General features: G+C 46.2%; 50 protein-coding genes. 18 read left to right on the forward strand and 32 right to left on the reverse strand.

From position 1 onward, the window contains the following. Window positions 1-988 precede the first annotated feature (988 nt). Entirely contained in the window at window positions 989-2,560 is a 1,572-nt protein-coding gene (locus R7F07_RS21590; protein WP_171343365.1) for an ABC-F family ATP-binding cassette domain-containing protein, read from the forward strand. Next, window positions 2,557-3,714 carry an MFS transporter gene (locus R7F07_RS21595; protein WP_171343366.1) on the forward strand — a complete coding sequence of 386 codons (1,158 nt, stop codon included), beginning with the start codon at window positions 2,557-2,559 and terminating at the stop codon, window positions 3,712-3,714. The genes R7F07_RS21590 and R7F07_RS21595 overlap by 4 nt, the downstream gene beginning before the upstream one ends. Before the next feature lie 74 nt (window positions 3,715-3,788). On the opposite strand, the gene fis is transcribed toward R7F07_RS21595, so the two are convergent. From fis to R7F07_RS21640, 9 genes are all read right to left on the reverse strand, one after another. Then, on the reverse strand, window positions 3,789-4,085 hold the full coding sequence (gene fis / locus R7F07_RS21600) for a DNA-binding transcriptional regulator Fis (RefSeq protein WP_000462885.1): 297 nt from the start codon (window positions 4,083-4,085) through the stop codon (window positions 3,789-3,791). A 23-nt stretch (window positions 4,086-4,108) separates the two neighbouring features. Next, a complete protein-coding gene (dusB, locus tag R7F07_RS21605) occupies window positions 4,109-5,077 on the reverse strand; it encodes a tRNA dihydrouridine synthase DusB (RefSeq protein WP_005382505.1) in 969 nt (322 codons plus the stop codon). Window positions 5,078-5,216: 139 nt separating this feature from the next. Further along, the gene (prmA, locus tag R7F07_RS21610) at window positions 5,217-6,104 is read right to left on the reverse strand and encodes a 50S ribosomal protein L11 methyltransferase (protein ID WP_005382507.1); all 888 of its coding nucleotides are present in this window, start codon (window positions 6,102-6,104) and stop codon (window positions 5,217-5,219) included. Between the two features lie 165 nt (window positions 6,105-6,269). After that, window positions 6,270-7,613: an acetyl-CoA carboxylase biotin carboxylase subunit gene (gene accC / locus R7F07_RS21615; RefSeq protein ID WP_005382509.1), complete on the reverse strand. Its 1,344-nt coding sequence runs from the start codon at window positions 7,611-7,613 to the stop codon at window positions 6,270-6,272. Window positions 7,614-7,627: 14 nt separating this feature from the next. Further along, the gene (gene accB / locus R7F07_RS21620; RefSeq protein WP_005386355.1) at window positions 7,628-8,089 is read right to left on the reverse strand and encodes an acetyl-CoA carboxylase biotin carboxyl carrier protein; all 462 of its coding nucleotides are present in this window, start codon (window positions 8,087-8,089) and stop codon (window positions 7,628-7,630) included. Between the two features lie 61 nt (window positions 8,090-8,150). Then, a complete protein-coding gene (gene aroQ, locus R7F07_RS21625) occupies window positions 8,151-8,600 on the reverse strand; it encodes a type II 3-dehydroquinate dehydratase (protein ID WP_005382360.1) in 450 nt (149 codons plus the stop codon). A 303-nt stretch (window positions 8,601-8,903) separates the two neighbouring features. Then, a complete protein-coding gene (acs, locus tag R7F07_RS21630) occupies window positions 8,904-10,856 on the reverse strand; it encodes an acetate--CoA ligase (protein WP_171343367.1) in 1,953 nt (650 codons plus the stop codon). 237 nt (window positions 10,857-11,093) lie between these two features. Further along, complete coding sequence (locus R7F07_RS21635; protein WP_025768818.1) at window positions 11,094-11,723, reverse strand: 3'-5' exonuclease; 630 nt, start codon at window positions 11,721-11,723, stop codon at window positions 11,094-11,096. A 33-nt stretch (window positions 11,724-11,756) separates the two neighbouring features. Further along, complete coding sequence (locus R7F07_RS21640) at window positions 11,757-13,583, reverse strand: DUF294 nucleotidyltransferase-like domain-containing protein (protein ID WP_171343368.1); 1,827 nt, start codon at window positions 13,581-13,583, stop codon at window positions 11,757-11,759. A gap of 233 nt (window positions 13,584-13,816) precedes the next feature. Between R7F07_RS21640 and R7F07_RS21645 the strand changes: the two genes are divergently transcribed. Together R7F07_RS21645 and R7F07_RS21650 are read left to right on the forward strand one after the other, a co-directional pair. Then, window positions 13,817-15,004 (forward strand): 3-phenylpropionate MFS transporter, encoded by a 1,188-nt coding sequence (locus tag R7F07_RS21645; protein WP_005382367.1) that lies wholly within the window; start codon window positions 13,817-13,819, stop codon window positions 15,002-15,004. A 135-nt stretch (window positions 15,005-15,139) separates the two neighbouring features. Next, a complete protein-coding gene (locus R7F07_RS21650) occupies window positions 15,140-18,571 on the forward strand; it encodes a PAS-domain containing protein (RefSeq protein WP_171343369.1) in 3,432 nt (1,143 codons plus the stop codon). A 91-nt stretch (window positions 18,572-18,662) separates the two neighbouring features. On the opposite strand, the gene R7F07_RS21655 is transcribed toward R7F07_RS21650, so the two are convergent. The 5 genes from R7F07_RS21655 to R7F07_RS21675 form a co-directional block, all read right to left on the reverse strand. Further along, the gene (locus tag R7F07_RS21655) at window positions 18,663-20,048 is read right to left on the reverse strand and encodes a class II fumarate hydratase (protein ID WP_171343370.1); all 1,386 of its coding nucleotides are present in this window, start codon (window positions 20,046-20,048) and stop codon (window positions 18,663-18,665) included. 17 nt (window positions 20,049-20,065) lie between these two features. Beyond that, window positions 20,066-20,443, reverse strand: a complete 378-nt coding sequence (locus R7F07_RS21660; RefSeq protein ID WP_005382370.1) for a hypothetical protein — start codon at window positions 20,441-20,443, stop codon at window positions 20,066-20,068. A gap of 199 nt (window positions 20,444-20,642) precedes the next feature. Beyond that, window positions 20,643-21,125, reverse strand: a complete 483-nt coding sequence (locus tag R7F07_RS21665; RefSeq protein WP_005382371.1) for a hypothetical protein — start codon at window positions 21,123-21,125, stop codon at window positions 20,643-20,645. A gap of 108 nt (window positions 21,126-21,233) precedes the next feature. Beyond that, complete coding sequence (locus R7F07_RS21670) at window positions 21,234-22,961, reverse strand: sodium:solute symporter family protein (RefSeq protein WP_005382372.1); 1,728 nt, start codon at window positions 22,959-22,961, stop codon at window positions 21,234-21,236. A 12-nt stretch (window positions 22,962-22,973) separates the two neighbouring features. After that, a complete protein-coding gene (locus R7F07_RS21675; protein WP_005382373.1) occupies window positions 22,974-23,237 on the reverse strand; it encodes a DUF4212 domain-containing protein in 264 nt (87 codons plus the stop codon). Window positions 23,238-23,757: 520 nt separating this feature from the next. On the opposite strand from R7F07_RS21675, the gene R7F07_RS21680 reads away from it, so the two are divergent. Beyond that, window positions 23,758-25,509 carry a potassium/proton antiporter gene (locus R7F07_RS21680; protein ID WP_005382374.1) on the forward strand — a complete coding sequence of 584 codons (1,752 nt, stop codon included), beginning with the start codon at window positions 23,758-23,760 and terminating at the stop codon, window positions 25,507-25,509. On the opposite strand, the gene R7F07_RS21685 is transcribed toward R7F07_RS21680, so the two are convergent. From R7F07_RS21685 to aspA, 4 genes are all read right to left on the reverse strand, one after another. Further along, window positions 25,506-26,135 (reverse strand): response regulator, encoded by a 630-nt coding sequence (locus R7F07_RS21685; protein ID WP_005382375.1) that lies wholly within the window; start codon window positions 26,133-26,135, stop codon window positions 25,506-25,508. The two genes, R7F07_RS21680 and R7F07_RS21685, sit on opposite strands and share 4 nt — an antisense overlap. A 194-nt stretch (window positions 26,136-26,329) precedes the next feature. Next, on the reverse strand, window positions 26,330-28,159 hold the full coding sequence (locus R7F07_RS21690) for a protein-disulfide reductase DsbD (protein ID WP_171343371.1): 1,830 nt from the start codon (window positions 28,157-28,159) through the stop codon (window positions 26,330-26,332). A gap of 161 nt (window positions 28,160-28,320) precedes the next feature. Further along, window positions 28,321-29,628, reverse strand: a complete 1,308-nt coding sequence (locus R7F07_RS21695) for an anaerobic C4-dicarboxylate transporter (RefSeq protein ID WP_005382378.1) — start codon at window positions 29,626-29,628, stop codon at window positions 28,321-28,323. Between the two features lie 176 nt (window positions 29,629-29,804). Continuing rightward, window positions 29,805-31,256 (reverse strand): aspartate ammonia-lyase, encoded by a 1,452-nt coding sequence (gene aspA / locus R7F07_RS21700; protein ID WP_005382379.1) that lies wholly within the window; start codon window positions 31,254-31,256, stop codon window positions 29,805-29,807. 431 nt (window positions 31,257-31,687) lie between these two features. On the opposite strand from aspA, the gene R7F07_RS21705 reads away from it, so the two are divergent. Next, complete coding sequence (locus R7F07_RS21705) at window positions 31,688-32,206, forward strand: FxsA family protein (RefSeq protein WP_005386383.1); 519 nt, start codon at window positions 31,688-31,690, stop codon at window positions 32,204-32,206. Between the two features lie 70 nt (window positions 32,207-32,276). Here R7F07_RS21705 and trmL read toward each other — a convergent pair whose 3' ends face one another. The 4 genes from trmL to R7F07_RS21725 form a co-directional block, all read right to left on the reverse strand. Then, window positions 32,277-32,756 carry a tRNA (uridine(34)/cytosine(34)/5-carboxymethylaminomethyluridine(34)-2'-O)-methyltransferase TrmL gene (gene trmL / locus R7F07_RS21710; protein ID WP_025768811.1) on the reverse strand — a complete coding sequence of 160 codons (480 nt, stop codon included), beginning with the start codon at window positions 32,754-32,756 and terminating at the stop codon, window positions 32,277-32,279. 136 nt (window positions 32,757-32,892) lie between these two features. Next, window positions 32,893-33,501: a superoxide dismutase gene (locus tag R7F07_RS21715; RefSeq protein ID WP_005382382.1), complete on the reverse strand. Its 609-nt coding sequence runs from the start codon at window positions 33,499-33,501 to the stop codon at window positions 32,893-32,895. A gap of 174 nt (window positions 33,502-33,675) precedes the next feature. After that, window positions 33,676-35,070 (reverse strand): envelope stress sensor histidine kinase CpxA, encoded by a 1,395-nt coding sequence (cpxA, locus tag R7F07_RS21720; protein ID WP_005382383.1) that lies wholly within the window; start codon window positions 35,068-35,070, stop codon window positions 33,676-33,678. Continuing rightward, window positions 35,070-35,759: a response regulator gene (locus tag R7F07_RS21725; RefSeq protein ID WP_005382384.1), complete on the reverse strand. Its 690-nt coding sequence runs from the start codon at window positions 35,757-35,759 to the stop codon at window positions 35,070-35,072. The genes cpxA and R7F07_RS21725 overlap by 1 nt, the downstream gene beginning before the upstream one ends. Before the next feature lie 190 nt (window positions 35,760-35,949). Between R7F07_RS21725 and R7F07_RS21730 the strand changes: the two genes are divergently transcribed. The 3 genes from R7F07_RS21730 (at window position 35,950) to pfkA (ending at window position 38,728) form a co-directional block, all read left to right on the forward strand. After that, window positions 35,950-36,462, forward strand: a complete 513-nt coding sequence (locus tag R7F07_RS21730) for a CpxP family protein (protein ID WP_005386388.1) — start codon at window positions 35,950-35,952, stop codon at window positions 36,460-36,462. A 111-nt stretch (window positions 36,463-36,573) separates the two neighbouring features. Next, window positions 36,574-37,482 carry a CDF family cation-efflux transporter FieF gene (gene fieF / locus R7F07_RS21735; RefSeq protein ID WP_025768809.1) on the forward strand — a complete coding sequence of 303 codons (909 nt, stop codon included), beginning with the start codon at window positions 36,574-36,576 and terminating at the stop codon, window positions 37,480-37,482. 283 nt (window positions 37,483-37,765) lie between these two features. Then, a complete protein-coding gene (gene pfkA, locus R7F07_RS21740) occupies window positions 37,766-38,728 on the forward strand; it encodes a 6-phosphofructokinase (RefSeq protein ID WP_005381521.1) in 963 nt (320 codons plus the stop codon). Window positions 38,729-38,818: 90 nt separating this feature from the next. Here the strand turns inward: pfkA and R7F07_RS21745 are convergent, their stop codons facing one another. After that, entirely contained in the window at window positions 38,819-40,201 is a 1,383-nt protein-coding gene (locus R7F07_RS21745) for an MATE family efflux transporter (protein ID WP_053307396.1), read from the reverse strand. Between the two features lie 240 nt (window positions 40,202-40,441). Between R7F07_RS21745 and R7F07_RS21750 the strand changes: the two genes are divergently transcribed. The 3 genes from R7F07_RS21750 (at window position 40,442) to R7F07_RS21760 (ending at window position 43,335) form a co-directional block, all read left to right on the forward strand. Next, complete coding sequence (locus R7F07_RS21750) at window positions 40,442-40,732, forward strand: co-chaperone GroES (protein WP_005381516.1); 291 nt, start codon at window positions 40,442-40,444, stop codon at window positions 40,730-40,732. Between the two features lie 77 nt (window positions 40,733-40,809). Further along, on the forward strand, window positions 40,810-42,456 hold the full coding sequence (gene groL, locus R7F07_RS21755) for a chaperonin GroEL (protein WP_005381509.1): 1,647 nt from the start codon (window positions 40,810-40,812) through the stop codon (window positions 42,454-42,456). A 315-nt stretch (window positions 42,457-42,771) separates the two neighbouring features. Further along, window positions 42,772-43,335, forward strand: a complete 564-nt coding sequence (locus tag R7F07_RS21760) for a VC2662 family protein (protein WP_005381507.1) — start codon at window positions 42,772-42,774, stop codon at window positions 43,333-43,335. A 100-nt stretch (window positions 43,336-43,435) separates the two neighbouring features. On the opposite strand, the gene R7F07_RS21765 is transcribed toward R7F07_RS21760, so the two are convergent. Both R7F07_RS21765 and epmB read right to left on the reverse strand, forming a co-directional pair. Continuing rightward, window positions 43,436-43,933: an MgtC/SapB family protein gene (locus tag R7F07_RS21765; RefSeq protein ID WP_005381504.1), complete on the reverse strand. Its 498-nt coding sequence runs from the start codon at window positions 43,931-43,933 to the stop codon at window positions 43,436-43,438. Between the two features lie 95 nt (window positions 43,934-44,028). Beyond that, entirely contained in the window at window positions 44,029-45,051 is a 1,023-nt protein-coding gene (epmB, locus tag R7F07_RS21770; protein WP_053307395.1) for an EF-P beta-lysylation protein EpmB, read from the reverse strand. 32 nt (window positions 45,052-45,083) lie between these two features. Between epmB and efp the strand changes: the two genes are divergently transcribed. Both efp and R7F07_RS21780 read left to right on the forward strand, forming a co-directional pair. Beyond that, window positions 45,084-45,650 (forward strand): elongation factor P, encoded by a 567-nt coding sequence (efp, locus tag R7F07_RS21775; protein WP_005381500.1) that lies wholly within the window; start codon window positions 45,084-45,086, stop codon window positions 45,648-45,650. Between the two features lie 266 nt (window positions 45,651-45,916). Continuing rightward, window positions 45,917-47,320: an SPFH domain-containing protein gene (locus R7F07_RS21780; protein WP_005386397.1), complete on the forward strand. Its 1,404-nt coding sequence runs from the start codon at window positions 45,917-45,919 to the stop codon at window positions 47,318-47,320. Window positions 47,321-47,422: 102 nt separating this feature from the next. On the opposite strand, the gene frdD is transcribed toward R7F07_RS21780, so the two are convergent. From frdD to frdA, 4 genes are read right to left on the reverse strand one after another with little or no spacing between them, the layout of a single operon-like run. After that, window positions 47,423-47,800, reverse strand: a complete 378-nt coding sequence (gene frdD, locus R7F07_RS21785) for a fumarate reductase subunit FrdD (protein ID WP_005381493.1) — start codon at window positions 47,798-47,800, stop codon at window positions 47,423-47,425. A gap of 11 nt (window positions 47,801-47,811) precedes the next feature. Continuing rightward, a complete protein-coding gene (frdC, locus tag R7F07_RS21790; RefSeq protein WP_005381491.1) occupies window positions 47,812-48,195 on the reverse strand; it encodes a fumarate reductase subunit FrdC in 384 nt (127 codons plus the stop codon). 2 nt (window positions 48,196-48,197) lie between these two features. Further along, complete coding sequence (locus R7F07_RS21795) at window positions 48,198-48,956, reverse strand: succinate dehydrogenase/fumarate reductase iron-sulfur subunit (RefSeq protein WP_005381489.1); 759 nt, start codon at window positions 48,954-48,956, stop codon at window positions 48,198-48,200. Continuing rightward, window positions 48,956-50,755: a fumarate reductase (quinol) flavoprotein subunit gene (gene frdA, locus R7F07_RS21800; RefSeq protein WP_054575300.1), complete on the reverse strand. Its 1,800-nt coding sequence runs from the start codon at window positions 50,753-50,755 to the stop codon at window positions 48,956-48,958. Before frdA ends, R7F07_RS21795 begins: the two co-directional genes overlap by 1 nt. Window positions 50,756-51,190: 435 nt before the next feature. Here frdA and epmA point away from each other — a divergent pair, with 435 nt between their 5' ends. The 4 genes from epmA to R7F07_RS21820 all read left to right on the forward strand — a co-directional run bounded on the left by epmA (window position 51,191) and on the right by R7F07_RS21820 (window position 54,304). Further along, entirely contained in the window at window positions 51,191-52,162 is a 972-nt protein-coding gene (gene epmA / locus R7F07_RS21805; RefSeq protein WP_170890891.1) for an elongation factor P--(R)-beta-lysine ligase, read from the forward strand. A gap of 9 nt (window positions 52,163-52,171) precedes the next feature. Further along, the gene (locus tag R7F07_RS21810; protein ID WP_005381482.1) at window positions 52,172-52,546 is read left to right on the forward strand and encodes a VanZ family protein; all 375 of its coding nucleotides are present in this window, start codon (window positions 52,172-52,174) and stop codon (window positions 52,544-52,546) included. 21 nt (window positions 52,547-52,567) lie between these two features. Further along, window positions 52,568-53,203 (forward strand): TetR/AcrR family transcriptional regulator, encoded by a 636-nt coding sequence (locus tag R7F07_RS21815; RefSeq protein ID WP_042523716.1) that lies wholly within the window; start codon window positions 52,568-52,570, stop codon window positions 53,201-53,203. Between the two features lie 144 nt (window positions 53,204-53,347). Further along, a complete protein-coding gene (locus R7F07_RS21820) occupies window positions 53,348-54,304 on the forward strand; it encodes a DHH family phosphoesterase (protein ID WP_171343372.1) in 957 nt (318 codons plus the stop codon). 73 nt (window positions 54,305-54,377) lie between these two features. On the opposite strand, the gene R7F07_RS21825 is transcribed toward R7F07_RS21820, so the two are convergent. The 3 genes from R7F07_RS21825 to gpsA form a co-directional block, all read right to left on the reverse strand. Beyond that, the gene (locus R7F07_RS21825) at window positions 54,378-55,523 is read right to left on the reverse strand and encodes a murein hydrolase activator EnvC family protein (protein WP_005381476.1); all 1,146 of its coding nucleotides are present in this window, start codon (window positions 55,521-55,523) and stop codon (window positions 54,378-54,380) included. 27 nt (window positions 55,524-55,550) lie between these two features. Continuing rightward, window positions 55,551-56,372: a serine O-acetyltransferase gene (gene cysE, locus R7F07_RS21830; RefSeq protein ID WP_005381475.1), complete on the reverse strand. Its 822-nt coding sequence runs from the start codon at window positions 56,370-56,372 to the stop codon at window positions 55,551-55,553. Window positions 56,373-56,450: 78 nt separating this feature from the next. Further along, the gene (gene gpsA, locus R7F07_RS21835) at window positions 56,451-57,488 is read right to left on the reverse strand and encodes an NAD(P)H-dependent glycerol-3-phosphate dehydrogenase (protein ID WP_005381474.1); all 1,038 of its coding nucleotides are present in this window, start codon (window positions 57,486-57,488) and stop codon (window positions 56,451-56,453) included. Window positions 57,489-57,671: the final 183 nt, after the last annotated feature.

The raw sequence follows: 57,671 nt of genomic DNA on the forward strand, positions 1-57,671 counted from the left end.
CGGCCTGTCACGCCGGGGGTCGCGGGTTCGAGTCCCGTCCACTCCGCCACTTATATTAAGCCTCAGTCGAAAGACTGGGGCTTTTTTCGTTTTGGTTACCTGACTTACCTTAAACCCACTTTCATATTGAAACCTTGCATCTAGAGGCAGGCTTCCCTCTGGCGATGCTTTCTAAGCCCTGTTATGAGTGAAGTGGAACTCAGTTTTGTGTGGTTTCTACTGAACCGGGTCCTAGTATCGAGCGCTAGTTCTCAGCCCTTATGCTTACTTACCAAAGCTTCCTTTATTATTACCTGGAAAATTTATTCACTAGGTTATGTTATTTTCGGGGGAGATTTCTCTGCTTTAGATGTTTTGATTTAGCCATAGGCGCTTATTAATATAAACTCAGCGCATTTAAAACTTTCCAAACATGGATTTTGTTTTGTCGATCTATTTAAGCTAGTGTCTTAAAGTGTATTCGCTACTTCTTCCCTCTAACCCTCTCCAACCTACAAAGCCACCACTACATTCGTATAACGTGAGCGGTATAGGTGCTCTCATAGTTGTGTTTGCTGAGTAAGTCGTTCACCTAGCACATTGACTGAGGAAAAGTCTTCTTTCAGTGGACCTTCGTGTAAGTCACGATAGTTTTAATAATTATCTGGTACTTTTTATTCTAAAGGTGTACGCTTCACATCGAGTGTTTTTCGACAGTAAATCATGTTATATCTCTTGTTTAAAAGCTTTGTAAGAAGGCTGAACTCCGTGCAAAAAACGCGATGAAGTGTTGCTCGGAGTCTTAAATTAATCTTCATCAGGTGTTTTATGTGTGGGTAGCTTCGCTGAAGTTATACGCAGGCGTCTCTACACCTGATAAAAGAGAAGAGATGGCCGGTGATATTTCATCATCGGCCTTTTTGTATCTGTTAAGCAGCTACAAAGCATTACCCAGTATTGAAATAAGGGCCGGTATTGATCACCGGCCCTTTTTTATTTGGTTGAAAACATGAGTATTTTACAAGTTAAAAATTTGTCTTATCAGATAGCCGATAAGACATTATACAACAACGTGACCTTTCGTATTAACGTGGGAGAGAAAATAGGTATCACTGGAGCGAATGGCGTTGGAAAAAGCACCTTATTAAAATTGCTTATTGGTGAATTATCTGCAGATAAGGGCTGCATTGACTGGTTACCAAACCTTGAGGTGGGGTATTTAGAGCAACATTTTAAGATGGATAATGCGCTGACGGTTTATGAATGCTTAAAGAGTGCTTTTGAGAACTTATACGCTGCCGAGCAGAAGCTTTGGACTTTGTATCAGGCGATGACCGAGTCTCACTCTACATCTCTTTTAAGCCAAGTCGCTCGGCTACAGGCATATTTAGAAGATGAAGACTTCTATGCAATTAATACCAAAATTGAACGAGTTGCTGTAGGTCTTGGTATTTATCAATTTGGCTTAGATACACCGCTTGTCTCGCTAAGTGGTGGTCAAAGACACAAAGTCCTTTTAGGCAAGTTGTTACTTCGCAACCCCGATGTGTTAATTCTTGATGAGCCGACAAACTATCTTGATGCTTCGCACATTGAATGGCTAGTCGCGTTTCTCAATGATTACATTGGCACCGTTTTACTGGTTTCTCATGATATTGATTTCCTTAATCAAGTAGCGACCAGTGTTTGTGATATTGATTATCAAACGGTTCGAAAATACAGCGGTACTTATGTCAAAGCAATGCAGCAAAAGCAGCACGACGGTGCTTTATTAGAAAAGCAATATAAGGCTCAGCAAAGTGAAATTCGAAAGTTAGAGAAATTTATTGCCCAAAATGGTGCAGGAGTTAACGCCAGTCTTGCTAAAGGGCGTAAGAAGAGACTGGATAAAATCGAACGTATTCAACTGAATCATGTAGAGAAAGTATCGACGTTTGACTTTGCTTACCAGCCCATTGAGCAACCGAATGTGGTTGAGGCAAAAGCGTTGATGATCGGTTATCAGCAGCCTCTGCTTCCAGTATTTGATATCACGTTAGCGCGCGGGGAAAAGTTGGTTGTTGCTGGCTTTAACGGCGTGGGTAAGTCGACCTTACTTAAAACCCTGAAGGGGAAGATCGAGCCACTCTCTGGTGAGGTGGTATTGGCAAAAGGTGCAATGATTGGTTATTTTTCTCAAGATTTGTCTTGGCGCCATCCTCAGAACACGCCTGAACAGGAGCTGTGCTCTTGTGCGCCAACAATCTCAAGCAAAGAGTCACGCAAGCTATTAGCTCGCTTTGGGATCACGGGGGATAAGACGCAGCGCCACTTAGATACATTGAGCGGTGGTGAGCAAACTCGGGTGAAACTGTGTTGTTTATCGGTTCAGAAATGCAATGTTTTGCTGTTGGACGAACCAACAACACATTTGGATAGCAGCAGCAAAAATGCGCTTAAAGAGGCTCTCCAGCGCTTTTCCGGTAGCGTGATTGTGGTATCTCATGAGAAGGCATTTTTGCAATCTTGGCCTGATAGAGTTTTAGATATTTCGTTGCTCACTTGTGCTGAATCGAAAACAGAACAGGAGGTGGAGCTATGATGCAGTCCATGATCCTATTTCTCGTTGCTTTTCTTGTTGGTGCTGATGAGTTGATGCTTGGATCTATTCTTGAACCCATCGGAAATGATTTAAGTGTTCAACCGAGTCAGGTTACCTTATTTATTACGGCATATAGTTTAGCCATAGCAATTTGCGCTCCTTACTTGGGCCGTTTATCAGACCGAGTTGGGCGTATTCGTATCATGGTGCCTGCTTGCTTTGTATTTGGGGTTGCGTCTATTACGACGGGCATAGTTCATGATTTTGAACTTGCTATTGCAACTCGAGTGATCACTGGTATTGCAAGTGCAGGCATGTTACCAATTGCATTCGCGTTAGCGGGAGACGCGAAGGGTAATAGAGCGATGCGTCAAATTGTGATGGTTCAGGCGGGATTAACGCTAGGTATGATAACTAGCCCGGCGATCGGAGCATTGTTGACCCAGCTTTTATCATGGCGTGCCGCTTTTATTATTTTGGGCGTGGCGGCTCTCTTTGTCGGTGCCATGAGCGTAGTGTCCATGAACAACAAGCATAATGAGTCCAAGAAGTCAGATACTCTGCCACCTATCACAGACGTCATTCATCTTCCATGCGCGTTGAGGGCGATTCTAGCGATGTGTTTAGGCCTAGGGGGAGGTATTGGTGTATTTAACCTGATAGGTCTTCATATTCGAGATACCAGCGAGTTGGCGCTCGGTTGGGTGGGCGCTATTTATGCTGCTCTAGGGATCGTGAGTGTGGTTGGAAATATGTGCGTGGGGAGAGCTTGCCGTTGGCTTGGTAGCTCTCGAGCTGTTATGCGAGTGGCTTTAATGGTGTGCATACCTTGCAGTGCATGGGTGTTCTCAAGTGAGATGAGTACGGTTACCGCTTATCTTCCAGCTCTAGTGCTCTGGTCTCTTGCTGGAGGGGTTGGTTCTCCGGCATTACAAGCACATATCGCAAGCTTATCTGATGAATATCGAGGTGTGTTAATGTCTTCTGGAATGAGTATGATGCACTTTGGTGTCGCGATTTGGTCTGCCTTGGCGGGCTTCGCGTATTCTGTAGGCAATGAATGGGTCGCTTTCGTGGCTTTCCTATTGTTTGGCTCAGCAGTAGTTATCTTAAAGCCAGTTGGTAATACTGAACAAAGTGAGCGTTATTCGTAGTGTTTTAGTAGATAAAGAAAAGCCGTTACCTAAAAAGGTAACGGCTTGTTCCAAATACTTTTTGAAAAACGGTCTTAGTTCATGCCGTATTTCTTAAGTTTCTTGCGAAGAGTACCGCGGTTGATACCCATCATAGTTGCTGCGCGAGTTTGGTTACCGCGAGTGTACTGCATGATAGTATCTAGTAGTGGCTGTTCAACTTCAGCTAGAACTAATTCGTATAGTTCTGTTACTTCCTGGCCGTTTAGTTGAGCAAGGTAGTTTTTAAGAGACGCTTTAACAGAGTCACGTAAAGGCTTCTGAGTAATCTGGTCTTGTGACGTTACTGTAGTTACTGTTAATGCTTCTGAAGTCAGATTTTGTTCGAACATATTCGGTCTAGCTCTTCTCTTAATTATGATGCAACGTTATCAAAATAACCTTCTAACGCCTCAATTTGCAGCGGAGCTGCGTCGATAGCGTTGAAGGTACGGCGAAACTCACTTGCCTGTTCATGCTCTTTCAGGTACCACCCAACGTGCTTGCGCGCGATACGTGGACCTAAGAACTCCCCATAAAACTCATGCAGAGCATTTACATGACCAAGCATAATGGTTTTCACTTCCTCAGTTGGAAGTTCCTCCATTGTGGTGCCGTTTTCCAAATAGTGATGGATTTCCTGGAAAATCCAAGGACGACCCTGGGCAGGGCGTCCAATCATTAAAGCGTCCGCACCGGTGTACTCCAGTACAAATTTGGCTTTCTCCGGGCTATCGATATCACCGTTCGCGATAACCGGAATTGAAATCGCCTCTTTTACCGCTTTAATGCTGTCATATTCGGCCTCACCTTTGTACATACATGCTTTCGTTCTGCCATGCAGAGCAAGAGCTTGTATGCCGCAGTTTTCGGCTAATTTAGCGATCTGGACACAGTTCTTGTTGTCTGTATCCCAGCCAGTTCGAGTCTTTAACGTTACAGGAACGTCCACTGCATTCACGACCGCTTTCAAAATCTCTTCGATAATGTTTGGGTATTGAAGCAGAGCAGAGCCCGCTAGCTTCTTATTCACTTTTTTTGCCGGGCAGCCCATGTTGATGTCGATGATTTGTGCACCGTTCTCAACACTGAATTGAGCTGCGTCCGCCATAAGCTGTGGATCGGAACCCGCAATCTGTACAGAGCGAATGCCCGATTCGCCCTCGTGTACCATGCGCTGTTTCGACTTTGACGTTCCCCATAGTTTTGGGTTAGCAGACATCATTTCACTGACGGCCATTCCCGCACCATAGCGAAGACACAACTCGCGAAACGGTCTATCCGTTACACCAGCCATAGGGGCTACGATTAGATTGTTCTTAAGTTGATAGTTTCCGATTTTCAAAACGTCATCACAGTTCTGTACCAGCAAGGGCGCGCATTTTACGCATTTTTTCACTGCGTGAAAAGACTAATATTTGAGCATTTACAAATTGTTTTTGTAAATTGTATGAATTTCAAACAATTAGCTCTGAAAACCTTGTCTAGCCTTGCTTACGACCAGAGATGCGACACCATTCACTTTGCTCAACAATCGGGTCAATGTGAAGCTCGTCACGGTAATAGTTCGCAACATCTTCAGCTTGAGTGTCTAATACGCCAGACATTGCAAGGTCGCCATTTGGCTTAACTAGTCCTTTGATGATAGGTGCAAGTTCACGTAAAGGTCCCGCAAGGATGTTGGCCACAACGACGTCAGCGACGAGACCTTCTGGTTGATTTTGCGGTAAGTAAACTTCTAGTTTGTCTGCAACGCCATTACGCTCAGCATTGTCTTTTGAAGCAAGCAGGGCTTGAGGATCAATGTCGATCCCTATCACTTTTTCAGCGCCCAGTTTGATCGCTGCGATCGCAAGAATACCTGAGCCACAACCGAAGTCGATAACGGTCTTACCGCTTAAGTCCATGCTTTCTAGCCACTCAAGACAAAGTGCTGTTGTAGGGTGAGTACCCGTACCGAATGCAAGGCCTGGATCCAACATAACATTAACAGCGTCAGGATCTGGAATGTCGCGCCAGCTTGGACAAATCCATAAGCGTTCACCAAATTTCATTGGGTGGAAGTTTTCCATCCATTCGCGTTCCCAGTCTTTATCTTCAAGCTGTTCTACTTTGTAAGCAAAATTGTCAGCCAGCATATTGCTCGCTTTAATTTGGTCGATGATGAAGTTAGTGTCTGCTTCTGCATCATACAGTGCCAGAATATCAGTATCGCCCCATAAGCGAGTTTCGCCAGGTAGAGGTTCGAATACAGGTGTATCCTGCGCGTCTAAGAATGTAACAGACAGCGCGCCAGTCTCTTCCATTAGCATATCGCCGATTTGCTCAGCGTTTTCATTGGTCGCGTTGAGTTTGATTTGAATCCAAGGCATTGGTTTTTGCTCTTAAAGTGAATGAAGTGGCGCAGAGTTTACCAGAACTCTACGATTTGTTTGAGTATATACCCAAATAAGCCGATTTATATGTTGAGCCCTTTGCGTACATATAAAACAAAAATGCCCACGGGAGTGGGCATTTTTTAAGACGTTTGCTTAGGCTTATTGTAAGCCAAGCTTCTTCTCTAGGTAGTGGATGTTTGCACCACCGTGTTGGAAGTTTTCGTCATTCATAATGGAGAATTGCAGTGGCACGTTAGTTTTGATGCCTTCGATGATCATCTCACCCAGTGCGTTTTTCATACGTGCAATCGCTACATCACGGTTCTCACCGTAAGTGATCAGTTTACCAATCATTGAATCGTAATGAGGTGGTACTGTGTAGCCTGTGTAGATATGAGATTCCCAACGTACACCCATACCGCCAGGAGCGTGGAAACGCTCGATCTTACCCGGAGATGGTAGGAAGCGCTCAGGGTCTTCTGCGTTGATACGACACTCAATCGCATGGCCACGGATCTTAATATCATCTTGAGTGAATGACAGAGGCTGACCCGCTGCAACACGAAGCTGTTCTTTGATTAGGTCGATGCCAGTAACCATCTCTGTTACTGGGTGCTCTACCTGAATACGAGTGTTCATTTCGATGAAGTAGAACTCACCGTTCTCGTATAGGAATTCAAACGTACCTGCGCCGCGGTAACCGATCTCGATACATGCACGAGTACAGCGTTCACCGATGTACTTACGCATTTCTTCTGTGATACCAGGTGCTGGAGCTTCTTCCACTACTTTTTGGTGACGACGTTGCATTGAACAGTCACGCTCACCAAGGTGGATTGCGCCGCCTTGACCGTCAGCAATAACCTGAACTTCAACGTGACGAGGGTTTTCTAGGAATTTCTCCATGTAAACCATGTCATTGTTGAACGCCGCTTTTGCTTCAGCACGTGTCATTGCAATGGCTTGGATAAGGTCTTTCTCTGCGCGAACAACACGCATACCACGACCGCCGCCGCCGCCAGATGCTTTGATGATTACTGGGTAACCAATGCGCTTAGCAAATGCTTTGTTTTTCTCTTCGTCATTGTCTAGAGGGCCGTCAGAACCCGGTACACAAGGAACGCCTGCTTTCTTCATTGCATTGATAGCAGATACTTTATCGCCCATTAGGCGGATAGTGTCTGCCTTTGGACCAACGAAGATGAAACCACTGCGCTCAACTTGCTCTGCGAAGTCTGCGTTCTCAGACAGGAAGCCGTAACCTGGGTGGATAGCCACAGCACCAGTCACTTCTGCTGCAGAAATGATGCGTGGAATGTTTAGGTAGCTGTCGATACCACGAGCAGGGCCGATACATACGGTTTCGTCTGCGAGCAGTACGTGCTTAAGATCGCGGTCAGCTGTCGAGTGAACAGCGACGGTCTTAATACCTAATTCTTTACAAGCGCGAAGAATACGAAGTGCAATTTCACCTCGGTTCGCGATGACTACTTTGTCTAGCATAAGGCAAGCCCCGCTTATTCGATTACAACAAGAGGTTGGTCGAATTCAACTGGTTGGCCGTCTTCAGCTAGGATTGCTGTAACAACGCCAGATTTGTCCGCTTCGATTTGGTTCATCATTTTCATTGCTTCAACAATACATAGAGTATCGCCAGCATTTACTTTCTGACCCACTTCTACGAATGCTTTAGAGTCTGGGCTTGGAGAGCGGTAGAAAGTACCAACCATTGGAGAAAGAACTTGGTGACCTGCAGGTGTTGCTGCTGGAGCTTCTGCTGCTGGCGCTTCCGCTACTGGTGCCGCTGCTACTGGAGCAGGTGCCGCCGCTGGAGCTGCTGCGTAGTGAATTGGTGCTTGAGGGGCTGCAGTGCCATGACGGCTGATGCGCACTGACTCTTCACCTTCAGAGATCTCTAGCTCAGCAATGCCAGACTCTTCAACTAACTCAATTAGCTTCTTGATTTTACGAATATCCATCTTTTCTTTCTCTTTTATCTTGTGATTAAGACAACCCTCGTAGGGTTGCAGAGTGTTAGGGTTACTTTGCCTGTAGCTTATTGATCGCTGCAGACAGAGCAAATTCATAACCTTGTGCGCCTAAACCGCAAATCACACCCTCTGCTTTATCTGACAGGTAAGAGTGATGACGGAATGGTTCACGTGCGTGCACATTTGATAAGTGCACCTCAATAAATGGGATGGCGACGCCAAGTAATGCATCTCGCAGCGCCACACTAGTATGAGTGAAAGCCGCTGGATTGATGATGATGAAGTCAATCTTGCCATAGGCAGCGTGAATGGCTTCAATCAGTTCGTACTCACGATTTGATTGTAGGTGTTCCAGTTCTACCCCAGCGTTATGGGCTTGCTCTGTAAGAGTATCCACAACTTGAGCTAAGGTACTGTGACCATAGTGTGTCGGTTCGCGCAGACCCAATAGATTAAGATTTGGTCCGTTTAGAACAAGAATCCGTGACTTTGCAGACATTGTGTTGCTATCTTCCCTTATCGTGAGTGGAACGTTTATATTCCCAAATATACGATAGTTCAGCACGATTTTTTTGTTAAAACCGAGCAAATTTTAAAAAATCGACCAAGATTATAGCTAATTCATAGCAATTAGCAGCAATTTACTGGTCTAATCTCCTAATAGCCACTCTCGTTTCTGTAACCAAGTTAACAAAAACAACATAATTGCCATATTTTTTGTGTGGCCAATTTGTGCACTAAAGCAAAAAACCGCCATGAGTGATGGCGGTTTTTAAAGTGCTTTTAAAACAGTTGGTTGAATTTATGCCAATTCTGCTTTCTCTGCGATAAGTTTATCTACAACGCTCGGATCGGCAAGCGTTGATGTGTCTCCGAGGTTGCTGGTATCACCCGTTGCAATTTTACGCAGGATTCGACGCATGATCTTACCAGAACGAGTCTTCGGTAAGGAATCCGTCCAGTGCAGTACATCTGGTGTTGCAATTGGACCAATCTCTTTACGCACCCAATCTTTCACTTCTTTGTGTAGCTCTGCTGACGGGAATTCACCATCGTTCAAGGTAATGTAAGCGTAGATAGCTTGGCCTTTGATATCATGCGGAATGCCCACAATAGCGGCCTCAGCAATTTTATGATGTGCGACAAGAGCCGATTCTATTTCAGCGGTACCCATGCGGTGACCCGACACGTTTAGTACGTCATCAACACGGCCCGTGATCCAGTAGTAACCGTCTTCGTCACGACGAGCCCCATCACTAGTAAAGTACATTCCCTTGAAGGTTGAGAAGTAGGTCTGTTCAAAGCGTTCGTGGTCGCCATAAACAGTACGCATCTGACCTGGCCATGAATCAAGGATCACCAAGTTACCTTCTGCTGCGGTTTCTTCAATGATGTTGCCCATGTTATCAACCAGTGCAGGTTGGACTCCGAAGAATGGTCGAGTTGCTGAGCCTGGTTTTAAGTCTGTTGCGCCTGGTAGTGGTGCAATTAAGATACCGCCGGTCTCTGTTTGCCACCAAGTATCAACGATAGGCGAGCTCTCGTTACCAATCGTTTTGTAGTACCACTCCCACGCTTCAGGGTTGATAGGCTCACCTACTGAACCCATCACACGTAAGCTTGAACGAGATGTCCCTGCTACCGCTTCGTTACCTTTTGCCATTAGTGCACGAATAGCGGTTGGCGCAGTGTAGAGAATGTTCACTTGGTGCTTATCAACCACTTCACTCATACGAGCCGTGCTTGGGTAGTTTGGAACACCTTCAAACAGAATGGTTTTGGCCCCGTTCGCTAGTGGACCATAAATTAGGTAAGTATGGCCTGTAATCCAGCCCACATCCGCGGTACACCAGAAGGTTTCACCTGGTTGATAATCGAAGACATATTTAAAGGTCATTGCCGCGTAGACGAGGTAACCGCCTGTAGTATGTAGTACGCCTTTAGGTTTACCTGTCGAGCCAGATGTGTAGAGGATGAACAGCGGGTCTTCGGCTTTCATCTCTTCTGGTGGGCAAACGTCAGAAACGTTGGCTGTTGCTTCGTGCCACCAAACATCACGGTGTTCATGCCATTCAACATCACCACCTGTACGTTTAAGCACGACGACTTTACTGATGGTTTTCACGTCTGGGTTGGTTAGTGCCTCATCCACGTTCTTTTTCAGTGGAACAGCGCGTCCGCCACGTACGCCTTCGTCAGCGGTGATCACGACTTTAGCGTCAGAGTCGATGATACGGCCGGATAGCGCTTCTGGTGAGAAACCGCCAAATACTACGGTGTGAACCGCACCAATACGGGTACAAGCGAGCATAGCCACTGCAGCTTCTGGCACCATTGGCATGTATAGACACACCACGTCGCCCTTGCGTACGCCTTGCTCTTTCAATGCGTTGGAGAATTTACACACTTCTTTGTGCAGTTCGTTGAAAGTGAGTGTTTTGTCGTCGGCTGGATCATCGCCTTCCCAAATGATGGCGACGTTATCCCCGTGTTCTGCAAGATGACGGTCAATACAGTTAGCCGAGACGTTCAGTGTGCCATCTTCAAACCAGCGAATATCAACATGGCCAGTGTCGAAAGAAGTGCTTTTTACTTTGGTGAAAGGTTTGATCCAATCAACGATTTTGCCGTGTTCGTTCCAGAAGCCCTCTGGATCGGTTACCGACTGCTGATACATAGCTAAGTAAGTATCATTATCCGCGTGTGTATGAGTTTTAATATTTTCTTTTACCGGATAAACGTGGGCTTCGCTCATGGCTTCTCTCCTTGTGCCTTATTTCTCGGCCTTACACCAATCTAGATAAGATTTTGAATATATTTTTGTAGGGCTGTTTTTTGGTTCTAAATAACTTGGTCGTGGTAATGACGACGTTGTGCTTATAACTGTCAGTCACCGCGCGTATTTCCACAATTAGACTTTAGGATGAGAGTGATGGAAGCGCCGGGAAATCGCTGAAACAAAAGTATTTCTGGGAGCTAGGTCAACTGATTTTTATGTATACGGCGCGGTTAGGTTGGGTAAATCGCCTTTCGTTAAGCGGACAAAGACCAAAGCGGCAGAAATCGCGTCTTGCAAGGCGTCGTGTTTGTCTTGGATAGGAAGTTCGAGGTGTTTACAAATGGCATCCAGACTTAAGTCGAAGTAGGCATTCGGCAAATGTCGTTCCAACTTATCGTGATAAATCTGACTGACCTCGATGAGTGGGTTAGGAAGTGGGAAGCCAAGTTGCCGCAGACAAGCAAGGTCTAAGATCTTTTTATCGTAACGAATGTGATAGCCCACAAGTGGTCGGTTGCCGATAAAGTCGAGCAGCTCGAGCAGCGCCTCTTTTTCACTGATGCCATCGACTAAGTCTTGGTGGCGAATTCGATGGATCTTGACCGAGCCTGAGTCGAGCGATTGCGGCGCGCGTAAGCGGACTTCAAATGGTTGACTGGTGATGATGCGGTTGTCGATGATCTTGGTGGCTGCAATAGTCACCAGCTCGGCGCGATTTGGGTCAAGGCTGGTGGTTTCGCAGTCAAGAGAGACGTATTCTGTTTTATCTGGCGTGCAAAACAGCGACTGATAAGGCGAACCTTTCAATTTGTAGTACCAGTATTTGCGTTGTAACCAGTTCATTGCTTACGCCTCTGTGATTTATGAAAATCAGGGTTAATCACGAATTTGATAATGGAAGCCTAAAAATTGCTTAAATTTCTTCACCACATGTAAGCCGTGGCGAAGCAAATCACGCTCAGTTCTATCCAGTTGTTTAATATCAATGTTATTCAACGCTTCTTGCTTTTTGAGTTGCTGATTAAGGCGAAGTTTAAAGAACAATTTTAGTGCTTCGTTGAGATTATCTGCTGTTTCGGGTTCTAAGATGCGCTTATTTCTCAGAGCTTCAATGCGCTCAAACGTGTTCTTCTCCTCAATGGCATATTCCAAAGACAAGGTGCGAATGCCGTGTACAATTGGGAAAATACCGCCGCGTTTAATGTCCAATCCGTCTTTAGCACTTTTTACGTTGCCAAATAGAGTTAGGGGCACAGAAAACTGCAAGGCAGGGCGAGTAAAATCAGACAATATCAACATGCGATCTTTCATTGTGTCACGAAGATGCGCCGCAATTGGAGCCAGCAGCTCGCAATTCCCAGCAACAGCATGGGCGTCACTGAAAATGGCTAAGTCCATGATTTGTTCTGGTTCGGCTTTAGCTATCCAGTGGTTTAGGGTGCTTATCCATTCTTGCTGTGTTTTGACCCACTTCGGGTTGTTAACCATCACTTTGCCAGGGCAAAGTGGATAACCGAGCTGTTGTAGGGTGTGTGTGAAGGATTGCATCACTTGTTCGCAATGAGGCCATTCCAGACCATCTTGAATAATCAGGGCATTGTCTTGATCGGTTTTGAGAATTTGCTCTCCTCGGCCTTCAGAGCCGAGTACGATCAAGCAACAATGGTCGTGCAAGGCTGGTGGTATCACTAACTCGAACGCTTTCTCGATAATTTGTTCATTTACGGCTGAGATAAGCTCCATGATGAAGCGAGTGCGGATGCCGTTTTTCAATAAGCTCTCGACCAATTGACGTTGGCGGTTTGAGGCCAAAGTGAGCTCTTCCACGCTGCTTGCTCGAGCAATACTGAGCGTTAACACGTGAGAGTGGGTTGAGAACGCGCTAAGAATTTGGGTCATATCCAGCATGCCAACGGCTCTGTTGCCTTCACATACCATGAGGCGTTTCATTCTGTTTCTGGTCATTGTGATCATGGCGTTGAATAGAAAGTCACCATCATCAACGTGATAAACAGGAAAGCTAGCGATCTCACCCACTGGTGTGTCGAGCGCGCAACCATCCAACATCACAGAATGCAGCATATTAGTACGAGTCACTATTGCGTACGGGTGGGCTGATGGCCATTTTTCCAATCGTGGATCATCGCTATGGAGTTGAACCAATGCAGCGTCAATCCCATTCTCTTTTAAGGAACGTGTTACCTCGTTAATTGGTGTATTTGGTTCAAGGATCATCGGTGGGTGATAAATACTGCGGTCAACTTTAGTGAGAATAAACTCCGCTAAGTTTTGCTGTTGATGGGCCGCTTCGATGAGCTCTTGCCGTTTCGATAAATTGTTATCGAAATAGGCTGCAAACTGGCCATTTTCGTTGTAAAGGGCAAGGAAAACTTCTTTCGGCAGTAGGTAAGAGAGCGTGTCCTCAAGCGCGATGTAGTGATGACGTACCTTGTCTTCAAGTAACGAGCGTACATCGAACATATCGTCGTTGGCATAATGTGCGAACACTTCCTGTTGATCGTTGGAGCGCTCTTCTACCGCGCCTTTGATCAGAATATGTAAGTGGGGGTTCTTCTGTCCGCAGGATAAAATAACATCTCGAGCTCGATAGTAGGCAACGTCCAGAGACGATCGCAGTCGCGTTTGTTGTGCTTCAGTTAAGCGATCGAACGGTGGAGATTGCATGTTAAATTTGTCAGGCATGAGAACACCCAATAATGATGGAAGGAACACTCTCTAAGTCTGACAAATTTCTTACCGGAAGCCAGACGACTTTGGTCTAAATTACGATGTTTTCGCTTGAAGATGCCAAATGTCGCAAAGTTAGTATTCCATCGAGGAAACGATAAGTTTCTTATTCTTCCCTTTTTATAATACGCATGGCGATCCATAATTCCCGGCTCGAACGTTGGTGTTCCCGTTTTAGGATATTAGTAATGTTGAAACCTTCTCCGTATGGCTGGATTTCCCAGTACTTTCTCGGATTCTTCTTTGCGTATGGCGTGTATCTGCCATTTTGGTCACTTTGGTTTAAGGATCAGGGCGTATCTTCGACAGATATCGGTTTGCTGGTCGGGTTAGGCCTTGCGACACGTTGTGTTGCCAATATCGTGATCACCCCACGAGTACACAAAGTCGAACATCTTATGCCTGCTTTACGTTGGTTGAGTTTCGCTGCCCTCCTTTTTGTTGGATTTCACTTTTTTACGGGTGGTAGCTTTTGGTTAATGGCACTAGCGACAGTGTTGTTCAATCTTTGTTGTGGACCGATTATTCCGTTGTCGGACGCGATGGCAAATTACTACGCTCGCCTGAAAATGCTCGATTATGGCCGCACGCGGCTATGGGGTTCGATCGCCTTTATCGCAGGCTCGACGGCAGTGGGCTACTTGGTGGCTGAATTTGGCTCCGATATGATCTTGTACACTGCGATGTTCGGCGTGTTTATCTCGTTGCTGTTTGCTATGCGACCGACTAACCCAATGCCTGTAACGCACGGTGGGCAAAGCGCAGAACGTCCAAAGCTGACCGCTCTTTTGACTGACAAGCCGATACTAAAATTCTTAGTGTTGGTGTCACTAATTCAGGGCAGTCATGCGGCTTACTACGGCTTTAGTGCGATTCACTGGAAGGCCGCTGGTCACTCGGAAGATGTCATTGGCTACTTGTGGAGCTTAGGAGTGGCCGCAGAAGTGGCAGTGTTTGCACTGAGTAAGCGCTTATTCGTAGGTTGGTCAATACGCGCGCTGTTTATTGCTGCTGCCGTTGGTGTAATGATGCGTTGGGGTATTACGGCGTCGACAACATCGATTATTGCTTTGGTGATTGTTCAACTACTACATGGTGTGACTTTCGCTACCGCACACATTGCCGCGATCCAATATATCCAAAACTCCGAAGAAAATAAGATCGTAGCGTTGCAAGCGTTGTATAACGCGATTCCGTTGGGCGCATTTATCGCGTTAATGACCGTATTGAGTGGTTGGGGTTATGAGCACTGGGGACCGCTTGTGTTCTGGGGCATGGCCGCGATGGGGTTATTGGCTCTGTTCATCAAGCTTGATTCACAAGACCCACATCAGGTGGTTGATGTATCAGACAAGCCACTTGAAACTCAGAATTAGACTTATGTAACAAAGGTTAAAAACTAAGCTTTGTCTCCTTTATCAAAGCAGTGTTAAATGAAACCTCTCCCTCATGGAGAGGTTTTTTTATTCTCTTGCTTTAAAAGTAGCAAGAAAGGCAAGAAAGGATATCGGATGCAAGGATGGCTGGTGGTTCCCGTTTCTTTAGCGTATTTGGGAGCTTTATTTATCATCGCGTGGTACGGCGACATTCAGAAAAGGTGGCTAGCGCGCTGGCGGCCTTGGATTTATAGTCTTTCCATTGCGGTGTACTGTACATCATGGACCTTCTACGGCACGGTCGGGCAGGCCAGCAGTAATCCTTGGTCTTTCTTGCCCATCTATATTGCCCCCATTTTAGTGTTTACCATCGGATGGCGCGTTTTAGCTCGGCTTATTTTGATTGCTAAACGGGAACACATCACGTCGATTGCTGACTTTATCGGAGCACGCTACGGTAAATCCCAAGGTTTGGCCGTGGTTGTTACGCTCATAGCGGTTGCGGGAATTTTGCCGTACATCGCTTTACAGCTGCGTGGTATCACTATGGGGCTTGAAATTATTGCTCCGGAGCTGGCTACTGATTTTGGTTATCAAAACGATAGCGTGTCGTGGTTTGTTGTGGTCGCATTGGCGATTTTTACGATGCTATTCGGTACCCGCCACATTGATAACACGGAACACCATCGTGGGATGATGATGGCAATTGCCTTCGAATCCATTATCAAACTGCTGGCTTTTTTAGTGGTTGGTGTCTTCATTGTTTGGTTGGCGATGAACTCCGAGAATTTGAGCTTAATTGATGTTGCCGCACAGACGTATCAGTCACCAAATATCCCGACTATATTGATTCATACTGTACTGACCATGCTGGCGATAGTTTGCCTTCCGCGACAATTCCATACGATGGTGGTAGAAAATGAACGTGCTCAAGATTTGCATGTGGCTCGTTGGTTGTTCCCCATTTATCTGATCTTAATGGGGATTTTTGTCTTACCTATTGCGTGGGTAGGGCAAGGTCTCTTGAGTGGCGCTTCGCCTGATACTTATGTCATCAGTGTGCCGATGTCGGTAGGGGCGAGTGAAATCGCCTTGCTTGCGTTTTTAGGCGGTACTTCAGCGGCAAGTGGCATGGTTATCGTATCGACGATTGCCTTAGCGATCATGGTCTCGAATGACTTGGTTATGCCATTGCTATTGCGTCGCATGCGACTGACGCAGCGTAACCATCACCATTTTTCTGAATTATTACTGCGGATCCGCCGTGGTTTGATATTAGTTTTGTTGATTGGTGCGTGGTGTTTCTATCAAGCGTTGGACACTATTCATTCACTTTCTGCTATCGGCTTTCTCTCGTTCGCGGCTATCACGCAATTCGCTCCTGCGCTGGTTGGCGGTATGTATTGGCGTCAAGGGAATAAGAAAGGTGTGTATGTTGGCCTCGCGGTGGGTTTTGCTACCTGGTTGATTACGTTAATGAGCCAAACAGACATGCTTGCCGGAGACGCCAGTAATAACTTCCTGATCTGGTTGATTACGCCACCAGAGGTATTGGCTAGCTTTGATATCGCGATTTCAGATTGGGGGATGATCCTCAGTGTGGTCGCTAATGCAGTGTGTTTTGTTGTGGTTTCTATGGCTACCCGACCAAGCCTAAGTGAGCGCTTACAATCGGCATCATTCGTTGGTACACCGTTGCCTGAAAGCGAAAATATGAGTCTGTACCAGAGCCGCGTTACGGTTGCAGAACTGGAAATGCTAGCGTCCAGATTTGTAGGACGAACGCGAGTTAAAGCGGCGTTTCAAGCCTACTGGAGCCAACAACGAGAAGAGTTAATGCCGAATCAGCAAGCGCCATCTTCTCTGATTCGGCATACGGAGCGTGTGCTGGCAGGGGTATTTGGTGCATCTTCTGCTAAGTTAGTGCTTACTTCCGCTCTGCAAGGAAGAAACATGCAGCTTGAAGAGGTGGCGACTATCGTCGATGAAGCCTCTGAACTGTACGATTTTAGTCGGGGTTTACTCCAAGGCGCGATTGAGCATATTGGACAAGGTATTGCGGTCGTCGATAAGCAACTACGCTTGGTAGCGTGGAACCAACGCTATTTAGAACTCTTTGAATTTCCGCCAGGCCTGATTCAAGTAGGTCGACCGATTGCGGATGTGATTCGGCACAATGCAGAGCAGGGGTTGTGTGGCCCTGGTGACCCTGATGACCACGTCCGTCGCCGTGTTTATCACCTTGAGCAAGGGACTCGGCACACCTCTTCTCGGGTTCGTCCCGATGGTCGCGTGATAGAGGTGCAAGGTAACCCAATGCCAGGTGGTGGCTTTGTGATGAGCTTTACCGACATCACCGTATTCCGTGATGCAGAGCAAGCACTGAAAGACGCCAACGAGACATTGGAAGAAAGGGTACGTCTGCGGACTCGAGAATTAGAACAACTTAACAAGCAACTGGTGGAAGCGACGCAGCGCTCGGATTTGGAATCGAAGTCCAAATCACGGTTCTTGGCGGCAGTAAGCCATGACTTGATGCAACCGCTCAACGCGGCGCGTCTATTCGCTTCTTCACTATCGGAAGTCGCCAAAGACAGCGAAGCCAAAAAGCTGTCAGCACACATTGAAAGTGCTTTAGAGGCTGCCGAAGACTTAATTGGAGATTTGCTGGATATCTCGCGTTTGGAATCGGGCAAGTTGGAAGTCAACGTGCATGGCTTTGCGTTAAATGATGTGTTATCGAATTTGAATGCTGAGTTTAGTGCGTTAGCCAAACAGCAAGGTATAGAGTTCACCATGATTCCGTCCTCACTCATGGTTAAGTCGGATCCCAAACTGCTGCGCCGTGTGGTGCAAAACTTCCTGACCAATGCGTTTCGTTATAACCCGAATGGCAAAGTCGCACTCGGTGTTCGCCGCGTGAAAGGGCGAGTGCGTATTGATGTATGGGATAATGGAGTGGGGATTGAAGAAGAGAAGCAGCAAGAGATTTTTGAAGAGTTTAATCGCGGAACTCAAGTTCGTTCCGACCAAGGTCTCGGACTTGGTTTGGCGATTTCGAAAGGAATTGCTCAGGTACTTGGGCATGAAATTTCGATGCGCTCTTGGGTTGGAAAAGGCAGTGTTTTTTCCATCACCCTAGATAAAGCTGATCATGTTCAGCCTCATCCAGTTCACGTGGCGATGAATAAGCAATCTGAACTTGGTCATCTGAGAATCCTATGTGTCGATAATGAGCCTGACATTCTAGTCGGCATGGAAACCTTACTTTCCCGATGGGGTTGCGATACACGAGTTGCGATTGATTTAGTTGAAAGTCTACAAGCGCTTGAGGATGGTTGGATTCCGGATGTAATTTTCTCCGATTACCGACTTGATGATGGTCGTACTGGTTTAGAAGTGCTACAGCAATGCCGCCTGAGATTAGGCCACAGCTTTGAAGGCGTCATCATCAGTGCAGATCGTACCGATGATATGCTTGATGGCATCAAAGCAAATGGGTTCAGCTTTATTGCTAAGCCAGTTAAGCCGCTTAAGCTGCGTTCGGTGCTCAATCGAGTCGCTTAGGATTGGAGTGTTTGAAAAATCGCTATAAAAAGAGACCTCCGAATGGAGGTCTCGATGTTTGTAATCTTAGTTGATAGGCTGAGTTTGCCGCTTATTCTGCGACGCCGCCTTGAGTCAGTTTGGCTGGATTAAGCAATCGCTCTAGTGTGGCTCTATCCAAATCAGTTTCTTCTTCCGCGACATCAATAATCGCGCGTCCCTGTTTGTAGGCTTTTTTCGCGACTTCTGCCGCTTTTAGGTAACCAATGACCGGGTTGAGAGCCGTGACCAAAATAGGGTTTTTGGCGAGTGCTACATCCAAGTTATCTTGGCGAACTTCAAACGTCGCAATGGCTTTGTCAGCTAAAGCGGTTGCGCTGTTAGAGAGTAACTCGATGCTCTCCAATACGTTATGAGCAATAACTGGCAGCATGACGTTAAGCTGGAAGTTGCCCGCTTGGCCTGCGACGGTAATGGTGGTGTCATTACCAATGACTTGCGCTGATGCCATAGCTGCGGCTTCTGGGATCACAGGATTTACTTTGCCAGGCATGATGGAAGAACCCGGTTGCAAGCCTTGTAATTCAATCTCACCTAAACCAGCCAATGGGCCTGAATTCATCCAACGAAGATCATTTGCGATCTTCATGATCGCAACTGCTGCTGTTTTGAGCTGTCCCGACAGAGCGACGATCGCATCTTGACTGCTTAAATTGAAAAAGAAGTTATCACTGGCCGTGAACTGAATACGAGTTGACTGGGTTAGGTTGCTAGCGAATAAGTCTGCAAAGCGTGGATCGGCATTGATCCCCGTTCCAACTGCCGTACCACCTTGGGCTAAGGCTTTTACAGCAGGAAGAGCTTGTTCAATCGCTTGTTTTGCATGCTCGATTTGGAACTGCCAACTGCCAAGTTCTTGAGCAAAGGTAATTGGCATCGCATCCATTAAGTGGGTGCGACCGGTTTTTACAACATCTTTCAATGCTTGTTGCTTAGACTCTAGTGTTTGGCTTAGGTGTGACAGGGCCGGGAAGAGCTGTTTTTCAATGGCTAATGCTGCGCTAACTTGAATGGCCGTCGGTACCACATCGTTGCTGCTTTGTCCCATGTTGACGTGATCATTAGGGCTGACAGTGCCGCCTAGATGCTGGGAGGCCAGTGTTGCAATTACTTCATTCGCATTCATATTTGAGCTAGTGCCTGATCCCGTTTGGAACACGTCAATTGGGAATTGCTCAATATGATTGCCTTCGATAATTGCTTGAGCTGCGTCAGCGATCGCGTTGGCAATATCTCCCTCAAGCAGCCCTAGCTGTGCGTTGGTGAGTGCCGCAGTCTGCTTGATGTGTGCTAACGCTTTGATAAAACCAGATGGCATTTTATGTTGACTGAATGAGAAGTTATCGACGGCGCGTTGAGTTTGGGCTTGGTAGAGAGCATCTGCAGGGACCGTTACTTCGCCCATACTGTCAGTTTCTATGCGGAATTCGGTGCTCATGGTAGGGATCCTTTTGGTTAATCGAGTGAGATTTGAATCAGGCGTAATTGTTGTTGTAGTGCGAGAAATTTCACGTCGCCTTGTTCAAACTGGTAGTAATAGCGTTTGAGGCAAAATAATGGCGTATGGATAGAATCGAGACAGACACGACGGAAGATACGACTGCGAGTTGAGTCTTGAATTGCGTCTAGTAAATGGAAATAAACCTGACGTAAAAACAGCTCACACAACAATAGATTTTCTTCATCGGCATCGTGTTCATAACAAGAAGACAACACCATTCCCCAATGAATATAGTCATGAATCACGTCTGGCTCAAAGCCATGTGGTGCGGCGAGAAGGAATCTATCTTGGGCTTTAAAAAATGCGTTAAAGATGTCCCGTTTGTTGTCCATAACCACCTCTCATTAAATGTAATGATAATTATTATCAATTAACTTGTGAGTTGGCAACCCTTTTTAGAGTAAGAGGTTGTTGAAGAAAGACTTACTGAAACAAAAGCCGACGCAAAGGCGTCGGCTGAGTAGGAATTCATTTATGCTGAGTGAAACTAAGTCACTGTCGTTTGAATACCGGTGAATTAGCTTGTCACCGTTATTCAGTAAATAAGGTTTCGTACTTCACAAATGCGGTTTGTGTTTCACCATAATACAGTGTACCGCCTGATTGAATGACGACTCTTAACCAGCTTTCTGCAGATGCAGGCTTTGGTAAGGTGATGTACCAGCTTTGGCCTGCTTGATCGGCGGGCTTCATATCAATCGGTTGAGCGTTTTTCTCTTTGTCACTCACAATAGAAACTTTAACACCTTCGAGTGGGTAAGCGGCGTTGAGTGATAATTCTAAGTTATTTTTAGTGAGTTTTTCCGAGCGAAATTTCACTTTAAAATCGCCATTTTCCATATCACACAGACCACTGGTGTAACGACAATTAGACTTACTCGCGAGTTTGTAAGTTTCCCCTTCTTGCGCCGCGTGGGGCTTCTCGCTGAGGGCCATATCGGTACCGAAGTAAGCGATCAAAGAGAGAACTGGCGCAATCAGTAGAGCGAGAATAAAGTGCTTGTTTTTGAACATCTTGGCTTCCTTGCAACGACATACTGCGAATATGGTAACTGAAAAGTGAGAATAAAAAAGCCCCGGACGGCTGGTTCCAAACGGGGCTTTTGTGGTTTTGATTAGTTTTTAGTGATCCACTGCACTACCAGCACCTACTGGCACGCGAACGTGTTCGACTAGGTCTTTTACTTCTTGTGGCGTTTCTGCTGTTACTTTGGAGACAGCGAATGCGACGATGAAGTTAAATAGTGCGCCAATAGCACCAAACGCGTTTGGCTCAATACCCAGGAACCAGTTTGTTCCCCAGCTTTCTAGATATTTCCAATCAGCAACGAAAAGGATGCCTTTGTGTTGGAATACGTAGAACAGCGTAATACTGATACCCGCAATCATACCGGCGATTGCGCCTTCTTTGTTGATGCTCTTGCTGAAGATGCCCATCATCAATGCAGGGAAGATGGATGAAGCGGCAAGACCAAAGGCGAGTGCTACCGTACCTGCGGCAAATCCAGGCGGATTTAAACCGAGATAGCCTGCGGCTGCTATCGCTACTGCCATTGATATTCGACTAGCAAGTAGCTCTTTTTTCTCGGATATGTTCGGATTGATAACCCCTTTGATTAAGTCATGGGAAATAGCTGAAGAAATGGCGAGTAGTAAACCTGCTGCGGTAGATAGTGCAGCTGCAAGACCACCTGCTGCCACAAGTGCAATCACCCAGTTTGGTAGTTTAGCGATCTCTGGGTTAGCCAATACCATGATGTCGTTATCAACGCGCAGTTCGTTGGTGGACGCATCTGAAGTGTATTGGATATTGCCATCGCCATTTTTATCGTCAAAACCGAGTAGTCCAGTTGTTTCCCAGTTTTTGAACCACGCAGGACGCTCGTCATACGCTAGGTGCTGACCCGGAGCTGGATTTACCGTATTCATTAGGTTGAGACGAGCCATCGCTGATACCGCTGGTGCAGTAGTGTAAAGGATTGCGATGAAGATCAGAGCCCAGCCTGCTGATGTACGTGCGTCGCGAACCTTCGGCACGGTAAAGAAACGGATAATTACGTGTGGTAGACCGGCAGTACCAATCATCAGTGACATGGTGTAGACAAACATATTAAGTGTGTCGCCACGTACTTGGGTCGTGTATTCACTGAATCCGAGTTCGGTCACCACTTGGTCAAGCCGATCGAGTAGATAGACATCGGTACCAGCCATGGTACTCCCTAGACCAATTTGTGGGATTGGGTTACCAGTGAGTTGCAGAGAGATAAAGATTGCAGGGATAGTGTAAGCAAGAATGAGTACGCAATATTGAGCAATCTGCGTGTAAGTGATGCCTTTCATGCCGCCAAGAACCGCGTACATGAAAACGATACACATACCAATTAATAGGCCAGTGGAGTAATCCACTTCTAAGAAGCGACCAAACGCAACGCCCACGCCTTTCATCTGACCGATAACATAAGTCACTGATGCGATGATAAGACAAACAACCGCTACGATACGTGCTGTGTTGGAGTAAAAGCGTTCACCAACAAACTCTGGCACCGTAAACTTACCAAATTTGCGTAGGTAAGGCGCTAGCAACAGCGCAAGCAGAACGTAGCCACCAGTCCAACCCATTAGAAATACTGAGCCGCCATAGCCCATGAAGGCAATTAAGCCTGCCATTGAGATAAACGACGCTGCGGACATCCAATCGGCTGCGGTTGCCATACCGTTTGCAATCGGGTTTACACCGCCACCAGCAACATAAAACTCTTTGGTTGATCCGGCGCGAGCCCAAATAGCAATCCCGATGTACAGGATGAACGTGGCGCCAACGACCAGGTAGGTAATAGTTTTCAAATCCATCTGAGTGACTCCTTATTCGTCCACGCCGAATTCACGGTCAATTTGGCGCATCTTCCATGCGTAATAGAAAATAATTCCTAGGAAGGCATAGATGGAGCCTTGTTGAGCAAACCAGAAACCGAGTTTGTAGCCGCCTAGTTGAAATTGATTTAGTACGTCGACAAATAAGATGCCGCAGCCGAAAGACACGACGAACCAGATGACCATTAGGCCGATCATGAGCTTCACGTTTTTGTCCCAATAGGCTTTGGCTCTTTCTTCGCTTTCAAATGCCATTGCCGTCTCCTTACGATTGGTATTGTTGTTAATGAAATGTTTCAATATGTACATTAGCAAGGTGTTGGCAATAACTCTTTTCAACTTTAGTCGGGGTGTTAAAAATGAAGAATCTCCATGCTATGGGCTTTTGCAGCGAATAAAGGGGTAAAATGTTATGTTAATAAACTGTTAAGTTAGCCAAAGGTCTAAAGGTTGATTGGATAAACAAGCATGATTAAGACGGGCCATTAATCTTTTCTTCATTGAATTTGGAGATGCTGTGTAAATATTGGTGGTGATCTTGTGGCTCTTAAAGAGATAAGGCGTAGATAAGAAAGCTCACAAGTAATTTATTTACATAAAGTTTTCGCATCAAATCACCGTTTTAACGCACAATAAAGTAATATAACTGAGTCATTCTCGTACAACCTCGCATTTTGAGACGGTGTAAAGGGGAGGCAGATTAGGGCATTACCTCATTAACGAAGTAGCCTTGCTCATCACAATTATTATCGTTTTTCATTAAGGGAGGGTGAGAATGGACGCAGACACCATTAACAGTTTTTTTCTAATAGGTGCGTTGTTAATCGCACTTAGCGTTCTTTTAAGCCCAGTGTCTTCTAAGTTGGGAATCCCAATTCTTTTGGTATTTTTAGCCGTTGGAATGCTGGCGGGGGAAGATGGCTTAGGCGGCATTTTATTCGATAACTTTTCCATCGCTTATTTGGTTAGTAACCTCGCATTAGCCATCATTTTGCTTGATGGTGGGATGAGAACGCGGGTCGCCAGCTTTAGGGTTGCGTTATGGCCCTCGGTCTCTTTGGCGACATTTGGCGTTGCGATCACCACCATTTTGACCGGGCTGATGGCAACGTGGTTATTCGACTTAGATTTATTGCAAGGCATATTGGTTGGTGCGATTGTTGGTTCCACCGATGCTGCCGCGGTCTTCTCTCTACTCAAAGGTCGTAGCCTGAACGAACGTGTTGGTTCAACGCTGGAAATTGAATCCGGCACCAATGACCCAATGGCGGTGTTTCTGACCGTAACTCTGATTGCTATTTTAGCGAACCCTGGCGCAGATTTAAGTGCGGGCTTTTTGGCGTTCAGTTTTCTTAAGCAGTTTGGTATTGGCGCGTTACTTGGCTTCGCTGGTGGCTGGATCTTATGGAAAGTTATCAATCGCAATCAATTACCAGATGGGCTGTATTCTATTTTAACGGTCAGTGGTGGCTTGCTTATTTTCGCTTTATCTAACACTTTGGGTGGCAGTGGTATTTTGTCGATTTACCTTGTTGGTCTTTTATTAGGTAACCGTCCAACACGCAGCCGCCACTCTATTCTTCATGTTTTAGATGGTATGACGTGGCTAGCTCAAATTGGTATGTTCTTGGTGCTTGGTTTGTTGGTTACACCATCCAATTTACTCTCTATTGCGTTGCCAGGTCTTGCGCTTGCTTTCGGGATGATTTTGTTTGCCCGACCAATCTCAGTTTGGATTGGTTTACTGCCATTCAAGAGTTTCACGCCACGTGAAAAGTGGTTTGTCTCTTGGGTAGGATTGCGTGGTGCTGTACCTATCATCCTCGCGGTATTTCCGATGATGGCAGGGTTGCCAGATGCTCAACTGTACTTCAATTTGGCATTCTTTGTAGTAATGGTGTCTTTGATAGTACAAGGGGGCACGTTGACTAAGGCGATGTCTCTTGCAAAGGTCGAGCTACCTTCTAAGCCTGAGCCAATTTCGCGTACGGGTGTAGAGATTTACCCGACCAGTGAGTGGGAGCTGTTTATCTATAGACTTAAAGCAGATAAATGGTGCATTGGTGAGCCATTACGTAGTCTTTCGATGCCGGAAGGAACGCGTATCGCCGCTGTATTTCGCAGTAAAGAGCTATTGCACCCATCCGGCAGTACGCGTCTTGAGGAAGATGATACCTTGTGTGTATTAGCACAAGAAAAGGATTTAGATGCACTGAGCTTACTGTTTAGTGAAGCCCCAGAGAAAGCGTCGCTAGCGCGATTCTTCGGTGACTTCTTCCTCGATATTGAAGTGAAGCTTGCCGATATTGCCGTGATGTATGGTTTGAATCTGGGGGATGAACCGCTGGATAAAAGTTTGAGAAACCTTGTCGAAGAGCAATTAGGTAGCACGCCAGTATTGGGAGACCATTTCGAGTGGCAAGGTTTGCATTGGATCGTCGCTGATGTTGTTGATCAGCAGGTCACTAAAGTCGGTATCCGATTGCCAAACGAAAAAAGTAAGTCTGACGATAAGACGTCAATCTAGTCGCTCATTTCCGTCAGCATAATCACGGCTTGCGTGCGGTTCTTTACACCGAGCTTACGGAAAATCGCTGTCATGTGCGCTTTTATGGTGGCTTCTGAAACATTCAATTCGTAAGCGATTTGCTTGTTCAGCAAGCCATCGGACAACATTCCCAACACTTTATATTGCTGCGGTGTTAGCGCAGCAATCTTTTCCGCTAAGTCATTACATGCCGCGTTATTGGTGATCAACCCTTCAGGGAAGTATGGGTCGCCATTCAGCACTTGATTGAGCGCGTTCACTAATTCGCGCATGTCGCTGGACTTGGGAATAAAACCAAATGCACCATGGCTTTTCACCTGCGTCACGATCGCCGGCTCTTCACTCGCTGAAACGACGACGATAGGTAAATCTGGATGCTCTGCTCGCAAATGAATCAAGCCAGACATACCATTTGCTCCTGGCATTTTGAGATCCAATAGCACTAAATCTGGCTCTTCCTCTCGCTCCAACAAAGCCAGAAGTGCGTCGAGTGAGTCCGCTTCCAGCAAATTTGCACCACTAATAGCCATGTGGATAGATTGAAACAAGGCGTTCCGGAAGAGTGGGTGATCATCTGCAATAATGATGGTGTAGGTCGAATCCATGACGTTAAACACTTTTGACTATTTCGTTAAATTTATTATTGTCCAGCTTTGAGAGAGTGGACAATATTTATTCGCTAAAAGTCTGAACCAAATCGACTTTTATTAGGAAAATTGCATATAAACGCAATGTTCTTATTCAAATCTGAGCAATAAAAAACGCCAGTGGACATCACTGGCGTTTGAATATCTGGTTATCAGAACTGCTTGATATGCTCTAAGAAAGGCTCAGCTTGCATGAATCCCGTCAAACGAGCGTTTGAAACGTGTTCGCCACTGGCATCCCAAAACTCAATTGTTGGTAAACCAAGTACATTCATGTGCTTCAGTAGTTCGATGTCTTGCACTTGGTTTTTGGTCACGTCCGCTTGCAGAAGAACGAAGTCTTGCAGTTTTGCTTCGACGCTTGGGTCATGGAAGGTGTACTTTTCAAACTCTTTACATGCTACACACCAATCGGCGTAGAAATCGAGCATGACGGGTTTACCTGCCGCTTTCGCAAGTGCCAGTTGTTCTTCAAGCTCCGCCACGTTAGCAATGCGAGTAAAGCTAACAGTGGCTTGCTGAGTTTGTGTTGTGCTGTTGCCAAACCAGTAATTTAAGATAGGTTGTGCTGCGGCTAGCAAACCTAAGACGGCGATTATGCCCACGGCACTTTGTTTCCAGCCACCAAACTCTAGACTGTTTTTGATGTGGTATAGCCAACCAAAAGCAGCAATACCCAGTGCTGACCACAGAATCGTTGACCACATTTCTGGCATGATGCGTTCTAGTAAGAAGATAGGTGCGGCAAGCAGAATAAAGCCGAACAGCGTTTTCACGCGGTCCATCCAACCGCCGGCTTTTGGTAGCAACTTGTTGCCAAATACCGCTACAAGGATCAGCGGAATACCCATGCCCATCGCCAGCGCGTATAACGCGATACCACCGGTAAGCAAATCGCCGCTTTGTGCCACGTAAAGTAGCGCACCAGACAGAGGTGCCGTGGTACATGGTGAGCACACCAGTCCAGAAATCGCCCCCATGGCGAATACGCCTGCACTGCTGCCGCCCTGTTGCTTATTACTTAAGTTATTCAACCATGTTTGAACGTTGCTTGGTAGCTGTAATGAGTACAGACCAAACATAGACAAAGCGAGTGCGATGAACAGTACGCTCAAGCCAATCAGCACATAAGGGTGTTGCATTGCTGCTTGGAACTGCATACCTGCAGATGCCACCACAAGGCCGAGTAGGGTGTAAGTCAGCGCCATGCCTTGTACATAGACAAACGACAAGCCTAGCGCACGGCGCTGACTCAGTTTGCCACTGCCAAGCACGATGCTGGTCAGAATTGGGTACATCGGCAGCACACAAGGTGTAAACGCCAAGCCCACACCAAGCGCCAAGAACAGAAGTGGTGTCCACCAGTTATCAGCAAGGTTGGCTGCAAGGCTATCTTGCTGTGTTACTGGCGCTGATGATGTGTCATCAGACGTAGATGATTGCGCCGCTGGTGGCGTTGCTGTTGGTGCTTGTTCTGCTTTTGGTATTGTCGTCGCCGCTGTTGAATCTGAGTTCGACGAAGTAAACGCGCTGATAGGAATCACGCGAGTTTCTGGCGGGTAACAGAAGCCTGCTTTCGCACAACCTTGGTATTGCACCACCACGCGCGCACCGTCTTGCCAATCATGCATTGGTACATTAACGAAGAGAGGTTGAGTATAGATATGCACGTCACCAAAGAATTCATCTTTATGCGGTGTGCCGTCTTCCATTTGCAGTTCGCCTAGCGATACTTTCTCACCAGCTACAGACAAGCGCTCTTGATATAGGTAGTACCCGTCACGTACCTGCCAATCGAGCATCAATTTGTCATCTTGCTGGTAGAAGTTAAATGGAAACGCCTGATCAACCGGAACAAAGCTGTCGCTGCTACCAAAACTGTTGTTCTGGCTACTGTTAAACTGGTCTTTGCCAAATAAAGCTAAAGACGGAGTGGAAAAGGTAATGAGCCCTAAGAGTAAAACGGAAAGTAATGCGCGCATAAAAGAGTCAATTCATCTTAGATAATTGCCGTTAGTGTAACTCAATCAGACCCGGAGGCGAGTCAATAAGTTTCATGAAAATGAAGATTTATTGAGCATAAATCAAGACAACAGGCAATAAAAAAGGGAGCCGAAGCTCCCCGAGTAAGACTCTGTTTCTACTAGATCAGTAGACCACCGAATGCGAAGCCAAGTGCTACCGCAGAAGCGATGGTTACCACACCAGGTACAAAGAATGGGTGGTTGAATACGTACTTACCGATACGAGTTGAACCCGTGTCGTCCATCTCAACCGCGGCAAGTAGCGTTGGGTAAGTTGGCAGCACGAATAGCGCACTTACTGCGGCGAAAGATGCAACTGCGGTAAGTGGTGCGACACCGATTGCTAGTGCTGCTGGCATCAGCGCAACAGTGGTTGCACCTTGTGAGTAAAGCAGCATTGAAGCGAAGAATAGAACGAGTGCTAGCATCCATGGGTAGTCTGCTAGTAGCGCACCCGCAACTTCTTTGATGCCGTCAACGTGCGCGTTAACGAACGTAGAACCTAGCCATGCCACACCAAGAACACACACACATGCTGTCATACCAGAGCGGAATGTTGCTGCTGCTGGGATTTTGCCAGCATCGATTTTACAGCTCATTACGATAGCTGCCGCAGCTGCTAGCATTACCGTCATGATAGCTTCGTTACGACCTAGAGCAGGGTTCTCGATAAGGCCAACAGAGCCAGAAATTGCTGCTGCGTAACACACGACAAATGCGATTGCGCCTAGGAAGATGAATGTTGCTTTCTTCGCTGTTGGTAGGATTTCGCGTTTTGCTTCTGTATTTAGCTTGATTAAGCCTTTTTCTAGACGCTCTTGGTATTCAGCATCGTCTTTTAGCTCACAGCCCATGAAGTTCGCCACGAACGCACCGATCATGCACGCGATGAACGTCGTTGGGATACAGATTGCTAGTAGTGTTAGGTAGTCAACGCCAAATGGGTGCAGCATTGCCGCGAACGCTACAACAGCCGCTGAGATTGGTGATGCGGTGATAGCGATTTGCGATGCTACGACCGCGATAGACAGTGGACGAGAAGGGCGTACGCCTTGGCCTTTCGCTACTTCTGCAATCACTGGCAAAGTAGAGAATGCCGTGTGGCCAGTACCCGCCATTAATGTCATTAGGTAAGTTACGATAGGCGCATAAAAGGTGATGCGCTCAGGATGCTTGCGCAAAAAGTTTTCAGCAACTTGCACCATCCAGTCTAAACCACCCGCTACCTGCATTGCTGCGATAGCGGTGATTACAGACATGATGATCAAAATTACGTCAACGGGAATGTAAGCTTGGCTTGTTGGTACGCCCAAGATCAAAGACAACGCAATGACCCCAGCACCACCGGCAAAACCAATGCCGATACCACCGATTCTTGCCCCCAAATAGATGAAGAGCAGAACCACGAAGAGTTCGACCATGACCATATTGATACCTCTTTAGTTTTTTATTTGATTCTGATTTTTTGAACACTCAGGAACAGGAGTAAATGCTCAGAGAATGAGAACCTAGTGGTTTAGCGGCAATAAAAGCATATAAAAAATGTGGTTAACCGTATGAGAGCCTAAAAAAGGGGCCTGAGTGGCCCCCTTCGGATTCGTTATTACTCGTAACGTTTTGCTTTGTAAGTAGGATGCATGAAGTTTTCTACTGACAAGATTTCATCAAGCTCCTCTGCTGTAAGCAGACCGCGCTCTAGCACGACTTCACGAACACTCTTACCAGTTTCTGCACAAATTTTACCTACGATGTCACCTTCGTGGTGGCCGATGTATGGGTTTAGGTAAGTGACGATACCGATAGAGTTGTAAACGTAGTTTTCGCAAACTTCTTTGTTCACAGTGATGCCGTCGATACATTTATCACGTAGGTTCACACACGCGTTGTGTAGTAGAGAGATAGACTCAAACACACTTTGTGCGATCACAGGTTCCATAACGTTTAGCTGTAGCTGACCGCCTTCTGCTGCGAAAGAAACCGTGTTGTCGTTACCGAGAACTTTGAAGCAAACTTGGTTTACTACTTCTGGGATAACTGGGTTTACTTTAGCTGGCATGATTGAAGAGCCTGCTTGCATTTCAGGTAGGTTCAATTCATTTAGACCCGCACGAGGACCAGAAGAAAGTAGACGAAGGTCGTTACAGATCTTCGATAGTTTCACTGCTAGGCGTTTTAGCGCGCCGTGAGTCATTACGTATGCACCACAGTCAGACGTTGCTTCGATAAGGTCTTCTGCTGCAACAACGTCAAGGCCTGTTACTTCCGCTAGGTGTTTTACTGCAAGCGCTTGGTAGCCAGTTGGTGTATTTAGACCAGTACCGATTGCGGTTGCGCCTAGGTTGATTTCTAGGAGGAGTTTAGATGTGTAATCTAGAGCACGAATCTCTTCGTTTAGTGTTACCGCCCACGCATGGAACTCTTGACCTACTGTCATTGGTACTGCGTCTTGAAGCTGAGTACGGCCCATTTTCAGTACATCTTTAAACTCAACGGCTTTAAGTTCGAATGCGCCTTTTAGGTACTCAATTGCTTCCATTAGCTTGTGTACGCTGTTGTATACTGCAATACGGAAACCTGTTGGGTACGCACAGTTGGTTGATTGGCTCTTGTTTACATGGTCATTTGGGTTAACAAATTCGTATTGGCCTTTCTCTTTACCCATCAACTCAAGCGCGACGTTTGCGATCACTTCGTTCGTGTTCATGTTAACTGAAGTGCCTGCACCGCCTTGGAATACGTCTGATGGGAACTGATCCATACACTTGCCAGTTTCTAGGATCAAATCACACGCTTCGATGATGTAGTTTGCAACGTCTTTTGGAATAGCGCCAAGTTCTTTGTTTGCTAACGCTGCTGCTTTTTTGGTCATTACCATGCCGCGTACAAATTCTGGTACGTCAGAGATGGTCATATTAGAGATGTTGAAGTTCTCGATCGCACGTAGCGTATGAATACCGTAGTACGCATCTGCAGGGACATGACGTTGACCTAATAGATCTTCTTCAATACGAGTGGCTGGGTTTGCTGTTTTTGGAGCATCAGATAGGGTAGCCATAGCAGGATCCTTAGATGATAATTCTGATAATAAAGTTATTTATTAGCCATTTCTGCAATCTAGAATCCATTCATCAGAATTTTTGGCTGGAAAATCCGTCCTGACTTATGTGGCACATGATACTGCACCTAGCGCATAAAAATAGTAACTAGATCACCTTTTTCGTTTTTCATGAGTCAATAATTTGCAAAGTATGAACGGGTTATTAATAACCCTTTATGGGTACTCGATTTTCCTCGACAAACATGAGTTTTTAGAGTTCGAAATTAGCACTTTAAAAGCACGAAAAAATCGGTATGCAATTGAATGAAACGCGCTCCCGCTACTTTGTCTAAAAAAGAAGGAGACCAGTATGAACACGCTTTTTTACAACGATTCGTTTGAGCTTAGTCTGCTTTTACCATTACACTGAATTAAACAAAGGAGGGCGTGTGTTTCCTATCTTATTATTAGCGTTTATTTTTGTTCCGATCATTGAAATCGGCTTATTTATTCAGGTGGGCGGCTTTTTAGGTTTATGGCCGACCATTGCACTAGTCTTAATCACTGCATTTGTTGGTGCGTCGTTGGTTCGTAGCCAAGGTATACAAACACTGATGTCAGTACAGGGGCGTCTTGAACAAGGTGAAATTCCAGCCCAGCAAATTTTTGAAGGCGTAATGCTAGCGGTGGCTGGCGTGCTACTGTTAACCCCGGGCTTTATGACCGATGCCCTTGGTATGTTGGTGTTGCTTCCTGCGCCACGCGCCGCGATAGCTAAATACTTGATGAGCAAAATGGTGGTGAAAACCATGCATGGCGGTGGCTTCCAAGGTGGTTTCTCTAACCAGGGGCCATTTGAGCAAGACCCGTTCCGTCGTGACCCATTTGATTCCCAGTCAGATAATGGCAAGACCTTCGAAGGGGAATACGAGCGTAAAGACGATGATGATCGCAACAAGCTCAACTGATTGAGTTAGACAGTAAAGAAAACAAAAGGGCGCACCAAGCGCCCTTTTCTGTATTTGGAATTCGTGCTGCTTACAATGCGCCTTCAAAGCCCATTTGACGCCATGCTTCAAAAGCAATGATCGCAACGGCATTCGAAAGGTTTAGGCTGCGCGCATCTGGCATCATTGGAATACGAATACGCTGCTCCATTGGCAAGCTATCGATGATTTCAGCAGGCAAACCACGAGTTTCTGGACCAAACATCAAAACATCACCCGTTTGGTATTGTGCGTCAACGTGGTGACCTGTGGTTTTGGTGGTGCAGGCAAACAATCGGTAGTTACCTTGCTTCTCTTTCTCTAAATATTCTAAGAACGCTTGATAGTTTTTATGACGCGTTACGCGAGCTAAATCATGGTAATCCAAACCAGCGCGGCGGACTTTTTTCTCTTCAAGATCGAAACCCAGAGGTTCAATTAAGTGAAGGTTTGCACCGCAGTTGGCGCATAGTCGAATGATGTTGCCGGTGTTCGGCGCGATTTCTGGTTCGTATAAAGCGATATCAAACATGGTATTGAAATAGAGTTGGTCAAAGAGAGGGGCAGTATATACCCAAGTCACCGAGAGATGCGAGATTCAGCAAAATTGACCTGGGTATGAAAGCAGGCATTAGCGCGGATGTTAATACCGTAAGTATCGATGCTCTTTATAAGAGAGCGTGAGCATAATTTTCTTCAACTGCTCGCCAGTTGACGACGTTCCACCACGCATCAATATATTCTGGGCGACGGTTTTGGTAACTGATGTAATACGCGTGCTCCCATACGTCTAATGCGAGGATTGGTTCACCGCGCACATCCACTACGTCCATCAGAGGGTTGTCTTGATTACTGGTGGACGTAATGTGAATCTCACCATCTTTTACGATCAGCCATGCAAAGCCAGACCCAAAGGTATTGATGGCAGCTTGGGCAAACGCCTCTTTAAATTGCGCAAAGCTACCAAATTTATCGTTAATTGCTTGAGCAAGCGCGCCTTGAGGCTCTCCGCCACCGTTTGGTGACATGCAATTCCAATAAATGATGTGGTTGTAATAGCCGCCACCATTATTACGTACTGCTGGACTGAGCTTAGAGATATTGTCAAAGATCTCGTCTAATGACTGAGTTTCGAGCTCGCTCCCTTCAACGGCATTTACAAACTTATCAAAGTACGTCTTGTGGTGTTTGCTGTAATGCACTTCCATGGTTTTCGCGTCGATGTACGGCTCTAGTGAATCGTACGGGTAAGGCAGAGCGGGAAATGTATGTGACATAGTAAATCCTCCTTAATTGGAAAATTTACTTTAATGCTAACGATAATTATTATCAACTTTGATCTTTGTAAGGGTATTCTAAGAAGCCTCACCAATTTCTAAAGTGAGGGTGGGGCTGTTAATCACTCACTCTAGAAATATGGTGCGAATTATTGTTAGTTCATCAAATTGAGACTAACAATTGATCGGTAAGGTGATACTCATACGCAATCCGCCTAAAGGACTTCGGCTGGCTGCGATCGTGCCACTGTGCTGGCGAATGGCACTTTCGGTAATGGTTAGGCCGAGACCTGTGCCGCCAGAGTGGCGATCGCGTGCCGTGGAAACGCGATAGAACGGGCGAAAAATCGCGGCCAGTTCCTCTTCTGGTACACCTTCTCCATTATCGTCAACCGTGATACGAAGCGTATCGTCATCGGCTTTGATGTCGATTTGTACCTCATCTTTTCCGTAGTAAATGGCGTTACGAACGATATTTTCCACCGCACTCATCAGCAGTTTAGGGTTACCGGAAATATTGCGCTTAGGTAATTCTGAATAGTGTAGCTGTTTGCCCATTTGCTCTGCTTCAAACTGCGCATCTTTAATGATTTCTTCCCATAAACTTTCTAGTGGCTGTGTTTCGCGAGTCATATGACTGTTCGCCTGCATGCGAGAAAGCTCTAATAGTTCGCTGATCATCTGTTCCAAGCGCTGCGCTTCGGTATCGATACGAGTCAGTTCTGGGCTTTCGCCTTGTTTACGCGTCGCTAATGCGCTTGCCATGCGCAGACGAGTTAAAGGTGAGCGCAGCTCGTGAGAGATATCGGATAGCAAACGTTGTTGTCCTGAAATCATTTGATTAACCGCTTCGACCATCTGGTTGAAGCTGCTGCCTGCTTGACGAAATTCCGCCGTACCTTTTTCTAAATTTGGGTCTGTGACAAATTCACCTTTCGCTACACGTTGAGCAGCGGCTTCAAGACGACGTGCAGGCTGACTCAAAGCCCAAGCAAGCCATAACAGCAATGGTGTACTAACCAACATGACCGCAAGCAAGAGCTGGAATGGGTGATCAAACAGACGCAGGAGTAGAGGTGGTGGCTCATTCCATTTGAAACCCACGTACATCAAGATATCGGAACCTGCCAAAGTGATAGGAATTGGGCCCGCAATCATGTATCGACCATACAGCTTCTGCTTTGGATTATTGTAATCTTCGATACTGGTGACAAAGTTTTGCATGGCACGCAATTGAAAATTGCTGCGTTTTTCTGTCGTAAGAACATTACCGCTGTAGTCAGAAAAAAACACTCGAGGGCGAGGGTCGTGCTTGCCGTGGCGGTTGCCCTCGATACGAAAAAGTATGCGGCCTAAATCAGTTTGCTGGCTGTATTTTTGTTGGATTGAGTCACGCGTTTCTACCATACGTTTGTAGTGTTCTTCTGGAATATCGCGAGCTTTGCGTGGGTCCAAATGTGGCAGTGATAGCACGGCTATCAATACTAATAACATGGTGAACCAAAAAATGGCAAAGATGCGTCCATACAGGCTATTGATGTTTGGCAGTTTGATGCGTGATAGGCGCATTAATCCTCCTCAAGCAGCATGTAGCCACGACCACGCAGGGTTTTAATTCGCGGCTTGCCATTGCTTTGATCTGGTAATTTTTTACGTAAGTTCGAGACATGCATATCGATAGCGCGATCAAAAGCAGCGAGTCGTTTACCAAGCACATCTAAGCTCAGTGTCTCTTTGGTCAGCACTTGTCCTGGGTTTTGTACGAAGTGGGTGAGTAGCGCAAACTCGGTTGCCGTGAGGTCGAGCAACTGTTGCTCACAATACGCTTCTTGCTTACCGGGATAGAGGCGGATTTCTTGATACTCAATGCAATCGCTGTTTTTGGTATTTTTTTGTGTGCTGCTAGTGCGGCGTAAAATCGCGCGGATTCGCGCTAACAGCTCTCGGTCACTAAAAGGTTTTGGTAAATAATCATCCGCGCCCAGTTCCAAGCCGATCACGCGATCAATTTCTTCCCCTTTAGCGGTCAGCATCAAGACGGGAGTTTCCCAATTTTCACGTAAGCGTTTCAGCGTTTCCATGCCATTGAGTTTTGGCATCATGACATCCAACAAAATCAAATCAATCTTATCATTGATCGCGGCTAAGCCGGCTTCACCGTCATTTGCTTCGCTGACGTCAAACCCTTCGAAACTGAGTACTTCTTTTAATAAGCTGGTTAGCTCGATATCGTCATCGATTAAAAGAATGTTTGCCATGGGGGCACCTATAGTAAGTTACCGATAGCCTAATATTACATTGGAATGATGCGCAACGAAGAGGAGAAAAATCACTCTTTACGATTCTTTACGCTCCCTATACGTCGCTTTACCTAGCGGGTCGTATTCTATACTCAAGCGCTGTGAGAACAGCTCAGAAGAACCACTCACCTGTGTAAGGAATCGTATTATGAAGTCTGCAAAAAAACTTGTGTTAGCTGCTGTTGTTCTACCTCTTACTCTTGGCGCCGCAAGCGCATTCGCTTACGGTGGTAAAAACCATCATAAAGGTCCTCGTGACGAATGCGGCATGGGTATGGACCGAGGTGTCATGCGTCAACTAGACCTGACTGATGCACAAAAAGATCAGCTAAAAGAAATGCGTGAAGCAAACAAAGCAGAAATGAAAGCAAAATTCGCTGATGGCAAAGAAGCACGTATGGCTGAGCGTCAAGCGCATCACGCAAAAGTGCAATCGCTTTTGCTGGCGGATAATTTTGATGAAGCTCAAGCTAGCGAATTAGCAAAAGAGATGGTTGAGCGCCAAACGGAACGTCGCGTGCAAATGCTAGAAAGAAAGCACCAAATGCTTAGCGTATTAACACCTGAGCAGAAAGCGAAATTTGTTGAGCTACAAAATGAACGTATGCAAGAGTGTGGCGACAGAATGCACAAGCGCATGGAAAAGTCGCGCAATAATTAAGTCATGAATTGATGTTATATAAAGAGGCAGCCATTGGTTGCCTCTTTTTGATCTGGTTATTTCATGGTCATTCAATATACTCAACGTATGGTTTTAGTTAACTCTTTGATTATGAAACAGCAATACGCACGTTTAGTTACGACCGCCGCTTGGACTGCAACCATTGTGGCGACGCTTCTTCTGATAGTAAAAGTCATCACGTGGTGGGTAACCGGCTCAGTGAGCTTATTGGCGTCATTGATTGACTCCATGTTAGATATCGCGGCTTCGGTTGTGAATCTTGTGGTGGTTCGTTACGCCTTACAACCGGCAGACCGCGAACATACGTTTGGACATGGTAAAGCTGAGTCCTTAGCGGCCCTAGCCCAAGCAATGTTTATTTCGGGCTCGGCAGTATTTTTGATTCTTAACGGGATTGACCGATTTTTCCGCCCACATGCTTTACACGCACCGGAGTTAGGTGTGTATGTATCGCTGTTTGCGATTGTGGTCACACTTGGCTTGGTGATGTTCCAAAAACATGTGGTTCGCGTGACGGGGAGCCAAGCAATAGCGGCGGATTCTCTGCATTATCAGACTGACTTGTATATGAATGCTGCGATCATGGTTGCTCTGGGGCTCAGTTATTTTGGAGTGACTCAAGCGGATGCTGTGTTTGCGATTGGTATTGGTGTCTTCATTCTTTATAGCGCTTTCAAAATGGTAAGCGAAGCGATTCAAACCTTACTTGATAGAAAGTTGCCCGATGAAGAGCTTGAGCAAATTAACCAAGCTTGTTTGAGCGTAAAAGGGGTATTGGGCGTGCATCAGTTACGCACGCGAATGTCCGGACCGACGCGCTTTATACAGTTGCATTTAGAGCTAGACGATAACTTACGATTAATTGAGGCGCATTACATCGCTGATAAAGTGGAAGATAATTTATTGGCTCTTTTTCCTGATGCGGACGTATTGATCCATCAAGATCCATTGTCTGTCGTTTTCGGACCAGAGAAAGAGCAGAAAGCGCAAGATTGGTAGGCTTGAAAAATCCATCAGTGCCCGACGACAAACAGGTACTTATTGACTATCTTTCCATCAATACTTATTAAGATTCGTGATCCTGATATGAATCAACAAAGTTTTATAGAGAAACTGTAATACTCTTACATAAGTAGAAAAGTTACATAAAAAAGTGCGTTTTCATTGGTAATCCTGTAGAGGAAATGTAACATAACGCACAGTTCTGGATTATGCAGGTTGCTTGGTAACAAGGGGCCTAAAAGAAAATTAAATAATTGATTGCCAAAGATCGAGGGTGAGCATGATTAAGAAGATCGGTGTTTTAACAAGTGGCGGTGACGCACCTGGTATGAACGCTGCGATACGCGGCGTAGTACGTACAGCACTATCCGAAGGATTGGAAGTATTCGGTGTGTACGACGGCTACCTAGGCCTATACGAAGGCCGCATCGAGAAGCTAGATCGTTCTAGCGTTTCAGATGTGATCAACAAAGGTGGTACGTTCCTAGGTTCTGCACGTTTCCCTGAATTTAAACAAGTGGAAGTTCGTGAAAAAGCGATTGAGAACCTGAAAAAACATGGTATCGATGCACTAGTGGTAATCGGTGGTGATGGTTCGTACATGGGTGCGAAGAAACTGACTGAAATGGGTTACCCATGTATCGGTCTTCCGGGCACAATCGACAACGATATCGCAGGTACGGATTACACTGTGGGCTACCTAAGTGCACTAAACACCGTTATCGATGCAATCGACCGTTTACGTGATACTTCTTCATCTCACCAACGCATTTCAATTGTAGAAATCATGGGCCGTCACTGTGGTGATTTGACTCTGATGTCTGCAATTGCGGGCGGTTGTGAATACATCATCACTCCGGAAACTGGTCTAGACAAAGACAAGCTGATCAGCAACATCCAAGATGGTATCGCTAAAGGTAAGAAACACGCGATCATCGCGCTTACTGAGCTAATGATGGATGCTAATGAACTAGCACGTGACATCGAAGCCGCGACAGGTCGTGAAACTCGTGCAACAGTACTTGGTCACATCCAACGTGGTGGTCGTCCAACTGCATTTGACCGCGTACTAGCATCTCGTATGGGTAACTACGCTGTTCACCTATTGATCGAAGGTCATGGTGGTCGTTGTGTAGGTATCGTGAAAGAGCAACTTGTTCACCACGATATCATCGACGCAATCGAAAACATGAAGCGTCCAGTACGCAACGATCTATACAAAGTTGCTGAAGAGTTGTTCTAAGCAAGCTTGAAATAGATAAACAAAACCGCGGCTTTCCGCGGTTTTTTTGTATTTGATAATCAACAAAAAGAAACTAGTGATAGACGAGTGTTAAGACACGCTGCTCTGCTCTATGAGCGTTAATTTGCGCTCGCGCAGCGCAAACAAGTAGCCCAGTAGCCCACCCAACGTATTCCCAACCGCGATACCGATAAACAAGCCTTCAATGCTGTAGATTTGGCTCCCGACCCACGCCGATGGCAAGGTAAAAATGAACAGCCGCATAAAGCTCCACTGGAATGCACGCAATGGCTTGTGCATCGCATTCAAACCACTGACTAACATCATCACGATGCCTTGGAAGCCATAACTAAATGGCACCACCAGTAAATAATGCCAAAGCAGGTTTTTCACCGCATCTTCCTGAGAAAACAGCGCAGCCAGAGGAATGCTCAGCGGTACCATCATCAAGAAGATAAACCCTTGGAATACCACTGCAAAACGCATGCTAATAAATAAACCGGAAAAGGCTCGTTGCGGTTGTTTGGCTCCTAAATTTTGTGCCATAAACGGTGTGAGGGCAGAGGTCAGCGACATCAATACTAGAATCAATATGGACTCAATACGCTGCGCTGCGCCGTAAGCAGCAACCGCCGCTGTACCGTGGTTGGATAACAGCATCATCAGAATGGCACCGGACAACGGATTCATCGCGTTTGATAGCGCAGCAGGGGTACCAATTTTTAGTGTCTGTTGCCAGTCTTGTTTCAGCAAAGCCCATTGGGGTTGAGCAAGCAATTTTTCCCGTTTAATTAGCACATAGAATGAGCCACACAAAGCACCTAACCAGCTAAAGGCACTTGCTATGGCTGCGCCTTGAATGCCAAGTTCCGGAAAAGGGCCATAACCGAAAATCAACAATGGATCGAGCATGCCATTAATCAAACCAGCCAACATCATTACTTTTGCTGGTGTTTTTGTGTCGCCAGTAGCTCGGATAGCACTGTTGCCCGCCATTGGGATCACTAGCAGAGGAATGGTGAGATACCAGACCTGCATATACTGCTCAATAAGAGGGATGAGATCATCAGACGCACCAAGAAAACGAAACAATGGCGAAATGGTGGTAAAGCCAATAGAAGACGCGATAGCCACAAGTAACACGGCTAATAACAAACCGTGGGTGGTGAACCGTGCAGCTTGTGGTGCATGACCTTGCCCAAGCAAGCGACCAATATTGGTCGATAGTCCCATCCCAATCCCCATCGTAATGCAATTAACCGCAAAGGTGACAGGAAAGGTATAGCTGATAGCCGCTAGCGCTTGAGTGCCAAGCAACGAGATAAAAAACGTGTCCACCAAGTTAAACATCAAAATTGCGATCATGCCCATGGTCATGGGTACGGTCATTTTCCGCAGCGTTTCAGGAATGGGTGCGGTCAACAAACCATGCTTATCGGTCGCTTGGGGTTCCAGCTTGTTATTTTCCTGCATGTGTGACAACTATCTGGTGAGCAAACTGCAAGGATACAAGAAAGCGAGATGCCGAGCGAGTGAGCATTTCTAACGCAAACCGTTGCCTAGTTGTTCGTTATTTTAACTAAGTCACAAAAATTTTGTGCCACCCCCTTGGGATCGCTGCTTCGACCCCTTATATAGGGATCACGTGTCTGGGGCTACAGTCCCTAAGGACAATTATCAAATAAACATGGAAATTTTCAGGAGAGACGACCGATGAACATTCGTCCATTACATGACCGAGTTATCGTTGAACGTAAAGAAGTTGAATCTAAGTCTGCTGGTGGCATCGTTCTGACTGGTTCTGCTGCAGAAAAATCGACTCGCGGTGTTGTTCTAGCTGTGGGTAAAGGCCGCATCCTAGAAAACGGCACCGTACTGCCACTAGACGTTAAAGTCGGTGATACCGTTATCTTCGCTGAAGGTTACGGTACAAAAACTGAAAAAATCGACGGTAAAGAAGTGCTTGTCATGTCTGAAAACGACATCATGGCGATCGTTGAATAATAGCAATCATTGAGTAATTTTTTGCTCAGATTCAATTACGAAATTACACACAAAGAATTTTAGAAAGGAAATCAAAGATGGCTGCTAAAGACGTTAAATTTGGTAATGACGCACGAGTTAAAATGCTAGAAGGTGTAAACGTTCTGGCTGACGCAGTAAAAGTAACACTGGGTCCTAAAGGACGTAATGTCGTTCTAGACAAATCTTTTGGTGCACCAACTATCACTAAAGATGGTGTATCAGTAGCGCGTGAAATCGAGCTGGAAGATAAATTCCAGAACATGGGCGCACAAATGGTTAAAGAAGTTGCGTCTAAAGCAAACGACGCAGCGGGTGACGGTACAACAACAGCAACGGTACTAGCGCAATCTATCGTTAACGAAGGTCTAAAAGCAGTCGCAGCGGGCATGAACCCAATGGATCTTAAGCGTGGTATCGACAAAGCTGTTGCCGCGGCAGTTGAGCAACTAAAAGAGCTTTCTGTTGAATGTAACGACACAAAAGCGATCGCGCAGGTTGGTACTATCTCTGCAAACTCAGACGCAAGCGTAGGTAATATCATTGCAGAAGCAATGGAGCGTGTGGGTCGTGATGGCGTTATCACGGTTGAAGAAGGTCAGGCGCTACAAGACGAGTTAGACGTAGTAGAAGGTATGCAGTTCGACCGCGGTTACCTGTCTCCTTACTTCATCAACAACCAAGAATCAGGCAGTGTTGATCTAGAAAACCCATTCATTCTTCTAGTAGACAAGAAGATCTCAAACATTCGTGAGCTTCTTCCAACGCTAGAAGCTGTCGCGAAAGCATCTCGTCCACTGCTTATCATTGCAGAAGATGTAGAAGGCGAAGCGCTAGCAACATTGGTTGTGAACAACATGCGTGGCATCGTAAAAGTTGCAGCTGTGAAAGCACCTGGCTTCGGTGACCGTCGTAAAGCAATGCTACAAGACATCGCTATCCTAACTGGCGGTACTGTGATTTCTGAAGAGATCGGTCTAGAGCTAGAAAAAGTTGCACTAGAAGATCTAGGTCAAGCGAAGCGTGTTTCTATCACGAAAGAAAACACGACTATCATCGATGGTATCGGTGAAGAAGAGATGATCTCTGGCCGTGTTGCTCAGATTCGTCAACAAATCGAAGACGCAACTTCAGACTACGACAAAGAGAAACTACAAGAGCGCGTAGCTAAACTGGCTGGCGGTGTTGCAGTAATCAAAGTTGGTGCTGCGACTGAAGTTGAAATGAAAGAGAAGAAAGACCGTGTAGAAGATGCGCTAGCCGCAACTCGCGCAGCGGTTGAAGAAGGTGTTGTTGCTGGTGGTGGTGTTGCACTTATCCGCGCGGCATCTAAGATTGCTCACCTAACGGGTGACAACGAAGAACAAAACGTTGGTATCCGCGTTGCACTACGTGCAATGGAAGCGCCAATCCGTCAAATCACGAAGAACGCAGGTGAGGAAGACTCAGTTGTTGCGAACAACGTGAAAGCGGGTGAAGGTAGCTACGGCTACAACGCGGCAACAGGCGAATACGGCGACATGCTAGAAATGGGTATCCTAGATCCAACTAAAGTTACTCGTTCTGCACTACAATTCGCAGCATCGGTTGCAGGTCTGATGATCACTACTGAAGCGATGGTTACTGACCTACCGCAAAAAGACGCGCCAGCGATGCCTGACATGGGCGGCATGGGTGGCATGGGCGGTATGGGCGGCATGATGTAAGCCAGCTTATCTCATCGCTCTAAGGGAGCCCTTATAGCGGAAAGATAACCGACCAAACCTTTAAAAGTCGAGGCAGATGCCTCGACTTTTTTTATGCGTGTCACCTGAGAAACATGACGTTCTGGAGTGGCTTATCATGAGATTTTTGAGCGTAAAAAGCGCCATTTCAGAAGCAAAAAATCGAAGAGAAATATTTTTTCTTTTGAGTCAGATGGTTAAATCTGACCTATTGCTAACACTTTTTGAACGGGTACAGAGCAAAATCTGAACATTACACTATGTTGTAAATTGTTGCTTCCCATCATGGAGATGAAAATGAAAAAGCTTATGACGTCATTGGCGGTTGCAGCCGCTATCGCATCACCTGTTGCTTTTGCCGACAGTACACCTGTGATGTTCTCTACTATCGATAACACAAACGCACCTTCGAATTCTTCAGTTGGTGGTGTTCGTTTAGCTGTGTTGCATGGACAGGTAAATGAGGTTAAAGGTGTCGACTTTTCACTGCTTGGTATGTCAGAAACGGATCGTACGACAGGTGTGAACTTCGGTCTGTTTTTTGGCGCAGCAAAAGTAAATCAAGAAATGAAAGGCGCGTCTTTAGGCTTAGTTAACTGGAACCAAGGTCAGACGACGGGTGTTAACTTGGGTGCTGTTAACATTACGAACAACGTAAAAGGCTTGAACTGGAGCGCGGTGAACTATTCTGAAGGCTACACCATGGCGGATGTGGGCTTAGCGAGTATCTCTAAGAAGTCTAATTTCCAGTTTGGTTTCTTCAACATGACCGATCAAATCGATGGCGTGCAAATTGGTCTTTTGAACTGTGCGGATAACGGTTTCTTCAAGTGTTTCCCACTCATCAACTTTGCTAAGTAATCCCTGAGAAAGTCAGAATCTTTATATACAGAAAGCCCTCGATGTTTGTCGAGGGCTCTTTAATTACTGATGAGATGAAGCGAGTTTCTCGGAGCGTTAACTATTTAATTAATCGTGATGAAGTTTTGCGTTGTTGAATTCTTTGATGAACACCGCGGCGTAATGCTTTGATGTGGTTTTCTGCTTTATCCACACCTAACAACACGGTTAGTGTCAGGAGAGTAATAACCACCGACTGCGTTAAATAACCCAAACCTATCATCAAACCTAAACCTGCTAGCACCCATATTACAGCCGCGGATGTTACGCCATGGATTTTTCCATCAAGTGTCATCATAACGCCAGCGCCTAAGAAGCCGACGCCAGTAATGATCTGACCAAGCACTCGTGCTTGATCAAGTGTATTTGGCGATAACGACACTGCCATCGACATAAACAGGTAGGTGCCTGAAATAATTAATATTGCTGTGCGAATGCCAACCGGTTTACCACGAGTTTGGCGCTCTATACCGATCATGAGCCCATTAATGGCGCAGCATAGTAGGGCAGGCCAACTGAATGGGCCAAGATCGAAAATTTGTTCGAATGCTGTATGCATCTTGACCTCCAAAAGTGCGGAGTATGCATAGACTTACCGTGCAAAGCGAACAAAAATAATCAATCTAGACGACAAATTTAATTGAGTGTCAGAGCTTATTCTAAATGCAAATCCAACGGCGTTTTACTTGGCCTGCCACCAACTTCTCGTGTGAGTTTTGGTACCAGATAACCCGATACACGCGTGATGAGTCCGCGCATAATAGCTTTCGCTTCTTCGTCCGAAATAAAGTAGTGCGCTGCGCCTTGCACCTTATCAAGAACGTGGAGGTAATAAGGCAAGATACCCGCGTCAAATAAGGCCTCACTTAACGCCACTTGAGCTTCTACCGAATCATTCACGCCTTTCAGCAGAACGCCTTGGTTTAGAAGCGTAACGCCCGCTCTTTTGAGTTTGAACATCTGTTCAGCAAATTCGTCATTGATTTCGTTGGCATGGTTGATGTGAGTGACGAGGATGATTTGTAACCTTGATGCTTGCAGAAGTTGGCATAGTTCATCAGTGACTCGAGCTGGAATCACCACAGGTAAACGGCTATGAATACGCAGACGTTTGATGTGAGGAATATGAGCAATGTGCTCTAAAAGCCAATGAATCTCATCGTCTTTTGCCATTAATGGATCACCACCTGAGAAGATGACTTCGTTCAACTCTGGTTGTTGAGCCATGTACTCTAAGCACTTGGTCCAGGCTTGTTTCCCGCTTTTGTTCTCTTGATAAGGGAAGTGACGACGAAAACAGTAACGGCAATTTACCGCGCAGCCACCTTTGACAATCATCAGGGCGCGGTTGCGATACTTGTGTAGCAGGCCAGGGACTTCATTGTCCTGCTCTTCCAATGGATCATTGGAGTAACCCGGATGCACCTCAAATTCGTCGCTCAGTGGTAAAACCTGACGTAAAAGAGGGTCTTTAGGGTTGCCTTTCTCCATCCTATCGACAAAACTTTGCGGTACACGCTGTGCAAACAGCTTGCGCGCGGCAAACCCGTCTTGCCACGGTGAAGGATCAATTTCCAGTATTTCGAGCAATTTTGCAGGATCAGAGATCCCATTCGCCAACTGTTTGAGCCAGTTTTGCTCAACAGATTCGACTTTTCGGGTTATTATGTGCGGCATTGAATTTAGCTCTAAGAATGTAAGAGGAAAAAATGGCTACAGTTAGCACCAATGAATTTAAAGGCGGTCTTAAGTTAATGCTTGATAACGAGCCTTGTGTAATTCTGGAAAACGAATACGTTAAACCAGGTAAAGGCCAAGCGTTCAACCGTGTTAAAATTCGTAAACTTCTTTCTGGTAAAGTGCTAGAGAAAACATTCAAGTCTGGTGACACTTGTGAAGTGGCAGACGTAATGGATATCGACCTAGATTATCTATATTCAGACGGCGAATTCTACCACTTTATGAACAGTGAAACGTTTGAACAGATCGCAGCGGATGCAAAAGCGGTAGGTGAAAACGCTAAGTGGTTGGTAGAAAACAACACTTGTATGATCACTCTTTGGAACGGTAACCCAATTACTGTTACTCCACCAAACTTCGTTGAGCTAGAAGTTGTAGACACAGACCCAGGCCTGAAAGGTGATACTCAAGGTACTGGCGGTAAACCAGCGACGCTATCAACTGGCGCTGTTGTTCGTGTTCCTCTGTTCATCTCAATTGGTGAAGTGATTCGCGTAGATACTCGTACTGCTGAATACGTAGGTCGTGTGAAGTAAGCACTTTATATGATTGTTAGAAAGGTCGCTTCGGCGGCCTTTTTTATTGCCTGTGATTCTTCTCTTTTAATCCCTCTGCGTAAAACATCGATATCCTCCGCAAATTTTTGATGATTTTGTATTATTCGTAAAAATCTTATTTATTCCATGAATCTGTCGATTATTCCTTAATGTAACATTTTGATACATTAGTACTTGTTGCTGAGTTGCATAGCAATCTGATTTTTATCGATTTAACTCAGTAACAATCCAAAAAGGAGAACAAAATGGAAAGCAGAGGTTTAGGAAGGGGTTTAAAGGTGGAAGAAAGACGTCAGTTACTACATAAAGGATTAAAAGCAGCCGTATTTGGCGTACCGCTGTTGGCAATAGGCTTAACGATTAATAGCTCGGTGCTGATGACCGATGCGGGTTACAGCTACGTGCATCAGAATAATATTACTGGTGAGTTGGATGTGTTTACTGAACCTGGCATTCATTTTCGTATGCCATTTCTGTCCAAAATCACCAAGTATGACCAAGTGATCACCGTGTCATTCGGTAACAGCAAGGGCGAAGATTTTTATCAACGTCTTGATGCGATTCAGGTTCGATTTGCCGACACCTATATTGGTCAGATCCCCGTAACATTCCGCTTTAAGCTCAGTAATGACCCTGAAGCGGTGAAGAAGATGCATAAAGAGTTCCGCAACAACAGTAACTTGATCGATGCGCTGCTTGTAAAGAACGCACGTAACGTAACGGTGATTACCGCAACCCAATACACGGGTGAAGAGTTTTTCCAAGGTGGTTTGAACCAATTCAAATCGAAACTTGGCGATCAGTTACGAGAGGGGATTTATCTAACAGAGCGACGTCAGGTTGAAGTGGAAGAGTTGGATCTTGCGCCTGTTGGGGCGAATCAAGCCAATCCGAACCAATTACAGCGCACCAATCAACTGGTATGGAAAACCGTGCCTGTCGTAGACAAAACCGGGCAACCAATTCGTCAAGACAATCCGTTACAACAATACGGTATTCAAGTGACGCAGGTGACCATTGGTGACCCGCAGCCAGAAAAGCAATTAGATCAGCTATTGGCAGATAAAAAACGTTTAGTGGCGGATCGAATTCGTGCGATTCAGGAACAAGAAACGTCGAAAGCACAGGCAGAGACCGAGCAGTTACGCAAAGAGATTCAACGAACACGTGAGGTGCAAGACGCCCAGCGTGGTAAAGAACTCGCAATTATTGCTCAGCAAAAAGAAGTGGAAGTTGCACGTCAGATTGCAGAGCGTGAAATCGTTGAAGTGGAAAAAACCAAACGACTTGCTGAGGTCGAGAAGGAGAAAGAGCTAGCTATCGCAGAGGCTAACTTAGCGATTCAAAAAGCGAACGCACTTTCTGCTGAGTTTGAAGCGAAAGCGATATTAGCGAAAGGTCGCGCAGAATCTGAAGTCCTAAAAGGTAAGTATGCAGCGTTAGGAGCAAACCGTGAAGTTTACTTGGCAGAATTGAATCGAGACGTAGCGAACTCGCTGTACAACAATTTGCAAAACTTCCAAGTTCAGATGCCACAAAATTACATTGGTGGAAGTGACGAAACGGGCTTGAAAACAAACCTAGATGTGATTACTGGCTTTGGTGCTCTGGGTCTTATGGACCAGACAAAGAAGGTCGCACAGCAATAAGATCATGGGTGGTCAAAAGCTTAAAAAGCAAAAAGATCATAGGTAACCCAAAGCAATAAAAAGCTGGCATTTAGCCAGCTTTTTCTTTTTTTGGTCAGTCTCTTAAATCATGAAGATAAAGATAACTGCTAGTGCAGTGATGAGGCCTGCAAATGCATAGCATGCAATTTTACCAATCACACCAGTGTGGAACTTAAGGTCGTGCATGCCGTGGTGTACACGGTGCATTGCATGCCACATTGGCAATGCTAGCGTGCCAATGATGAATAGCGCACCGATGATGCTGGTTGCGAATGCAGAGACACGCTCGTAGCTCATCGCTTCTGCATCAATCACGCCTAGTGGGACCAAGATACCTAGCACAAGAACAGTGATTGGCGTGATCATCGCGAACCAAGTACCACCTGCGCCAAACAGACCCCACCAGATTGGCTCATCAGAACGTTTTGGTGATGTGTTTACACTATAATTCGGTTTCATTGCTCAGCTCCTTACACCACGATGAGAACGATCAGTGAGATGAACGCAACCGCGGCCCACTGAGTCAATACGATGATCTTCTTGTCCACGGGTTTGCCTTTCAAACGAATTGGCATTACTTGTGGCATCATGCTGAAGAAAGTTTGAGCGTGGAATAGGCTACCGAGTAGTGCAACGATGTTGATTGCGACTACGATTGGGTTCGCCATGAACGCTAACCAACCTTGCCATGCTTCAGGACCTTTCACCAAGCAACCTAAACCGAAAGTTAGGAACAGAGTGAATAGGATTAACGGAAGCACCGTCGCTTCACGTAGCATGTAGAAGCGGTAGAAAGGATGGTTCTTCCACCAAGTGCGTTTTACTTCACGAACGTAAGGTTTACGATTGCTCATCCTTATGCCTCCACTTTCTTTGGTGAACCATCAGGTTTCAACATAGCAATCACGAAGTCCATAGAAGACTCCACTTTGCCTTGGTTTACTGCCGCTGCTGGGTCAACGTTCTTCGGACAAACTTCAGAACAGTAACCAACAAACGTACAACCCCAAGCACCGTTTTCACCGTTGATAAGCTTCATGCGCTCATCTTTACCGTTGTCACGGCTGTCTAGGTTGTAGCGGTGGGCTAGCGTTAGTGCAGCAGGACCGATGAACTCTGGGTTAAGACCAAACTGAGGACATGCTGCATAGCACAGACCACAGTTGATACAGCCAGCGAACTGCTTGTATTTCGCCATCTGTTCTGGCGTTTGCAAGTTCGTACCGTCTTCTGGTTTACGATCGTTACCAATGATGTATGGTTTGATTGCTTCTAGGCGCTCGATGAATGGCGTCATATCAACAATCAAGTCTTTCTCGATTGGGAAGTTCGCTAGAGGCTCGATAGTCACACCGTCTGGGTAGTCACGTAGGAAGCTCTTACAAGCAAGTTTCGGTACGTTGTTCACCATGATGCCGCAAGAACCACAGATCGCCATACGGCAAGACCAACGGTAAGACAGATCTTTGTCTAGGTGGTCTTTGATGTAACCAAGTGCGTCAAGTACAGACATGGTTTCATCGAATGGGACTTCGAATGTTTGCTTGTATGGTTCTGCATCTTTTTCTGGGTCGTAACGCAGGATGTCTACTTTTTGAATGCGATTTGCTGACATTATGCTTGCTCCTCTGCGTTCTTCTCTTCAGCCGCGGCTTTTTCTGCTGCTTCACCGTATAGACGAGCTTTTGGTTGTGACTTAGTGATGGTCACATTGCTGTAATCGATACTTGGTGCTGACTCTGGCTTGTAGAAAGCAAGTGAGTGTTTTAGGAAGTTCACGTCATCACGTTCTGTACAACCGTCGTCTAGACGTTGGTGCGCACCGCGAGATTCTTTACGTAGAATCGCAGAGTGAACCATCGCTTCTGCGACTTCTAGGCCGTAACCCACTTCGATTGCGTATAGAAGGTCTGTGTTGAACACTTTACCTTTGTCTTTGATGCTGATGCGTTTGTAGCGTTCTTTCAACTCAGTGATTTTGTCGATAGTCGCTTGCATCAAATCTTCTTGGCGGTAGATACCACAGCCCGCTTCCATGGTGTGGCCCATTTCTGTGCGTATTTCTGCCCAGTTTTCGTCGCCTTCTTGGTTCATCAGTTTCGCGATGCGCTCTTCAACGGCTTTGACTTGCGTGTCAATTGCCGCGTCGTTCCAACCTTTGAATTCTGCTGCGCGTTTCACTGCATTTTCACCCGCTACGCGGCCAAATACCACGAACTCAGCCAGTGAGTTAGACCCTAGACGGTTTGCACCGTGAAGACCAACAGACGCACATTCACCCACCGCGAATAGGCCTTTAATGCGAGTTTCACAACCGCCGTCCGTTTCAATACCACCCATGGTGTAGTGAACGGTTGGACGAATTGGAATTGGCTCTTTTGCAGGGTCCACGTTTACATAAGCTTTTGCTAGCTCACAGATGAACGGTAGACGTTCTTGTAGGTACTCTTCACCAAGGTGGCGAAGGTCTAGGTGCACCACGTCACCCAGTGGGTGTTTGATGGTGTTGCCTTTCTGTTGTTCGTGCCAGAAAGCTTGAGAAACTTTGTCACGAGGACCCAGTTCCATGTATTTGTTCTTCGGTTGGCCAACTGGAGTTTCAGGGCCCATGCCGTAATCTTGTAGGTAACGGTAGCCATTCTTGTTAACGATGATACCGCCTTCACCACGACAACCTTCCGTCATCAGGATACCTGTGCCTGGAAGACCGGTTGGGTGGTATTGAACGAATTCCATATCACGTAGAGGAACGCCGTGACGGTAAGCCATTGCCATACCATCGCCCGTTACGATACCGCCGTTGGTGTTACAGTGGTAAACACGGCCCGCGCCACCTGTTGCTAGAACAACAGATTTTGCTTTGATAGTAACAAGCTCGCCTTCAGACATGTGAATAGCAATCAGACCTTGAACTTCGCCTTCATCAACAAGCAGATCCACCACAAAGTACTCATCAAAACGTTTGATGTTGCTGTACTTCATTGATGTCTGGAATAGCGTATGAAGCATGTGGAAGCCAGTTTTGTCTGCAGCGAACCAAGTACGTTCAACCTTCATACCACCAAAGCGGCGTACGTTGACTTCACCGTTCTCTTTACGACTCCATGGGCAACCCCATTGCTCCATTTGGATCATTTCGCGAGTCGCGTTCTCTACAAAGTATTCAACAACATCCTGTTCACATAGCCAGTCACCACCGCCAACAGTGTCGTTGAAGTGGTTGTCTAAGCTATCTTCATCCTTGATAACTGCTGCTGAGCCACCCTCTGCAGCGACCGTGTGGGAGCGCATTGGATAAACTTTAGAAATCAGAGCGACTTCTAAGTCTGGGTTTGCTTCAGCCGCTGCAATAGCAGTACGAAGACCAGCGCCGCCTGCGCCGATGACTGCGATATCTGTGGTGATAATTTGCACAGTTATCCTCCAGTGTGTGATTGCGGAAATCCGCTTGTTATTGTCATTACGAGGCGCTCCTTAAAAAGAACTCCCCAAAAGTAGTAGGGTTAGTGTAGATGAGCCACATGGCAGAAAAATTGATGTAATTGGGTTTTTGCTTCGGTAATGCACTTAAGGGCATAGAATTTATAGGTTATGTGACTGCTATCACGGCATCGAGGTTTTGGCCCTCAAGCATTAACATTAGGGATGTTAAACCCGTGTTGCGTGACATTAACCGCATGGATAATAGGATTTTAACTGAGTGTTTTTTGTTCTGCGGCACGAGTAATGCTTGCCTCAAATTTGCGAGCACATTAGTAAAAAGAAGAAGGGATATTCCTCTCTTCTTGAAGAGTAAAAAGCATGTAGAATGAGACTTTCCTCGCTGAATTAAAGTTTGAGAGACTTGTTATGCAAACCAACTGGCAACCTACTGCTTCCATTGACCAACTTCGTCAACGTGCGACGTTAATCGCGTCGATTCGACAATTCTTCGCTGACCGACAGGTGATGGAAGTCGATACGCCAGCCATGAGTCACGCAACCGTGACTGACATTCATTTGCATACTTTCCAAACCGAGTTTGTTGGCCCAGGCTATGCCGATGGCAGTAAGCTGTTTTTTATGACCAGCCCAGAGTTCCATATGAAGCGCCTTTTGGCTGCGGGCAGCGGTTGTATTTATCAAATCAACAAAGCATTTCGTAATGAAGAGAATGGTCGCTACCACAACCCTGAATTCACGATGTTGGAGTGGTATCGCGTTGGCTTTGACCATCATAAATTGATGGATGAAATGGATGATCTGTTGCAGCTGGTATTGAAGTGTGGCGCAGCGCAGCGCATGACGTATCAGCAAGCCTTCATTGATGTGTTGGGTATGTGTCCACTGGAAGGCTCGATGACTGAGCTGAAAGCGGCGGCAAGCAAGCTGGGTTTGAGTGACATTGCTGAGCCAGAAGAAGATCGCGATACGTTGCTGCAACTGCTATTTAGCGTGGGAGTAGAAAACAAAATTGGTCAGGACGTGCCGGCTTTTGTGTACGACTTCCCTGCATCACAGGCGGCGCTTGCGAAAATCAATCCTCAAGATCATCGCGTCGCGGATCGTTTTGAAGTGTACTTTAAGGGGATAGAGCTGGCGAACGGATTTCATGAACTGGATAACCCGAAAGAGCAATTAGCGCGCTTTGAGCAAGATAACGCAAAGCGTATCGAAATGGGTTTAAAACCACAGCCGATCGATTATCATCTGATCTCTGCACTGGAAGCAGGGTTGCCAGATTGTGCAGGGGTCGCGTTGGGTATCGATCGTTTGATCATGCTGGCGCTAGGCTGTGACCACATTGATCAAGTGACGGCCTTTCCATTTCCAATTGCATAAGGACGTCCAATGAACCTGACGGCTGCGCGTTTCGTCATCTTTAGCTACGCTATATTGATCGCTTTTTTATCTCTGAGTTCAGGTGAACTGCAAGACTGGGGCAATATCGCGTATCTCGACAAAATGCAGCACGCTATGGCGTATAGCGGCTTTGCGTTTTTAGGTTGCTTTTGCGTGTGGCGTTGGCGTCAACGTTGGGCGGTGGCGATTGGTATTTTGCTATTCAGCGCCGTTATTGAGTGGTTGCAAGGGTATGTAGGGCGACAAACTTCTTGGTTAGACCTTGTCGCCAACTCAACTGGCATCTTAACTGGTCTGTTATGTTACCGTATTTGGAGCCTCTATCGACCTAGGTTGGTGAAGTCGCTATACTCGATTCGTTAATGAAGAGGGAACACGATAACAATGAAAACGCGCGACAAAATCGTCTACGCGGCACTGGAGTTGTTCAACCAACATGGTGAGCGCAACATCACCACCAATCACATTGCCGATCACATCGAAATTAGCCCTGGTAATCTGTATTACCACTTCCGCAATAAGCAAGAAATCGTTCGTGAGATCTTTGCGCTTTATTCAGCAGAACTTTTAGAAAGATTTACCCCTATTCAAGGTTCGCAAGAGAGCCTTACTATGCTGAAGAGCTACCTAGACTCTATTTTTACCTTGATGTGGAAATACCGCTTTTTCTACGCAAACTTACCAGAAATCCTGTCACGAGATGAACAGCTACACGAACAGTACATCGATGTGCAAGAGAAGCTGCAAGCGAACCTCATTGCTATTATGCAAGAGTTCGTAACGATGAAGCTGTTGAAAGTCGATCAACAACAGTTGAAGTCATTGGTATGTACATTGCACTTGATTGCGTGTAGTTGGTTGGCGTATCAATCCGCGATGGCTTCAAAAACCAACATTACCGAGCAAATGGTGAAGCAAGGGATGTTGCAGATGCTTAATGTCGTTAAGCCATTAGCAACTGAGCAGGGCTTAGAGCAGCTACTGTTATTAGAAGATGCGGTTAGCAATCTACACAGTTAAACGTCAAACTGCTTAATATTTCGAGAGTCACTCTCATTTTCGAGTCGTGGCTCGAGTTGACTTGTCAAATATGCCACGCACAATAGTCCCATACGCTAAAAACCCTTGCAGGGATAAGATTCTCGATAAAGGAACTATCGCCCCATGAATTACGACATTTTTAATGGTGATGCTGATGGCATCATTGCTCTTCTACAATTGCGTTTGGCTGATCCTGTCGATGCCCAGTTAATAACCGGTGTAAAGCGCGACATCAAGCTGGTGGAAAAAGTAGACGTGCAAGCGGGTGATGAGCTGACTGTGTTAGACATTTCGATGGAAAAGAACATGGCAGGTCTAGAGCAAGCTTTGGCTCAAGGCGCGCACGTCTTTTACGCCGATCATCACAAAGCGGGCGACATTCCTCAGCATGGTAATTTGGATGCGCACATCGATCTCGATGCCAACATGTGCACGGCGTTGATTGTCGATAAGTTGCTTGATGGGCGTTTTCATGACTGGGCGATTACGGCGGCTTATGGCGATAACATGATTGCTAAAGCCGATGAGTTAGCGAATAACGCGGGCTTGTCGCAGCAACAGAAAGAGCAGCTAAAAGAGCTGGGTACTTTAATTAACTACAACGGCTACGGATCGAAGGTCGAAGATTTACACTTTCATCCTGCGGAGCTGTACCGAGCTTTGCTGAAGTACACGTCGCCATTTGAAGCTATTGAAGATAAGGCCTCGCCATACTACCAATTGCAATCGGCTTACCAACAAGACATGGAGGCGGCTCTCGCAGTGCCTGCCATGCATGAGAGCGGTAAGCTGAAGTTGTTTGAGTTACCAAACACGGCGACATCACGCCGAATCAGTGGTGTTTATGGCAACTGGCTAGCAAACCAAACCCCTGACTCTGCGCATGCGGTACTTACTGAAAATGCAGATGGTACTTATACGGTTTCACTCCGTGCCCCGTTAAACAATAAACAAGGTGCCGTGGCCGTGTGTGGTCAGTTCCCGACAGGTGGGGGGCGAGAGGCGGCGGCAGGAATCAACGCGTTAAGCAAAGATGATGTGAATGCTTTTATTGATGCGGTAGAAACCTACTACGCATAGCATTTTCCAAAATATGAATACAAAAAAGGAGCCGAGTGGTTCCTTTTTTATTATAAGTCGATGAGTCAGATAATCAGCGTTTTAACCAAGATTTCGGATTCTGCGCTTCACTATTACGACGAATTTCAAAGTACAGCGATGGCCTGTCTTGACCACCCGTATCACCCGCGAGAGCAATCACTTCGCCTGCGGTGACTCGATCGCCTTCTTTTTTAGTTAACGCTTGGTTGTAACCATAGAGGGTCATGTCACCTTTTCCGTGGTCGAGCAGTACCACTAAACCGTATCCGCGCAGATACTCAGCAAATACGACAGTACCAGGATAAACGGCTTTCACTTGTTGACCATAGTTGGCAGACAACACCATGCCCTTCCAGTTTACCTGCCCGGTTTGTCGCGTACCAAAGTTGTGTAACACACTGCCTTTGAGTGGCCAAGGCAACTTACCGCGCTGTTTGCCGAGTCCGTCCATTGGCACCGCATTACGCTTCGCTGCTTTGGCGATCTCTGCTTTTAAACGGGTTTCGTTGCGTTGCAGCTCGGCTAAGTAGCGTTTGTCATTCTTGATACTGCTCTGAATTTTATTCAGGGTTTGCTTACGCTTGGATTGTGTACTCGCTAGCGCTGTACGTTTTTCGGATTGCTGCTTGAGCAGAGTCTCGATTTGCTCTTTTTCTAGCTCGAGCTGGTTTTTGTTGTGCGCTAATTCTTGGGTTATTTTGGTGATCGCATCAATTACTTCAGCACGTGCTTTAGCTAAATGCTGGAAGTATTGGCTCATGCGGTCTTCTTCCACACCTTGATTTAACAAGTGACCATTGGCCTTCGCTCGCTCGGTTACGTAATACGTTTGCAGCAGCTGTTTGAGTTCTTCTTCTTGCTCTTGACGCTGTGCTTCTTGCAAGGCAATTTTCTCTTCCAGGTTTTCTATGTTTTTGTCTGCTTGTGCGAGGTTAGACTTGGTTTGTCGTATTTCACGCTCAAGCTTAGAAATACCAAGTTCTTGATCTTTTAGTGATTTCTGTAACTCATTGAGCTGCTTTTCTTGGGAAGAGAGCGATTTGCGCTGACGGCTTATCTCACTGGATACGCCTTTGAGCTCTTGCTGACTCACAGCAGAGGAGGTAATGGGATAAGTGGCAGATAAAGCACAAGTTAATAAAATAGCCGAGCGTAGAACAGGGTGATTTTGTTTTCGCACTTGAGAGTTACCTACCACGTTGTTGTCAAAAAGGTTTGTTGACGATTAAATACCATCTCCATGGATAAAGCTTTGCGACTTGCCGTTAAAGCCTTGATCCATATCGAGAGAGGGTTTGTCTGTTTTTGGTCGACCAACGATTTTCGCGGGTACGCCTGCCACGGTCGTGTGCGGTGGCACCGCTTGCAATACTACGGAGCAAGAGCCGATTTTCGCCCCTTCGCCCACTTCGATATTACCAAGAATTTTGGCACCTGCACCAATCATCACGCCTTCACGGATTTTCGGGTGACGATCGCCGCACTCTTTACCAGTACCACCAAGGGTGACATCTTGCAGTATAGACACGTCGTTTTCGACCACGGCAGTTTCACCAATCACGATGCCTGTTGCATGGTCGAGCATGATACCACTACCAATGCGTGCTGCAGGGTGAATATCGACCTGACATGCTACCGAAATCTGATTTTGTAGGTAAGTCGCAAGAGCGTGACGACCTTGCTTCCACAGCCAGTTTGCTACTCGGTAGCCTTGCAGTGCGTGATAGCCTTTTAGGTACAGCAATGGCATTGAGTACATTGAAACAGCAGGGTCGCGATTGACCGTGGCACAAATATCACAAGCCGCGCCGTCAGTGATGGTTGGATCAGCCGCAAAGGCTTCTTCAACCACTTCACGCACAGCCATCGCTGGCATGGAAGCGGTGTTCAATTTGTTAGCCAGAATATAACTCAGAGCGGCACACAAACTTTCATGCTTGATAATGGTGGCATGATAGAAGCTCGCCAGCATAGGCTCTTGTTCTGACATTTCACGGGCTTCTGAGACAATTTTGTTCCAGACTTTTTGTTTTTCGCAGTGTTTCATTCTCAATATCCAGAGTGGTTCTTCCGTGACCCGACAACTTCAATTTTTCTCAGATGAGCTGCAAAGGGCGGTAGAGTGCTACTTTCCTTCGGCTTTTTTGTCACGAGCAAGTAAATCTTGCGCTGCTAAGCGCGCATCTTTTCCTTGATACAATACTTGATAAATTTGATCAACTATCGGCATCTCAACACCCATACGTTGAGAGAGTAGCCATACTTCTTTTGTATTGCGGTAACCCTCAACCACTTGGCCAATTTCTTCTTGAGCCGTATCAACGTCTTTACCTTGGCCTAATGCCAAGCCAAAGCGTCGGTTACGTGATTGGTTATCGGTACATGTCAGGACAAGATCGCCTAAACCTGCCATGCCCATAAAGGTTTCTGGCTGTGCACCCAGCGCAGCACCAAGGCGACTCATTTCAGCCAAGCCACGAGTAATTAATGCAGTACGGGCGTTGGCGCCAAAACCAATACCATCAGACATACCCGCACCAATCGCAATAACGTTTTTCACAGCGCCGCCCAATTGCATACCAATAAAGTCACTATTGGCATATACGCGGAAGGTTTTGCTACAGTGGATTTTTTCTTGTAGATCCGCAACAAATTCAGAATCTGGAGACGCAACTGAAATTGCAGTCGGCATACCCATTGCGAGCTCTTTCGCAAACGTTGGGCCAGACAATACTGCTAGTGAGTAGTTTTCACCGATAATGTCATAAGCAACGTCTTTCAGTAGGCGCCCCGTTTCAGGTTCAAGCCCTTTGGTTGCCCAACAGATGCGAGAGTCTTCGCGCAAGAATGGTTTACAGCTGTTTAGCACGATGCCAAAGACATGGCTTGGAACCACAACCAACAAATCTCGGCTTGCTTGAACGGCTTTTTCTAAATCCGATTCAATGATCAAGCTTTCAGGGAAATCAACACCTGGTAAGAAGGCATGGTTAGCTCGGTCTGCTTCTAGGCGAGCCATGTGCTCTGGCTCGTGTCCCCAAAGGACAACGTTCGCGCCGTTACGAGCGAGTGAGATTGCCAAAGAGGTGCCGTATGAGCCTGCGCCAATCACAGTCATTGCGATGTCTTTACCGTAAGCATTGTTTGTATTTGCTTGTGTCATGCTACCGCCTAATTGTCTTGCTACTAGTAGAATCTAGTTCCTAATCGTCAAATTTTACGCCTTCTGGCGATTAGGAACTAGGAACTTTTGTCAGAAATAAAAAATGCACATTGCATCGAATGGTAGACGCTCTGTGCATTTTATTTGAGTCGGTGACGTCAGCACTGTGGCTATTCGTCACTT

The sequence above is a fragment of the Vibrio sp. YT-16 genome, from assembly GCF_033337405.1.
Taxonomy (GTDB): domain Bacteria; phylum Pseudomonadota; class Gammaproteobacteria; order Enterobacterales; family Vibrionaceae; genus Vibrio; species Vibrio alginolyticus.

Bases quoted from the DNA above. Each gene is read 5' to 3' on its own strand.
- R7F07_RS21590 (WP_171343365.1), top strand. From the start codon at position 989: ATGAGTATTTTACAAGTTAAAAATTTGTCTTATCAGATAGCCGATAAG.
- R7F07_RS21595 (WP_171343366.1), top strand. From the start codon at position 2,557: ATGATGCAGTCCATGATCCTATTTCTCGTTGCTTTTCTTGTTGGTGCT.
- fis (WP_000462885.1), bottom strand. From the start codon at position 4,085: ATGTTCGAACAAAATCTGACTTCAGAAGCATTAACAGTAACTACAGTA.
- prmA (WP_005382507.1), bottom strand. From the start codon at position 6,104: ATGCCTTGGATTCAAATCAAACTCAACGCGACCAATGAAAACGCTGAG.
- accC (WP_005382509.1), bottom strand. From the start codon at position 7,613: ATGCTAGACAAAGTAGTCATCGCGAACCGAGGTGAAATTGCACTTCGT.
- accB (WP_005386355.1), bottom strand. From the start codon at position 8,089: ATGGATATTCGTAAAATCAAGAAGCTAATTGAGTTAGTTGAAGAGTCT.
- aroQ (WP_005382360.1), bottom strand. From the start codon at position 8,600: ATGTCTGCAAAGTCACGGATTCTTGTTCTAAACGGACCAAATCTTAAT.
- acs (WP_171343367.1), bottom strand. From the start codon at position 10,856: ATGAGCGAAGCCCACGTTTATCCGGTAAAAGAAAATATTAAAACTCAT.
- R7F07_RS21635 (WP_025768818.1), bottom strand. From the start codon at position 11,723: ATGAACTGGTTACAACGCAAATACTGGTACTACAAATTGAAAGGTTCG.
- R7F07_RS21640 (WP_171343368.1), bottom strand. From the start codon at position 13,583: ATGCCTGACAAATTTAACATGCAATCTCCACCGTTCGATCGCTTAACT.
- R7F07_RS21645 (WP_005382367.1), top strand. From the start codon at position 13,817: ATGTTGAAACCTTCTCCGTATGGCTGGATTTCCCAGTACTTTCTCGGA.
- R7F07_RS21650 (WP_171343369.1), top strand. From the start codon at position 15,140: ATGCAAGGATGGCTGGTGGTTCCCGTTTCTTTAGCGTATTTGGGAGCT.
- R7F07_RS21655 (WP_171343370.1), bottom strand. From the start codon at position 20,048: ATGAGCACCGAATTCCGCATAGAAACTGACAGTATGGGCGAAGTAACG.
- R7F07_RS21660 (WP_005382370.1), bottom strand. From the start codon at position 20,443: ATGGACAACAAACGGGACATCTTTAACGCATTTTTTAAAGCCCAAGAT.
- R7F07_RS21665 (WP_005382371.1), bottom strand. From the start codon at position 21,125: ATGTTCAAAAACAAGCACTTTATTCTCGCTCTACTGATTGCGCCAGTT.
- R7F07_RS21670 (WP_005382372.1), bottom strand. From the start codon at position 22,961: ATGGATTTGAAAACTATTACCTACCTGGTCGTTGGCGCCACGTTCATC.
- R7F07_RS21675 (WP_005382373.1), bottom strand. From the start codon at position 23,237: ATGGCATTTGAAAGCGAAGAAAGAGCCAAAGCCTATTGGGACAAAAAC.
- R7F07_RS21680 (WP_005382374.1), top strand. From the start codon at position 23,758: ATGGACGCAGACACCATTAACAGTTTTTTTCTAATAGGTGCGTTGTTA.
- R7F07_RS21685 (WP_005382375.1), bottom strand. From the start codon at position 26,135: ATGGATTCGACCTACACCATCATTATTGCAGATGATCACCCACTCTTC.
- R7F07_RS21690 (WP_171343371.1), bottom strand. From the start codon at position 28,159: ATGCGCGCATTACTTTCCGTTTTACTCTTAGGGCTCATTACCTTTTCC.
- R7F07_RS21695 (WP_005382378.1), bottom strand. From the start codon at position 29,628: ATGGTCATGGTCGAACTCTTCGTGGTTCTGCTCTTCATCTATTTGGGG.
- aspA (WP_005382379.1), bottom strand. From the start codon at position 31,256: ATGGCTACCCTATCTGATGCTCCAAAAACAGCAAACCCAGCCACTCGT.
- trmL (WP_025768811.1), bottom strand. From the start codon at position 32,756: ATGTTTGATATCGCTTTATACGAACCAGAAATCGCGCCGAACACCGGC.
- R7F07_RS21715 (WP_005382382.1), bottom strand. From the start codon at position 33,501: ATGTCACATACATTTCCCGCTCTGCCTTACCCGTACGATTCACTAGAG.
- cpxA (WP_005382383.1), bottom strand. From the start codon at position 35,070: ATGCGCCTATCACGCATCAAACTGCCAAACATCAATAGCCTGTATGGA.
- R7F07_RS21725 (WP_005382384.1), bottom strand. From the start codon at position 35,759: ATGGCAAACATTCTTTTAATCGATGACGATATCGAGCTAACCAGCTTA.
- R7F07_RS21730 (WP_005386388.1), top strand. From the start codon at position 35,950: ATGAAGTCTGCAAAAAAACTTGTGTTAGCTGCTGTTGTTCTACCTCTT.
- fieF (WP_025768809.1), top strand. From the start codon at position 36,574: ATGAAACAGCAATACGCACGTTTAGTTACGACCGCCGCTTGGACTGCA.
- pfkA (WP_005381521.1), top strand. From the start codon at position 37,766: ATGATTAAGAAGATCGGTGTTTTAACAAGTGGCGGTGACGCACCTGGT.
- R7F07_RS21745 (WP_053307396.1), bottom strand. From the start codon at position 40,201: ATGCAGGAAAATAACAAGCTGGAACCCCAAGCGACCGATAAGCATGGT.
- R7F07_RS21750 (WP_005381516.1), top strand. From the start codon at position 40,442: ATGAACATTCGTCCATTACATGACCGAGTTATCGTTGAACGTAAAGAA.
- groL (WP_005381509.1), top strand. From the start codon at position 40,810: ATGGCTGCTAAAGACGTTAAATTTGGTAATGACGCACGAGTTAAAATG.
- R7F07_RS21760 (WP_005381507.1), top strand. From the start codon at position 42,772: ATGAAAAAGCTTATGACGTCATTGGCGGTTGCAGCCGCTATCGCATCA.
- R7F07_RS21765 (WP_005381504.1), bottom strand. From the start codon at position 43,933: ATGCATACAGCATTCGAACAAATTTTCGATCTTGGCCCATTCAGTTGG.
- epmB (WP_053307395.1), bottom strand. From the start codon at position 45,051: ATGCCGCACATAATAACCCGAAAAGTCGAATCTGTTGAGCAAAACTGG.
- efp (WP_005381500.1), top strand. From the start codon at position 45,084: ATGGCTACAGTTAGCACCAATGAATTTAAAGGCGGTCTTAAGTTAATG.
- R7F07_RS21780 (WP_005386397.1), top strand. From the start codon at position 45,917: ATGGAAAGCAGAGGTTTAGGAAGGGGTTTAAAGGTGGAAGAAAGACGT.
- frdD (WP_005381493.1), bottom strand. From the start codon at position 47,800: ATGAAACCGAATTATAGTGTAAACACATCACCAAAACGTTCTGATGAG.
- frdC (WP_005381491.1), bottom strand. From the start codon at position 48,195: ATGAGCAATCGTAAACCTTACGTTCGTGAAGTAAAACGCACTTGGTGG.
- R7F07_RS21795 (WP_005381489.1), bottom strand. From the start codon at position 48,956: ATGTCAGCAAATCGCATTCAAAAAGTAGACATCCTGCGTTACGACCCA.
- epmA (WP_170890891.1), top strand. From the start codon at position 51,191: ATGCAAACCAACTGGCAACCTACTGCTTCCATTGACCAACTTCGTCAA.
- R7F07_RS21810 (WP_005381482.1), top strand. From the start codon at position 52,172: ATGAACCTGACGGCTGCGCGTTTCGTCATCTTTAGCTACGCTATATTG.
- R7F07_RS21815 (WP_042523716.1), top strand. From the start codon at position 52,568: ATGAAAACGCGCGACAAAATCGTCTACGCGGCACTGGAGTTGTTCAAC.
- R7F07_RS21820 (WP_171343372.1), top strand. From the start codon at position 53,348: ATGAATTACGACATTTTTAATGGTGATGCTGATGGCATCATTGCTCTT.
- cysE (WP_005381475.1), bottom strand. From the start codon at position 56,372: ATGAAACACTGCGAAAAACAAAAAGTCTGGAACAAAATTGTCTCAGAA.
- gpsA (WP_005381474.1), bottom strand. From the start codon at position 57,488: ATGACACAAGCAAATACAAACAATGCTTACGGTAAAGACATCGCAATG.